The following is a 57,671-nucleotide window of genomic DNA, read 5'->3' as shown; positions in this document are numbered from 1 at the left end:
TAACTCTGGCCAAATTACCTGCTTAACCTAAGAGGCACTGTGCCTCTTTTCTCTTTTACACGTGATTAATTGAAATACCTTATTCGATCTTAGGGCTTAGCAACTATTACAGCGATAGATTCGTTTAGGGACAGGGCTGGGTATAATAAAGACTGAGCCAATCATTTTTTGTTAAGCCTCTATTAATGTTGATTAAATACAGTCATTTAACCATTACTTAGAAAGTCCCCACTAAACAAGTTAAGCCTTCAACTTCCCCCACCAAGTCTATTTAAATCATCACTTGTTGAGTTTTGCACCTTGAATGATAACGGGTATAATAGTCTTTTTTGAATGTTATATTTGAGAGTTATTATGACCCCTGAACGCTTTGCTCGTATTACCGATATGCTTGATCGTCGCCAACCTGAATTAACTGTCTTTTTAGAGCAAGTACATAAACCACATAATCTAGCCGCTATCGTGCGTACAGCAGATGCAATTGGCGTTAGTGATGTGCATGCTACCTGGGAAGACGAAGAGATGAAGCTTGCAGGTAACAAAAGTGCAACGGGCAGTCAAAACTGGGTTAACATTCATTCTCATGATACGACCTCTGAAGCGATTCAAGCATTACGCGATCAAGGCATGCAAATCATTGCAACTAACCTCTCTGCGACCGCAATCGACTTTCGTGAAGTTGATTACACCAAACCAACCGCTATTATATTAGGCCAAGAGAAAACCGGTATCAGCGATGAAGCACTCGCATTGGCCGATCAAGATGTCATTATCCCAATGGTGGGTATGTGCCAGTCACTCAATGTTTCAGTCGCATCAGCATTGATTCTCTATGAAGCACAGCGTCAACGTGAATTAGCAGGTATGTACGCGGGTAAGTCTCGTTTACCTAAAGAAGAAATAGATCGCATTCTTTTTGAAGGCGGACATCCTATCTTTAAAAGAATATGTAACGAAAAAAATCAGCCCTATCCGAAACTTGATGACCAAGGTCAAATTGACGAACCTGACGAGTGGTGGCAAGCAATGCGTTCGGGTAAAAAATAGGATAATTGATTGAAACTATTTGAATCTCGTTTGCTAGCAGAAGGGGTGCGTGCCATTGAAGGTCACTCACCCACTTTGTCTACTTGTGCGCAAAAAACTAAAGAACAAAGTTTTGAAACCTTACTGTTAGCGCGTGCTCAGGAACAAGATCAGAAACTAGAAATTAGCGTTTTATTTACACACTTCAAAAAAGTCATTTCCAATGTGTATTTATTATTAGCCTTACTGGTGTTTGTTAGCGGTGGTATCGCAGTACGTAACGTATTATTTACTGAACCTTTAATATCGGTTAATTTCTTCTGGGCATTTGCACTGTTTTTCATACCCAATATTCTTATGTTCATCATTTGGTTATTGTTTTTCATAAAACCCCTGCTTCTACAAAATAGTAGCCTAGCACGATTTAGTTTACTGCTTATCAAACAATGTGAAGTCCGTTTCAATAAACACTTACACGCGAAAAAACATTATCACAGCCTATTTCAGTGCTACTTCAATATCCACTTTGCTAAAGACTTAGGTCGCTATCAGCTCTCGAAATTAACTCATCTTCTTTGGCTTAGTTACTTTAGTGGCGCAACCTTAGTGTCGGTTGTTTTATTGGCGACGCATCAAGTAGATTTTATTTGGCAAACAAGTATTTTATCCAGCGATGCCTTTCAGTCCTTAACGCAATTACTTGCCTACCTGCCTCAACAGTTAGGTTTCCCAGTCCCTTCTATCGAGCAAATTGAGCAAAGTTATTTTGCCACGAGTAATTAGCTTGAAGGCGAAAGTATGCGTTTAGCTTGGTCAAGCCTGCTCATTAGTAGCTTACTTCTCTACGGGATATTACCGAGATTATGCTTGTTTTTATTGATGGCTTATCAGTTGAAGGGCAAAAAAATAGCTTTCAAACTGGATTTAAGCGAGAGCTATTATGTGCAACTACGTCAGCTATTAAAACCTAATAAAACGAGCTTAGGTATTACTGACGCTGACGATGAAATATTGCCGATTAATAGTGTGCACAACAGTGTGGATAAACAATCAATTAAGGTTTCTTTAAGCGAAGAAAGTTATCCCGTTGCTATTGAGTTGTCGGCTAAACAACACGGCTTAGCGACTGAACATCTTCATGGGTATAACCCTCAGTTTGTTGAACCGCTCATTAACGCCTGTGATCATCAAACACAACAATCGGTTATCGCGTTGTTAACAAAGTGTGAGCATAAAACGGTTGTTCTTTATGTTGGCGCTAATCGTTTACCGGATCGCGGTTTAAAACGTTTTATTACAACACTAACATCACTAGCCGATAAAGAATTTCAGTTGTATATGATTGTTGAAAATGACCATAGTCGCCAACGTGACAGTGATTGGTATCAGCTAGCGAATACAGTTGGTATTAAGCTCGATAATATCTTACATATCGAAGTTGCAGACGCTGAGCATGAATAAACCTTACCTACTGATTAATGATATTGAAGGCGCTAACCATGAATGATTTATCTGTTGCGGTTGTTGGGCATGCTAATGCCGGAAAAACCTCATTAATGCGCACTTTACTGCGCGATAGTGAATTTGGTGAAGTCGCAGACCAAGCGGGAACGACACGCCATGTTGAAGGTGGCGCATTATTGATTGATGAAAGCAAACGTTTAGCACTCTTTGATACACCTGGGCTTGAAGACTCTATTGCACTGTTATCTATCCTAAGTGATTATTTTCCTGAACAAAATGTTGATGGAATAGAGCGTTTAAACTATTTTTTAGCGCGTCTCAATGATTACCCTGAGTTACAGCAAGAAGCCAAAGTGCTACGTGCATTACTCAATAATGATCTTATTTTTTATGTGATTGATTTACGTGAGCCTGTTTTAGGTAAATATCACGATGAGCTAAAAATTCTTAGTTATGCCACTAAACCCGTTATTCCCGTGCTTAATTTTACGCAGCAGGGCGCTGAAAATATTCAGCTGTGGAAAGATCAATTAGCACGCCTTAATTTTCACGCTTATGTCAGTTTCGATAATGTGCATTTTAAATTTTCCGATGAACTTAAAATCTATCAAAAGATGCAGACCTTGTTGGCAGATAAAGAGGCTTTCTTAGATGAGCTGATTAAGTTACGTGAATTGCAATGGGCTGAAACCTTTAACAGTGCCAAGCAACTTGTTGCAAACTTAATGATTGAAGCGGGTAGTGTGCGTTACCAAACAGATGATAATGAATCTGCTATTGACGCTCAGACAACCTTGCTCCAGCAATCTGTTCGCCAAGCAGAAGCACATTGCGTTAAACAACTTTTACAGCTTTATCAATTTCGTCAGGATGATCTGCAAAATCATGAACTGCCTGTGCAGCAAGGTCAGTGGGCATTAGATCTATTTTCCACTGATAACTTACAAGCGTTTGGTATCAAGCTAGGTGGCCATATTGCCAAAGGCGCGGGTGTTGGTGTTGCTATCGATATCGCTGTTGGCGGTATTACTCTTGGTGCAGCCGCTTTAAGTGGTGGTGTTGTTGGTGCGCTATGGAGTGTGAAGCAACGTTATTACAATGAGATACAAGCAAAAATAAAAGGTAAACGTTACCTTTGTGTAGATGATGCCACTTTGCAGGTTCTATGGCTCAGACAGCTACAATTACTGGGTACACTTCAGCAACGAGGCCATGCAAGTTTCGATAAAATCACATTGCAGAATAGCATTGAAATAAGCGCAGATAACTTACCTAAAAAATGGAACCGTTACCTGCGAAAATGTCGCTCTCATCCACAATGGTCATCGTTAAATAAACAAGCTTATTTGGATGACCGAAGTAAACGAGAAGCGCTTTTAGAGCAACTGATTAGTGAAATTTAGCTGTTTTTTGTAACTACTCAGGCCGTTGCCATTTAAGCCTAGTTCATCGTTGAAAAATGCTCATTTAAACCATTAAACTGCGCTTTTTTGCCTTGAACTATGCATAAATGGCTTATCCCTGAGCATTTACAGTTTATCTTTATAAAAATAACTCAAATTCGAAGGAATGCTGAGTAGTTACTTATCTTCAAGTCTGTTTTTAAAGTAATAAGCTGTAAATAGCAGTGCTATTGTCACCCCAATGACATCCGTTATTGGAAATGCCCACCAAATGCCTTTTACGCCTAACCAAGCTGGTAGACTCAAAATCAACGGTAGTAACAATATATAAGTACGTGCCGCTTCCAATAACATTGCGGGTAACGCTTTACCCATTGCTTGAAAAATCGTACTACACATCATGCCCGCTGCTGTGGTAATAAACCCTAGGAATACGATTGAAGAAATATTACTCGCCGTTTCAATGAGTAGTTTATCTTCAGTAAACAGCTGTAATAACCATTGTGGTTTAAATACCAGTAATAGTGATACACAAGTGGTCCAAATCGTGCCAATCATAATCGCGGTAAAGAAGGATTGCTTAACTCGTTTTAATTGGCCTGCACCAAAGTTGTAGGCTGCTAATGTTTGTAGTGCAATGGTCATACCTAGTAAAGGTAAAAACAATAACATAAAGCTTCGTATTATTAGCCCGTGTGCGCTGAGTAACAGGCTTGCATCAGCGTTGCTGTATTTAGTTACGGAGAAGATAGTCACTGCAATGGTAAATGCGAAACCACTGTGGGAAAGGAAAACAGGAAAACCTAAGCTCACGACCTGTTTATGAATATTAACGTTAAAGCGGAATGCTTTTCGTGTTAGTTGTAAACGATCTTTACCATTCATCTGTAATCGCACCGCTAAGCTAAATGAGCATAACATTGCAAGGACAGTTGCCCACGCCGCGCCTGGTACTCCCCATTCAAATGCAAAGATAAATAGTGCATCAAAAGCGACATTGAGTAGCGAACCTAATAACATCACTTTCATCATATCTTGCGGTTTACCGGCTGCGCGAAAGCTTTCTGTAAGCGTGCCCGAGGCAAAACTAATGGTGGTGATAAGCAGAATAGGCACTAGGTAAGCATCGGCATCATTGAGTAATTCTTGTGGCAGGGCTAATAACTGATAAATTTGAAAGCGTATTAGATACAACAAAACACTAAGGCCAAAACCAATCGCAATAGAGAATAATAAGCTACTGCTGAATATTTGGTTGGCCGTTTGTTTATCTCCACTGCCTAAATGCCGAGAAATAATAGACGCCATGCCACTGCCAAGCATGGCACTGATGCTAATAATTAACATATTAATGGGGAAGACCGCTGATACCGATGCCATGGCATTAATACCGACACCACGGGTAATAAATATCGCATCAACAAAGCTGTATAAGCCATTTATCATTAACGCAATAATAATAGGAAATGCTAACTTTAAGAATTGTCCACCAATCGCATGGGTTAATAGCGGGTGACTGTGGCTTGTTTGACTCGCCACTTCAATCTCATCCGTGTCTAATGTTAACTGTGTATTACTCATCTTATATTCCTTTATTAAATCACAATATTCAGAGCAACAAACCGGGTCAGTTTACTTTAATCAATACTTCCACATGAAAAATGTCGTTATTACAATCAATGTTTATATAGCGCTCAATAACATATTCATAGGTAATATTGAGGTGCGTATTGGCAAAATAATCACTTAATATCCATAGGTAAAGCTGTTGCATTTGTTGCTGCATTTCGCTCTTTTTTCCTGAATATTCAATCGCCAAATAGCGACCTGCTTTCTGTGTTCTTACACAGACATCTGATTGTTTAGCCCATTCAATATCATCAATGACATAAGCGGATTCATAACGGCACATCTGTTCTGGGGTAAGCCACATATTATCAAAACAGAATGCTGCGCTTTTTCCTGCTTCCATTGGGATGTTATGTCGTGCTAACCACTCGCGCATATTTTCCCATGCGCCATTAATCCCCTCTATCGCATATCCTTGAGTGCTAGCGATGGTGCAATAGTGAGTATCAGCAAGCTTAACCACTTCAATACGTATTATTTTCGATTTAACAACGTCACTCTGTTGCTCAGAGAGACTGCCATTATAGGTAGTCGCGGGAGATATCTCTTTTCCATACTTGCTAAAGAGTTTTCCATTCTTGCTGTTTATGCCGGGTGTAGCTTTGCGATGTTGTGAAGGGGTGAAACCAAAATAGGCTTGAAATGCTTTACTAAAATTTGCAGAAGATGAAAATCCACAGTTCTCACTCACCTCGGTAATAGTGGGTTGGTTATATCGGAGTAAACAATGAAAGGCTCTTTCAAGTCGTTTTCTACGAACAAACTGATTAAAGGGTTCGTTAGTAATGCTTTTGAAAATACGATGGAAATGAAATTCTGAAAGATATACCTGTTTTGCAACCTCTGCAATGCTCAAGGGGGCGGTGATATTTTCTAATACGTAATTAATCGCATTATGGACACGTTGTTGGTCCTTAAGTAGCATTTTTTCTCTTCCATGAGTCAAAGTAAAGTGTTCAAAATACTAGCTTGATAGCGTTCGTTATACAACCACATCAAAACATCTCATACCTATTTCGTCATCCTTGTTAGTCTTAATAACCTTGTTAGCTTTAATGTTAAAGCCCTAATTCAGGGGCTTCGATAAAATTGAGAATCACTACAGTGCTAAAAAACGCTTCTTTAAAGCACAAATAGAGAAAAGCTATTCTAGATCAATAGTTGACTGTTTTAGTATGGTATTTTCCTGCCTGAAATTTAGATTTAACAACTTTCTAACCTTGTTGATAGCAAGGTTTTAGTGCAATGAATTAGAGGAAATTATTATGTTTTGTATTCAATGTGAGCAAACTATTCGTACACCTGCGGGTGATGGCTGTTCTTATTCTCAAGGTCTATGTGGTAAAACAGAGGAGGTTTCAGACCTTCAAGATCTGCTTATCTATGCATTACAAGGTACCTCTTTCTATGCTGAAAAAGCGCGAGAATTTGGCATCGTGAATGCTGAAATAGATGCGTTTGTACCTAAAGCCTTTTTTGCCACATTAACAAACGTGAATTTCGAAGCTGACCGCATTGAAGGTTACGCTTATCAAGCACAAGCTTACCGCGAGTTACTTAAAGACAAGTATCAAGCTGCTTGTTTAGTTGCTGGTCAAAAACCTGTTGAAGACAGTAAAGTGACTGCGTTTATTTTAGCGAATAGCCGTGAAGCATTACTCGAACAGGCGATTAACGTTGCTGTTAATCGTGGTAAAGAGTTAGTCAGTGAAGACATTATGGGTCTGCGTTTATTATGTTTGTACGGCTTAAAAGGTGCAGCTGCTTACATGGAACATGCTTATATTCTGGGTCAAAGTAATGAAGAGATTAACGCACAATTCCACCAAATATTTGCATGGTTAGCAACTGACTCAGATGACTTGGGTAAATTGCTTGAAACAAGCATGGCGATAGGACTGATGAATTACAAAGTGATGGAGATGTTAGATCACGGCGAAACGACTAAGTACGGCCATCCAACACCAACAACGGTGAATGTTAAATCAGTAGCAGGCAAAGCAATTTTAGTTTCAGGTCACGACTTGTGTGATTTAGAGATGATTCTAAAACAAACCGAAGGTAAGGGTATTAACGTGTATACCAATGGTGAAATGTTACCTGCTCATGGTTACCCTGAACTAAAAAAATATACGCACTTAGTGGCTAACTACGGTACGGCATGGCAAAACCAGCAGACAGAGTTTTCTGCTTTCCCTGGTCCAATAGTAATGACTTCTAACTGTTTAATTGACCCGAACGTAGGTGATTACGGTGATCGCATGTTTACCCGTAGCATCGTAGGTTGGCCGGGAGTGCAACATATTGAGGGGGATGATTTCAGTGTAGTGATCGAGTCTGCTTTAGCGCAAGACGGTTTCAAATACTCTGAAATCCCACATGAAATCACTGTAGGTTTTGGCCGTAATGCGTTGATGAATGCTGCACCTGCGGTTATTGAGCAAGTGAAAGCGGGCAATATCAAACACTTCTTCTTAGTGGGTGGTTGTGACGGTGATAAAGAGGAACGCAGTTATTACACTGATTTAACTAAAGCGATACCAAAAGACTGTGTGATTTTAACCTTAGCCTGTGGCAAGTTTAAATTTAATAAACTTAACTTTGGTGATATTAACGGTATCCCACGTTTATTAGATGTTGGCCAATGTAATGATTCATATTCAGCGATTCAGTTAGCTTTAGCACTGGCTAAAGAGTTTGATTGTGGCGTCAATGAATTACCGTTGAGCCTAGTACTTAGTTGGTTTGAGCAGAAAGCGATTGTAGTGTTATTAACGTTATTATCTTTAGGCGTTAAAAATATTCGTGTAGGGCCAAGCAAACCTGCTTTCCTAACCGATAACCTTATCAATGTATTACATGAACAGTTTGGTTTAACGCTGATCACTGATGTTGAATCTGACTTACAAGCGATGCTAGCTAAATAAAGCAAGATATAAGCTGATTAATACCTTATTAATCAGCTTTTGAGGAATAAAAATGCAATCACAATTTGAACCACTTATCTGTACAAAACGCATTGATGAAACCGCGGATACAACCACCTTTGAATTTAAAAAACTAGATGATGGGCTGTTTGAGTATAAAGCAGGGCAGTTTCTTACCTTTGAAGTCGATGTTGCAGGAGAGGTGGAATACCGCGCTTATTCTCTTTCTTCAACCCCTTCAAAACCTGAGTCTGTTGCGGTAACCATTAAACGTGTAGCAGGCGGTAAGGTGTCTAATTATCTATTAGATCATCTACAGGCGGGAATCGCTTTACCAGTAATGGCACCTGCTGGTGAGTTTACGATTGAAAATAACCAAGTTACGCCGGATATTTTGTTAATGAGTGCAGGTAGTGGCATTACCCCCTGTATGTCGATGGCACGTTGGTTATTGGATACCGAGCAAAAAGTTAACATTCACTTCATCTATAGCGCACGTAGTGAAACTGATATTATTATGTTCAGTGAGTTAGAGTCGTTAAATCAACAGCATAATAACTTTCAGCTATCGTTTATTTTAGAAGAAACTGATAACTGTGAATTTATTGCAGGGCGATTAGATGTTATCAATTTCACTCAATTAGTCAGTGATGTTGCAGGAAAAACTATTTTTACCTGTGGACCAACGGCTTATATGCAAGTGGTTGAATCATTGGCTGAGTCGCGTGGTTTTGATATGGATCTTTTCCATAAAGAGAGCTTCGTGCCTGAAGTAGTTGAAGAGCCTGAACAGAGTGATAATGGTGTTAAATACCAAGTGGTTGCACCGCAATATGGTAAGAGCTTTACGATAAATGCGGGTAAAACACTGTTGGATGCGTTGGAAGAAGCGGGCGTGCCTATCATTGGTGCTTGTCGTTCTGGTGTATGTGGATCGTGTAAATGCAAAGTAACGGGTAATGTTGAAAGCTCAAGCAGTGCGACATTAAGCGCAGAGCAAATACAACAAGGTTACGTTTTGAGTTGTAGTAGTAAAGTAACTTCAGATGCAGTTGTTGAACTGTAATTAGTTGTTGAGTTGTAATTAGTTAAGCAGAATAAAATAGGGCTAACGATTAGTTTATAGTTAGCCCTTCAATTAATGACTAAAGCAATTACTCAACTAATAAAGCAAACTGTTCAAGCTGTTCATTAACGCTATCTAAGCTTTGTTGCCAAAATTCAGGTTGACGAATATCCATTCCTAAATGTTTTTCAACCAGTTGCTCTGCACTCATTCGGCCAGTGTCGAGCAATAATGCTTTGTAATCTTTATAAAAGCTGGCCCCTTTTTTCTCACGTTGTGCATAAACACCAATACTAAATAGATAACCAAATAAGTAAGGGTAGTTATAAAAGCTGACCGACGAGATACTAAAGTGTAATTTGCTGGCCCAAAACATCTCATTACTCTGTTTTGAACAATCGCCATACCAATCAGTCCAGGTTTTATCCATTAATTCACTTAGCTGTTCAGGTGTAAATTCACCTTCGCTACGTTGCTTATAAAAGGCTTTCTCAAATTCAAAACGCACAGGAATATTAATAATCAGCGCTAATGCAGATTGTGCTTCTTCCCATAACATAAGACGTTTATCGTGATCTGATTTTGCCTTTTCCATTAACGCATCACGCACTACATTTTCAGCAAAAATAGAGGCGGTTTCAGCGAGTGTCATTGGGTAGCTACTTTGTGCAACCGGCAACTCTTTCATTACCCAGTTATGGAAGGCATGACCAAGCTCATGAGCCAGGGTAATCAAATCTGACATACTGCCTCCCCAAGTCATAAAGACTAACGGCGTACGGGTGTCTGCAAATTTGCTACAAAAAGCACCTAAGCGTTTGTTATTTTGTGGCGCTGCATCAATTAGTTTGTTGGCGACCATCATATCCACAAACTCGCCCATCTCTTCGTCGATACCTGCAAATGCATCACGAATTATAATAATGGCTTCATCAAAGCTATATTGGCTGGCAACCTCTCCTTCAACCGCTGGCATCGCGGCGAGTTCATCCCAAGGATCTAGCGTTGGCGTTTTAAACATTTTTGCCATTAATAACCCGGCTTTTTGACCAACATGACGATTGTCATAAGCAACTTGCATCAATGCTTCAAGGGTTTGTTTTTCGATGCGACTATTGTGTAAAGAGGGATCTAAGAAATCTACCTTTTGGGTATGGCTGCGTTTTTCATATTCGCTTAAACGACTACCTGCTAAGGCATTTAAAATAGCGGCGATACTTTGCTGGTGGGTTTTCATCACCGCTTTAATGGCTTTCCAAGCGGGTTCTCTACGTTGTTGGTCTGCGCCATATAAAAGGCTAGCTGCACTGGCAAGGCCGATTGTTTCCTGTGTACCATCTGCTAGGTTTAAAGTGACCTCTAGCGTGCCGGTTAAATTATTATATAAACGCCCCCATGCATTACGTCCATCCACATTCATCGCGCTAAGAAGTTGCTCCTCTTTAACGCTTAAACGTTGTGACTTTAATGATCTTTGTTGCTCAAGCTGGAATTGAAAACTGTGTAATTCGCCGGTTTGTTGATTACCGCTGAGTAGGCTTACAAATTGTGGTGCATCGAGATTAATAATTTTGTCTTGGTAAGGGCTAAAACTCTGCGCCAGTTTAGCGCCTAGTGCATCCATACGTACCGCTAAGTTTTTTGCCTCAGGATCTTGTGCATCCACAGCGCTTCGACAACCTGCATAACTGCTTATTGTTGCAAGCGTCACGCTACTCTTTTGCAATAAACACAAGGCATTTTGTAATGTTTCGATAGCATAACTTTGAGCGCTATTTAAGTCGCTAATCGCTGCTTCAATGGACTCGATATCTTGGTCTATTTTAGGATCGCTTAGATTAAGGTAAGCAATACTGAGATCCCAGCTTGGTGCGCTCATGGTGTGTATCCTTGTAATAAAGTGATAAATAATGAGGGCTTAGCTGATCGTTGCTTCCCCAAATTAAGACTTCCTGCAGTAAAGCACATTATAAATGCAGTGCAAAGTGCTGTAATAAAAGACCGCGTCTCATTTGCGCTGTTGAGCAAAGTATATTTTCGTTTCAACAGCTCTGACTTGATGTTTTTATGCCATAACTTGTGACTGTAGCTTGATGTCTGCGGTGCGGATTCCTGATCCTCGCTTGGAGCGTAATAAAAAATTCAGATGTTAGAAGGGGAATTACCTTCACCGATTAATCCGCCATCAGGCTGTGTATTTAGAACACGTTGCCCCTTAGCGGAGGAAAAGTGTGCGCAGGCTAAACCTAATTTACAAGGAGATACGCAACACGCAGTGGCTTGTTTTAAAGCGTAATATAAATAAGTAGTACTTATCTATCTGCTTAAAGACCCAAATTTTATTGGTGCTCTTTAAGCATTTTTACCTCTTCTGCTCGCGTTTGCGATAATGCCGTTGCAATCAATCCCGTCGGCACGGCGACTATGCCTAATCCCACCATTAATACAAAAAAGGTAAACACTCTTCCGCCTACCGTAACAGGGTACATATCGCCATAACCAACAGTCGTCAGTGTTGTTAAAGCCCACCATAAACTATGGAAAATAGACTGAAATTGTTCAGGTTGTGCAGGATTTTCAAAGTAGTAGATACCAACAGCCGACAAATAGAGCATGATTAATGCAACAAAACCAAACAGTAACATCTCCTCTTTTACCAAGATAAATGCTCGCTTGAAACGTGACAATGCTTTGCTGTATTTAAAGAGTTTAAAGATGCGTAATAAGCGCAGTAAACGAAATGTACGCACAGTACGTAAATCTACGCCTAAAGCCAGGTAAAACGGTAAAACAGCCAGTAAATCGATGAGGCCATAAAAGCTGAAAATATAGGCAAGGCGTTTCTTCGCAACATAAACCCGCAAAAGGTATTCGACGCTAAATATCAACACAATCACTATCTCAGCAAGTCGCAGGTAAGCATGTTCTGAAACCGATAAATTAGGCAGCGTCTCTAATGAAAAAGTGACCAATGAAAGAATAATCAATGCCTGTATAGAAAGCGCAAAGAGTCGGCCCATTTTGGTATTACTGTTATGTACCAGCGCATGCAATTTATGTTTAGAAAGCAATGAATAATCCTTTTCGAGGTGAAGGTTAAGTATACGTAATCTAGTGAATAAATCACATAACCTCATCGTGGCCACTTTCAAATAGTGGGTTGATCTTTTATAGGTCATGAACTATTTCAATTTAATCATACTCAGTTTGTGAACTGTGATTAGATTGGCAGAATATGTCACAAACAATTGCTAATATTTCATTTTATTTATTTGATTCTTCTTTGAGAAGAAAAGGAGATAACTTGTTTTCATTCCTTATGGCCGATTTTAATCTGCTTTATTCCTGTGCGTTATTCTTTGTCATTGGTTTAGCCTTGCTAGAAGGGCTGGGCCTACTGATTGGTTTAAGTCTCGCGAGTGCGCTAGATGATCTATTGTCGATTGATTTGGACGTAGATGCAAATGTAACACTTTCGTCGGGCGGGTTAAGTGCGCTATTAGGTTGGCTTTATGTGTTCCGCTTGCCCTTTTTAGTGTGGTTATTACTATTTTTAACGAGCTTTGGCATTGCTGGTTTATCGGTTAATTACATCGTAGCGCTACCTACTTTATTGAGTTTTCCTATTGCTTTGGTGATCGCCATTTTTAGCTGTCGAATTTTAGGTAAACAAATTGCGACTATCATGCCTAAAAACGAAAGCTCGGCGATTTCATCGAATTCATTCTCTGGAAAAGTAGCCACTATCACGGTAGGGAAGGCACGTAAAGGCAGTGCTGCAGAGGCGGTATTACATGATGAATTTAACCAAAAACATTACCTGTTAGTGGAACCTGAGCAACAAGGGCAAGAATTCGTTCAAGGCACACAAGTTGTGCTGGTAGAAAAAATAAAAAGCAGTTGGTTAGCGATCGAATTTAAAACTTTGTAAGCACTAACTAAATACATTCTTATAAATTACATCACATCAAACTTAATTAAGGAACAACACTCCAATGGATTTTCTTTTTGATCAAAACATGCAGTTCATCTTATTCATGGTCGCAATTGTCTTTATTGCTTTCTTAACCATGGCGATTATCTTTGCCAAACTCTATACCCGTGCAACCAAAGAAATTGCTTTTGTACGAACCGGTATGGGTGGCGAAAAAGTGGTTAAAGATGGCGGTGCCATTGTACTGCCCGTTATTCACGAAACGATTCCCGTCAATATGAATACCTTACGTATCGAAGTTGAGAAGATACAAAAAGATGCGCTCATTACCAAAGATAGAATGCGTGTTGATGTTAAATCAGACTTTTATTTACGTGTCGCGCCACATTCAGAGGGTATATCAATGGCCGCGCAAACCTTGGGAACACGTACGATGCGTGTTGAAGAGCTTAAAGCGTTAATGGAATCTAAGTTTGTAGATGTATTACGTGCTGTTGCCGCCGAAATGACCATGATTGAGATGCATGAGCAGCGTTCTGAATTTGTGCAAAAAGTACAACAAAGTGTGGCTAACGATCTGGAGAAAAATGGTCTGGAATTAGAATCCGTTTCATTAACCGGTTTTGACCAAACAGAGCTTAAATACTTTAACGAAAATAATGCCTTTGATGCCGAGGGTCGTGCACGTTTAACCCAGATCATTGAAAGAAAACGTAAAGAAACCAATGACATTGAGCAAGAGAGTCGTATTTTAATTGAGCAACGAAACTTAGAAGCTGAGAAGTTATCACTCACCATTAAAAAAGAAACGGAAGAAGCTGAGTTAGTGCAAGAACAGGCATTAGAGTTTAAACGTGCAGAGCAGAAAGCCGCTATTGTTAAGCAACGTGAGTTAAGCGAACAAGAGGAGCGCCAAGCTGAAATTTCCAAGCAACGTGCCATTGAAGTATCAGAGATTGAAAAGTCTCGTCATATCGAGTCACAAGAGATTGAAAAAAACAAAACCTTAGAGCAAGCAAAGATTCAACAACAGCGTGATATTGAAGTTTCTGAGCAAGATAAGCGTATTGCAATTGCTGAAAAATCAGAAGAAGAATCAGCAGCCCGTGCCAAAGCTGCTGATGCAGAAAAAGATAAAGTAGAAAAAGAGGAAGCGGTTATTACTGCGCAGGAGGTAGCGCAAGCTAATCGTAGCAAAGAGATTGAAGTGATTGATGCAAGAAAAGAAGCAGAAAGAGAAGCAGTAGGGATCACGGTACAAGCCCAAGCTGATAAACAAGCTGCACAAGATAGAGCCTCTGCAGTATTGATTGAAGCAAAAGCGAGCGCCGATGCTAAAAAACTTCAAGCTGAAGCGGATGCGCAAGTTTATGCAGTAGAAGCGGAAGGTAAGCGTGCTTTGTATGAAGCTGAGAATAGTTTGCGTGATGAGCAAGTTGAATTGCAAAAATCATTAGCGATTTTAAAAGTCTTACCAGAAGTGGTCGCAAACTCTGTGAAACCTTTAGAAAATATCGAAGGCATTAAAATATTACAAGGTTATGGCGCTGGTGGCTCAACAATGGCAACAGGTACTGCCGGTGTATCGGCAAATGGCGGATTAGCAGAGCAAATTACCGGTGCCGCCTTAAGTTATAGAGCACAAGCGCCTATGGTTGATGCGATGATAAGAGAGTTAGGGTTAGTGGATAACAAAGAGGGGACATTGAATGATCTGCTAACAGGTAACCATAGCTTGATAAAAGATGCCTTAGATATTACAGACTCAGCACCGGCAGCTACGACTAATGGTAAAATTAACGGTAATAACGGCAGTGTTAATACACAAGCACTGTAAGTAAGCCCTTCTTTATCAGTGATAATACAAAATAGCCCTGCATGATTAGGTTAACGCCTAATTGTGCGGGGCTATTTCGTTTATTGTATTTTAGTTAATTATATTTTAGTTAATTGTGCTTTAGCTAATTGGCACACCACTGTGGAATTTGAAATCACTATCGGGTGTTGAAATTAGCTCTGCTTCGACTTCACCAAATAGTTTTATACGATCGCTAATATCATGCCCTGCGACTTGTTCCGCTAGCGCTAAATAATCTTGGTAATGACGCGCTTCAGAGCGTAATAAAGAGATATAAAATTTGTTTAATTGTGCATCCAGAAAAGGGGCTATTTTAGCGAAACGTTCACAAGAGCGTGCTTCAATATAAGCGCCACAAATCAGCTTGTCAATTAAGGTATCTGGCTCATGGGTTGTCACGTGAGATAACAGGCCTTTGGCATAACGGCTCGAATCGATAAAACCCAGTTTAATCCCACGTTGCTCGATAATTTCTACCACTTGATAGAAGTGATGCAGTTCTTCTTTAATCAATAACACCATCTTATCAACCAAATCTTGCGCGTAGGGGCTATCTTTTCTTACTTCAATTTTTTTAGACAGGCCACTGATATTAGCCAGCTGTTGTAAATCACCTTGTTGACGAAATACATAATCCTGATAAGGCTGTAGCCACGCTAATAAGGCTTTGCCTGTTTCTTTATCTACCGCGTATCGACGAATTAAAAACATCGCCGTTTGCGCTGCTTTTAATTCACAGATCATATGATCAATAAGCAATCCATTGAGGTTTTCAGGTTGCTTCGCTTTTTCTATCCAAGCATCGGGTGTTGCACAATGTAAAAACTGTTCAATGGGGGCAAGTAGATTTTGCAAATTAGGCTCTTAGTATTGGGGTCTAGAGGATATTATATTGATTAATGAAAGTACCCGCTATGATTAATCTCAAGAGAACTCCCAGATGTGAATTCGAATATAATGACAAAGCCTAGGGTGATATCTAGAGGCAAGTTTATAGTGTCAATAGAGTCACGATTTCCTCATTTAAGCCTCTCTCTCTCTATGACTAAACATAAAACCACTACATGAAACAGATAAACGTATTTATCTAACCTTGGGAAACAGTGTAAAGTAGATATGAAGTGTCGCGATTCAGGTCAGGATAAACAATGAAATTAGAAAAAGTCCCATTAAGTGCATTAAATGGTGTCGGCATTAAAATGTCCGAACGATTAGAGAAGATCGGCTTATTCAGTGTGGCTGATCTCTTGTTTCACCTGCCGTTACACTATCAAGATAGAACCTCTATTTATCCCATCGGTGAATTAAAAGATGGCATGCAAGTGAGCGTGCAAGGGCGCGTCATGAGCTGTAATGTGCAGATGGGTAAGCGCCGTATTCTAAAATGCCAGATAGGTGATGAAACAGGTAGGGTGACACTTAACTTTTTTAATTTTAATGCCTCGCAAAAAAATAGCTTCAAAGAAGGGCAACTGATCAAGTGTTTTGGTGAGTTCAAGCGTGGCTATCAAGGGTTTGAGATAACCCATCCAGATTATGCTTTGATTGAGCAACGCGAAACGGCTCAAGCGGAAGAAAAGCTAACCCCTATTTATCCAACCACCGAAGGGTTGAAACAAAACGGTCTACGTAAACTTGCGATGCAAGCCATAGAGATGTTAAAGCAAAATAGCATCGATGAATTGTTACCCACACAGTTACTGAGTCATCCAATCAGTTTACAAGATGCGCTTTTTTATCTGCATCAACCTCCGCCTGACGCCAACATTGAACAACTTGAGAATAAAACGCATCCAGCACAACAGCGTCTCATTATTGAAGAGTTAATTGCACAGCAGTTAAGTATGCTTTCAATGCGTGCGAGTGCGCAGGCACAACAGTCGGTCACCATTGATGGCGCGCACTTATTGCATGAGAAGTTATTAGCGAACTTAGGGTTTGCACCTACTAATGCACAATCGAGAGTCGCAAAAGAGATTCAAGAAGACTTACAACAAGCACACCCTATGATGCGTCTAGTACAAGGGGATGTAGGTTCAGGTAAAACGCTGGTGGCGGCATTTGCAGCCTTAAGTGCGATTGAAGCAGGTTATCAAGTTGCGCTAATGGCACCTACTGAGTTATTGGCAGAACAGCATTATATTAATTTTCAGAAATGGTTTGGGCCACTGGGTATTCGTGTTGGTATGTTATCGGGCAAGATGAGAGTTAAAGAGAAACGCTCACAAACCGAAGATATACAACTTGGTCTCTCGAAAATGGTGGTAGGTACACACGCGCTATTTTCGGATAACGTTATTTTTAATAAATTAGCGTTAATCATTGTTGATGAGCAACATCGTTTTGGTGTGCATCAACGTTTAGCATTACGTGAAAAAGGCTTATCGACTGGTTTTGCGCCACACCAATTGACTATGACAGCCACTCCAATCCCAAGAACACTTGCAATGACTGCCTACGCAGATTTAAAAGTCTCGGTGATTGATGAGTTACCACCGGGGCGTACACCCGTACAAACCGTCGCATTACCTGATACACGTCGAGACGATATTATTAAACGTGTTTATCAGTCCTGTAAAAATGAAGGCAGGCAGGTTTACTGGGTGTGTACATTAATCGAAGAGTCCGAGGTCTTAGAGTGTCAAGCGGCTGAAGATACGGCTAATAATTTACAGCTTAGTCTGCCTGATTTACGTATTGGCTTAGTACATGGGCGTATGAAGGGTAATGAGAAACAATATGTGATGGATGCCTTTAAAGCCGGGGAGTTAGATTTGCTGGTGGCAACAACGGTGATTGAAGTGGGTGTTGATGTGCCTAATGCTAGTTTAATGATTATTGAGAACCCTGAACGTTTAGGGCTTTCGCAGTTACATCAGCTTCGAGGACGAGTTGGTCGTGGTAGTGTGGCGAGTCATTGTGTACTACTGTATAAAAACCCACTCTCACAAACTGCCAAGAAACGCCTACAAATATTGCGTGAAAGTAATGACGGTTTTTATATCTCTGAGCAAGATTTATTGATTCGCGGGCCGGGTGAACTGTTAGGTACAAAACAAACCGGTGTTGCACAATTTAAAATTGCCGATCTACTGCGTGATCAACATCTTGTGCCGTATTCCTTGCAGTTGGCTCAACAGCTAATGACTGAACAACCTGAGTTAATTCCTGCACTAACCAACCGCTGGTTAGGTGAAAGTGAACAGTATGCGCATGCTTAATATGAAACGCTGTGTGATTATATTATTGGCTTTGTTTAGCCTTATGGGCATCGCCGTAGGTAGTTCGGTCTACTTTTTGAATGTTAACGATTATGCTGGATGGATAAGTCAGCAGATTAAGCGATCTACGGGTTACGATGTTCGCTTTGAAGGTTTTGAAAATAATTGGTTAACGGATAGCAGTATATCGTTATCGGGTTTATCGCTATATCAGCATCAACAGCGCGTCTTATACATAAACAGGCTTGAGCTAAAAGTAGACAAGTTAGACTTGTGGCAACGCCAATTAGAGATAGCCAGTATTAGAATTAATGGCGTGGAGCTTGAAGCGAATACATCTTTGTTACTTGCAAGTAATCATAAAGCTAGCAGCCAAGTTAGCAGTAGTACGAGTACCCAAATAACGGCTTTACAAAGTGTTAGCTGGGAAAGATTACACATAACAAAACTTGAAGTAACAGGGCTTAATGCATCACTACAAAGTGAGATTAACAGTCTGACCTTAAAAGAGACGGATATTAGCGTTAATGATTTACTGTTGATCGACAACAGTCAGTTACAACAAATACCCAAATCTGTTGATTTAGCGACTAAAATTAGTTTTTTAAAGGTTAGTGATAGCAAAAACAATCTTACTTTAAGCAATTTACAATTATCAGTTAATGCTTTCTTATTCGCTCGGCAGGGTAGGTTAAACGTAGAGGTTGATGAGGTGTTAGTTGAGAGTGAGAAGCAACCTATCTTGAAGCTTGAGTCTTTGGCTTTACAGTTAGCGCTACAAAAGAATAAATTATTATTGAAGCCATTTTCTGTTAATGCGTTTTCGGGAAAACTAGCCTTACAAGCAGAAGCCGACTTAGCGATTAACTTTCTTCCTCAGCCTGCAATCAAAGTGAGCAAGGTAACGTTAGTGTCACTACTGGCTGAGAATATGCAATTAACAGTCCCTGAATTTTTACTATCAAACTCAGCATCTCATTCACTTCCAAATTCAGCATCTAATTTACAACCTAATTCATCATCAAATAGCGCTTCATTACCCATTGAAACATTGCTAATAAAAAATGCGCAATTGAAAAATATAAGTGTAAGCAGTGAGGCTGAAAAATTACCGTTAACATTAAAGTCCATGGATGTTCAGGTTCATGATTTATATGTCATTAAGGGTCATCAGTGGCTAGATCCTATTCAATATACGCAGCAAGCAGGTGTTTTTTCGCTGGGGTTTGAATACTTACAGTGGCAAGCGCTACAGGTAGAGAAATTTACCACTGCAGGTAGCCTAAATGAGGGCGATCAATCGGTGCGTTTTTTAAAGCAAATTTTAGTAGATTAATCTCCGTTTTTAATAGATATTGCGAATTGTCTTTTTATGTAAAAGATTGTTTTTTATTTCCAGCTAAGCTGGCATTTTACTAAATTTAAAGGAACCACAACACTCAATGACACTTCTCATTACCTACCTCGTTTTAGCTATTGGTATTTCGTTTGTATGCTCTATTTTAGAAGCGGTATTATTATCAGTAACCCCTACTTATATTGCCCTGATAAAAGATAAAAAACCACGTGAAGCAAAAATGCTAACCAAGATGAAATCGCAACTGGATCAGTCTATTTCAAGTATTTTAATCTTAAACACATTTGCCCATACCATGGGCGCAGCAGGCGTTGGTGGGCAGGCCGTACGTATATACGGAGAGCAATGGGAAACATTAATCGCAGTATTGTTGACCCTCGCTATTCTTTATTTCTCTGAGATTATCCCAAAAACACTGGGTGCCACTTTTTGGAAACAACTGGCGATACCGTCTGCTTATGTGATTGCCGTGTTAATCAAAATTGTATTCCCATTAGTGTGGTTATCAACACGTCTCACAAGGCTCTTTAGTGGTAATAAAAAAGATTCAATTAGCCGTGAAGAGGTGCTTGCCTTTACTGCACTTGGTTATAAAGAGGGCGCGATTGCGACGCAAGAAAACAAGCTGGTTGAAAATATTTTAAAGCTCAGAGACGCCAAAGCCAAAGATATTTTAACACCTCGCACCGTTGTGCATGCTTTGTCTGATGAGTGCACGGTTAAACAAGCTTTAGAGGCTGATCAAACCAAACATTTCACCCGTATTCCGGTATATCAAAACACTATTGATGAGATAACTGGCATGGTGATTAAAGGGCAGTTATTCGAATGGGAGCGACAAGGTAAAGGTGATACGTTATTAAGCGAATTACAAATGCCATTGCATCGGATTTCTGAAAACTATCCGGTGTTAAATCTGTTAGACCTGTTTATTAAGCGTCATGAACAACAGTTTTTAGTGGAAGACCGCTTTGGTCAAACTGCAGGTGTGGTGACACTAGAAGATGCGGTGGAAACATTACTGGGCCGAGAGATTGTTGATGAAAGTGATAACATAGAGGATTTACAAAAATTCGCTAAGCAAAGTTATCGTGAGCGTTTACGTAATAAAAAGTAAATGATATTGGTTATTAATATCATTGGGTGTTATGTTTCATTTTTACATTAAATTGGAATGTCTCACTATGATGGATAAAAGAATAATCAGCTTGTTTGCAGGTACATTGTTCGGCATTGGTGCAATTGCAGTGATGATGGGCATCATTGGAGTGTGCAGTTGGTTTATGATGCACTTACTTATTTTTGAAGTGTAATTTCATAATATTGTGACGAGGTTAAAAAACACACTAACATTTTTTGTTACACTGCACTCCTTTTTTAACATCCAAGGAATTTTATGATTGAAAATAACTTTGCAATAACGGCTACTTTCATCGCTTATTTGGGGCTGATGCTATATATCGGTTATTACGCTTATCAGCGTACCGCTAATTCATCTGACTATTTTCTAGGTGGTCGTAATCTAGGTCCTTGGCCTGCGGCACTTTCTGCCGGCGCCTCTGATATGAGTGGTTGGTTATTACTAGGTTTGCCGGGTTACGCATATGCAGCTGGTATGGAGTCATTATGGCTTGCTGGTGGTCTGTTAATCGGAACATGGGCAAACTGGTTAGTTTCTGCAAAACGTTTACGTACTTACAGTATCACGACAGATAATGCGCTAACACTTCCAGCGTACATTTCTCGTCGCTTCAATGATAAAACTAAATTAGTACAATCTATTGCGGCCTTCTTCATTCTGATGTTTTTCCTTTTTTACACTAGTGCTGGCCTTGTTGCAGGCGGTAAATTATTTGAAACTGTATTTGGTCTAAATTACACCTATGCGGTTATTATCGGCGCGGTTTGTGTGGTTTCTTATACCTTATTTGGTGGTTTCTTAGCGGTATCATGGACCGATTTAGTGCAAGGTCTGTTAATGTCTGCTGCTTTATTAATTGTTCCAATTGCAGCTATGCAAGGTGGTTTTGAGCAATTAACTGCTGATTTAACAGCGATTAATCCTGAGTTATTGACGATGTGGAATGGCATGGATGGACAACCTCTGTCTTGGATTGCCATTGTTTCACTTGTTGCATGGGGCTTAGGTTACTTTGGACAGCCACATATTTTGGCGCGTTTTAAAGCGACTCGTAGTAACAAAGACCTAACTAAGGCACGCCGTATTGCGGTTGTCTGGACTGCGTTATCAATGTTTGGTGCGGTATTAGTTGGTTTGGTTGGCCTGATTTATGTTCAAGGTAACGTAGCTGAAGGGCTTGCTGATGGTGAAAAAATATTCATGTTATTAGTGAATGCTATTTTCCACCCTGTGATTGCAGGTATTTTATTAGCTGCTATTTTAGCCGCGATTATGAGTACTGCTGATTCTCAGTTATTAGTTTCCTCTTCTGCTTTGGCTGAAGATTTCTATAAACAGTTTATTAAACCAGATGCGACACCTGAGCAAGTTATGCTAGTTGGGCGTATCGGTGTGATTGCACTTTCGTTGCTGGCATTATTTTTAGCGATGAGCCCTGATAGTTCTGTATTAGGACTGGTTTCTTATGCTTGGGCTGGTTTTGGCGCTGCATTTGGTCCGGTTATCATACTGAGCTTATATTGGAAACGAATGAACCGAAATGGTGCATTGGCAGGTATTTTAGTGGGTGGTATTACCATTGTTGTTTGGAAGCAGTTAAGCGGTGGGCTTTTCGATTTATACGAAATCGTACCGGGTATACTCTTCGCAACCATTGCGATTGTAGTCGCAAGTTTAGCCTCTAAAGAACCAGAGCAAGTGATTGTTGATCAATATGCACAGTTCGAAAAGAACCTTGTTGAATTTGATTAATATTATCTCGCTTTAATGGTGCAAATGGCTTGCGAGTCATTTGCACTTTTTCCAAACTTTTTCATTTTTATTTATTACTGTCCCATATCTTCTTTGCCATAACATTCCTTTCGCTATTTTCAATCTTTACATTTCAAATACTAAGTAAACGCTTCAGTGATCAATATCCTGTTATTATCAATGTTTATACTTGGCTATCATTCCATCACTATTTATTCCGATGGTATAACTCGATATTTTCAATTAAAGGAAACCAAAGTGTGTTCACAACCAGTACAACTTAGCTTTTTATTGATTGTCATCTTAGGTGCTATTTCCGCATTAACACCTATTGCGATTGATATGTACTTACCTGCGATGCCATCCATTGCACGAGAATTTACAGTGACTGCCGGTGATATTCAAATCACATTAACCGCGTATACCGCAGGTTTTGCGCTAGGGCAGTTACTACATGGGCCACTGGCAGATAGTTATGGGCGTAAACCGGTTCTGTTGATGGGAACTTTATTATTTGCCTTAGCCTCAGTTTTCAGTGCGCTTTCCTCAAGTATTGAAATGCTAACTTGGATGCGTATTGCACAAGGATTTTCAGGCGCAGCTGCTGCTGTGGTGATTCAAGCCATTGTCCGTGATATGTTTGAAAAAGAAGAGTTTGCACGCACTATGTCATTTATTGTATTAGTCATGACACTCGCTCCTTTGGTGGCTCCCCTTGTGGGCGGTTATATCGCTTCTTGGTTTGGTTGGCGGTCAATATTCTGGTTAATTACCTTAATCGCGTTACTGGTGATTGTTGCGATCAGCTTAAAAATTCCCGAAACACTGGCCATTGAAAAGCGCCAACCGTTCAGGCTACGCTCGATACTGCGTAATTACCGATCTTTGCTTGTTAGTACTGATGCTATGTTATTAATTTTAATCGGCGCATTCTCATTCTCAGGCATGTTTGCATTCTTAACGGCGGGTTCGTTTATCTACATTGAATTATACGGCTTTGATATCGAACATGTTGGTTACCTGTTTGCTTTAAATGTTGTGTCGATGATGATAATGACAACAGTTAATGGGCGTTTAGTCAGGGAAAAGGGTTCTCAATGGATGGTGAAACTAGGTTTAACGATGCAACTGATTGCTGCTGCGTTATTGCTATTTGGGCAAATATTTCACTTAGGGCTTTGGGGCGTTGTTATCCCTGTGATGTTATATGTCAGTACGATTTCAACGGTTGGTAGTAATACCATGGCCATTCTATTGAGTGATTACCCTAATATTGCAGGTACTGCCTCATCGCTTGCTGGTACATTACGGTTTGGTTTAGGCGCATTAGCGGCTGCTATCATTTCATTTTTGCCCGCTACATCAAGTTGGCCTATGGTCATTGTTATGTGTTCTTGCGCGAGTTTATCCATGTTGTTTTTTTTACTACGAACAAAATGAATACCTTTACTGATTTTATTGATGTGACTAAAGACTTAACCGCACAAGGCTATGGCAATAAAGATGAAGTGTTTGCTGCTGGTGGCAGTGCCGGTGGTTTATTAATGGGGGCGGTTATTAATATGACGCCTGAGCTTTATAAAGGTATCGCCACCGCGGTTCCGTTTGTGGTAACGACTATGCTTGACGAAAGTATTCCACTCACGACTAATGAGTTTAAAGAATGGGGTAACCCTAAAGATAAAACCTATTACGACTACATGTTGTCATACTCACCTTATGATCAAGTAAAAGCACAAGGTTATCCCAATATCCTCGTCACAACCGGATTACATGACTCACAAGTTCAGTATTTTGAACCGATGAAGTGGGTTGCTAAGTTACGTGATTACAAAACCGATGATAACCTATTATTGTTTAAAACAGACATGGAGGCGGGTCACGGCGGTGCTTCTGGACGCTTCAAGCGCATCCATGATACCGCCTTGGAATATAGCTTCTTTCTGATTTACTGAAGAAAGATTAATTAGTAGCTAAAACACTCTAATGGTGCGTATGACTTCGTGGTTATGGGCACCTTTTTAATGAATCTGCCAGATTAGCCCCTCTGTTATTTACTCTTTTTAAGTGCTTTGCGATAGTACAACGACCATTTTAAACTAAAATTTTGGATAATATAGCCCATTATTTACATGTTATATGCATGAAAATTAAAGTACCGAGAGAGAAATAACGGTGGGGATATGGCTAGTTAGCTCTGGCATAATCAATACAAAAGCGGTTAGCTTATTAAGTTAGCTAACCGCTTTTAATATTACTTTAGGTTATTTATAAACCTAATGCTTGCAAGGTAAATTCTGGTGGATTATCAAATAAGACTGCTTCACGACTTGGGAATTCCCCTTTAATTAACCAGCTTGGAATATAAGGCGAGTCAAAATCAGGGCTTTCGCCTGTTCGCTGAAAATGCAATGCCAGTAAGGCGATGATATCTCGCATCACCATTGCTTTGTTATCATACAGCTCAATTGAATCTGTCCCTTTAGGCTCGCCCGGCTCTGGGGCAAAGTCTGCAAAATAATCATAATGCGCTTCTACCGCTTTCGCCGCTACATGAGAGACTGTGTCTGACTGACGTCCCCAGCAACTGGCAATTAAACTGACTCTGGGCAGGTGCATAAATTGAATGGCGTACTCCGCTTCAATAAAATGCATTGCTGCGACTTTTCCGCGCTCTGAAAAAGCTAAGGCCGTTTGTAATGCATGTAATTGTTGTGCGGGTGTAAGGTCATCCATCATGTAACTTCGGTAGACATTATACATCGCATCATAAGCATCTATTTGCTCAGAGGCTTGTGGTTCCGCTATCACACTCTGGTGAATACACAGCTCATTTAGTGCATCCTGCTGGCCGCCTAAAATAATATTCATGTTGCAAACATCAAGCCACAGGCCGGGACTATCATAGCCACTTGTTTCATAGGGTGTGATGGCTAAATCACGCCCAGCCAGTGTAATTGGAACGAGCTCATCTGCATTTGCTGACAGTCGGAAATGCATCTGACCGATTTCAGCTGCATGTGCTAAGAACCAAATGCAATGGGCTTTGGGCCAATCTAACATCACCGCCTCTGTAAAATAATTTAGATAACGACTAAATACTGTGGGCGCAGCATGTTGTATCTTTTCTTTACACCACCAGTTGGGTAAGCCCGACGAAAAATGTTCGTTAATATCGTTTAATAAGAACTCACTCCTTTGTTGTTTTTCCGCTAAATAGCGTGCTTTGTTATGGTGCTGGTGAATATTCATAACTTTCCTATGGTAATAGTTTTTGATCGTAATCTTTAATGGTAACAGGTCCTAGGTCGCCGGTTTTTTTATCAATGTTCTGAATCACCATTTTATATTCTAAGGTATTATTGTCTAAATGGTTTCGTAGTTTAGCAACTGTGCCTTGTAGTTGCAGTTGTTTATCTCCAGTCAACGTTTTCGAATGTTTTTCCATTTTATCGATAACAAGTTCTGTGTATCTACGTGAACCTTGCATATGCCTAATTTTGTTATTATCAGGATCAATTTGTCCAGATAGTTTGGGTGTAGCTGCTGACGTTCCCTTTGCCTCAAAAATAATCAGTTTTCCATCTTGCTCATAAATGTCGTCAAACTGATTATTTTTACCCTTGTAGTTAGGTAAAGTGGCATCAATTCTGTTACTTGGGAGCAACTTGCTGTGTTTTGCATAGGCATCTGTGGCAGCGTTTCCTAATTGCTCAGATGCTAACCCCATTTTGTGGCGGTAAAAACTAGCTTTTTCCGTATCTAGCTCTTTATCTGCTAAGTTTTTATAATATGCTCGCGCAATTTCCAACTGTTTGGGAGTATTTCGTTTTCCATCTAGTATATAGTCGTTTCCTTCTAATTTTAACGTCTCTGGTGTTGTAGTTATTTTATTCTTATCCGCTTTGAGCTCTGTTCGTTTGATACCTGGAGGTAAACCCCAAGATTGAGTTGATGGGTTATATACTTTACCCGAAGCCAACATCGACCCAACTTCTTCAGGGTTTAGGGATGTCGAAGGAGCGACTTTTAAGTGTGCTGCGTGCGCTTCAAGATCTGCTTTCTTATAAACAACTTTAATTGGGGCGCCGTCGATATCTCTTTTAGGAGAGGAGGGAACATGCCCATTTGGATTACCATCGAGGTCAAAGCCTTTTCCTACCCCCGCCATATCATAGGACAACCCTGACATACCCAGATCATCAAGGCGGTCAGTGACCACTGTAAATAATTCATCAATTTTTAGCGTTTTTAATTTTTTAACAGATAAATCTACAGCTAATGTAACGGCAAGATCAATTAATGCGTCTTCTACATTAATGTTGGCGTCCTTTCCATTTAAAATATCAATGATTTTATCTATGGTTGCGTAAACTGTATAAGCAGTAGATGCCCAGCTTGCCAAAGCGAACGCTTTGATAATTAATGGGATGAGAAACAGGGCATTATTTTCAGCCGCATTACCGCCTGCCTTTATCGCGCTGTCAACATCTCCACCCGCTATAAATACAATAAGCCCTGCACCTAAACGTGCAATATCAATACCTTGGTCGTTTAGTTTAATCAGTTCTCCTTTTACTCTTTCTGTATATTCAGCCTGTTGCTTCTTTGACCAATTTGCATAAGGCCCATTTTTTAAAGCCGCTGCGGTGGCTAATTCGCCTTCAACGAACAATTTAGCCTGTGCCGCTTTTGCTTCAATTTCTGCTCTGTACTGTTCGGCAATGTATTCACCTAAGACTCCTCCTCCAGCACCACTTAAGCAGGCTTTGCTATTCTCAGATGAATTGCTTCCCGTTGCTACAGAGGTTAGCCCTGCAAGACCACAGCCTAATGCTGCGTGAGCAATGTATTTACTAGCAGTATCTAAGGAAGGAATTGGATTTGCATCGGTGTCTATATTTGCCTCATGAATTTTATTGGCAAGCTCTTTCCCAAGCATATTGATTGCCGACATTGCAAAGGCGTTTAATACCACTTTATCAAAGTCATCAATACTGGTGAAGCCTTCGCCATTCATGAGACTCGCGATATTAACTTCGACTACCGTGTGGTATATCGAATTCACCGCTTGTGTGGTTAGGTTATTGATAACACCCTCTGGAATAGTCGCATTAATCCCTTTTTCTACTGCCCCAAAAAAGCTGACATCTAATTCTGCTAATACCCCAGCAGTCACCATGCTTGTCGCTAAGCTGATAAAGGTTTCTTTGCTTGCTAAATCACTGAACGTTTCTTTAATATCAAAGCCATTCGCTAATAACGAAGAGGCCGCTTGCGTGGTTAATGCATTAATACCCGCACTTACTGCCGCACTTATAACAACATTACTAATGTTGACACCTATTGCCGCTGCAAGGCCTCCCGGACCGGTTGCCAATGTCATGATAACCGCCATCAAAGCTTGCGCCGCTGGGGTTAATCCTGCGTTATCGTAGCTCCATTCTTCGACTTGTAGTTTTATCTCTTCAAAGTTTGCATCAGGGTGGTTTCGTACTTCAGCAAGCCATGCAAGTTCGGGAGACGTCGATAATTCATTAATGACTTCATCAATGCTTTTACCGGCACCCGTGTATTCAACACGTACACCGTTATGCGCTTCAAGAATTAATCCACCTTCAGCGATGAATTCACTGTAATAGGCAACTTCACGGTAGTGGCCGTGACCCTGATAACGGAATGATAATGACCCTTCATAAGATTCCTCATAGCTATATTGGTCAAGCATTTTCGCTAATTGAATATCAATACTGCCATTTTCAGCAACAATTTTAGCAATGCCTTTTGAATCAACGGCCACTGCTTGTAACGTAATATCACCCATCTTAGTGGTTATATTTAAGCTGTTGCCTGCTTTTAATAAAGAGCGCACAATTTCAGATTTTTGGAACTCTTCTGACATTGATTCATCGCTACCAAAAACACCACTGGTAGAACTTTCGTAACTTTTACTGCCGGTACGAATATCTTCAGCTGGAATAATCGTTATGCCCATGCCTGCCAGCATTTCTATCATGCCTTGGCTTTCAATAATGGCACCTTGTGCAACAATCTCGTTCGCGGCAACAATAGAAACGATGTCTATTGCACTTAGTTTAGTGGGTAAGTTGATTAGCGATGAGCTTGACTCGCTCCAGTTTTTTCCTGATTGAGCATGTTCTTCATGTTCTTCACGTACTTCAGTGGGTAATAAATAAACGCTATTTCCTGCATTGAGTGACAAAGTACCTTGTGAGTTAAGCTCACCACCTGCAATTAAAATATCCCCCGCGCTGTTTAGGTTAAGTGTATCGATAGCATTGATAGTAGCAATTTTTCCTGCCTGCTCGGAGAATCCATGTTCGTAATCTAGGCGAGTAACTAGCGTTTTATTGGTGATACTTGACGCGATTAAATTGACATTGTGACCTGAGATGGTACCCGATAGGTTACTGATATCGCGACCCATAATTGTTAAGTCACCTAAAGCCTTTACATAACCATTAGTGTTAGAAAAGCTTTCTTCTACTTTAATCAAACCATCACGTGCGAAGATGACGTTGGTACCATCCATGATGAAATTATTCGAAGTAATACTACCGTCAATGACACTGAGTGTTGTTCTCGTCACGCGATTGAAGTGAATGTCTTTTTGCGATAAATACACGTAAGGTATAACCACTGCTTTACCGGTGCTTAAATGGACTTTTTCAGGCCAAATAATAGATTTTGATAAGCCTTTTATTTGAGCTTCAGTTAACGCTTGGCCAAACTTTATGTTCTTCTGTCCCATAAATTCAAGCGCATTATTATATAAACCTTTAACCATTGTATTGTAAGTTAACCCTTTACCATTAATTAACATGCTGCGGTTAATAATTTGGTTGAGTTGTAAGCGTATAACTTCTCGTTCGATGTAAGGCGTGCCGATAAACAAGGGTTTAGCGGGTGCAACAGGGATAAAAATAGTGATGTCACCGGCAATAGGGACTAATTTATAACCCTCGAATTGCTTAACATAACGTGCCGTCGCTTGCTGGTAGAAATAATCAAACCCATCAAATATGGTGTTAATTTCTGGCGCTAATAAACCATCATATAAAGTGGCTGTGTTGGCAGTACTTCTATATTTAACAGAGCGTGTTAATGTCTCTTCTAGCGTGGCAATATCACTGCGTAGTTTTAGGGCAGCAAAAACAGGTGAGCTCGTTTGAGCCAATAATACAAAAACGAGTAAACTTGAGGTTATCTTTCTCCATACCTCAAATTTTTGGATGCAGTTTTCATACACTTTGTTTAATCGATTATTCTTTTTCATTATTAATGCTTCCGTGCTTAAAATGTATGATCAATAAGTTCAAACTTACCACCGTTTACGCCTGACTCTATTCGATTGGCATGGTATAACGAGGGGAATTCTTTATGTGCTCCATTTCGGACTAGCTTTTCAGAGCTGGTCGTCCATCGGTCTGTTTTCCGTTTTACGCACATACTCAACACTCGCTTTGAACAGTAATGTCGTACATGTTTGGTGGTCGCTTTAACCATTAGGGTGTGGTTTAGTTTTAAGCCTTTATTATAAGCATCGGTTACGCTACCTTGCATATTACCCCAAACTTCAATATTGCTTGCTTCATTCATGACTTCTTTTGCCGTCATACGTAAGTTACCACCAACCAGAATTCGACTTACTGGTGACAGCGCTGCAATATATTGTGTGTGATTTGTATCCACTGCATCATGCAGGTATGGCTTTGTGTGATAGCAGTATCTTTTTTCATCGCGTACTAGCTGACTGTAAAGGCTAGGGTCTTCGTCATCGTACGAGTCAAGTTCAGCATTGGCATCTATACATTTTTCTTTATTATATGTAGAAGGCCCATAAACAGGATAAGGTGCTGATTTTGATGTATGAGTTTTGGCATGCATATGATAACGGCCATTAAAAATCACTCCGTTTTTGCTCACATCGAGTGTTAAATCCCCATTCAAAACTTCTAATACGCCCGATTGATTATTAATGCGCGTTGCGCTAATTTGCATTGAGCTTTCAGCGGAAACCGTTGCATGGTCAGAATGATAAATAAGCATATCTACGGTAGGTGCTTTATAATTAGGGCGATATTTTATGTAGGGATTACTGTTCACAAATTGCGCTTTGGTATCGATAAGCAGATTAGTTGCAACAATGGTGGCTGCCAGTGGGTTATGTGTTTTGCTAATGTGCCATTTTGATCGGGCAGAGTGATAACCATATTTTTTACAAGTGCCTTTTAGCTGTGTTTCAATACCGATAATAGTTGACCCTACAGAATAAGTTCGGTTACCGCCATGACGAGGCTGATTTCGATAACATGAGTATGCTGTTCGCTGACCATTTTCAATTGAGCCTTTAGCGACTAAGGAAATGTTATGACTGACCATTAAGCCTTCATCGATATTTCGAATGCCAAAATGGTTGTTAATCTCGGATCTTTCTGCTGCGATAAAAAGCTCATCCGTTGCCCAAAACTCACCTCCTTGATTGGAAACACCTTGCGCAGAAACATGAATGTTGTTTGCCTTGATCGCACCTTCGTTGAGAAAGTAGCCTGTTGTTGCAAGCTCAATGTCATGACTTTCTATACTGAATTTTTTAAAATTATATGTGGGTCTAATGGACAACACTTGTGAGTCTAATTTAACTTTTGCGCGTGAGTTAATACTTGCATTTTGAAGGTAAATTCCATCACGGCTTTTTATTTTTATGTTTTCATTTGGTATGAGTGACTTGCCCTTGTAGTTGCTAGTAAAGGTATAATCGCCTCGAGTAGACAGGTTACTATTAAGAAAAATGGATTTATAATTCGTCATTGTCTCAATAGATATGCTACCTGCTTGAATAGGGGAATTTACTTTAATGCTAGCTGCGTTGGCGTTTAACTGATTGACCTTCGCTTGAGAGGTCGCCAAGTCATAACTTGTTTTACCAATGATAACTTGTAGGTCCCCTTGCGCCATGGTTAAGTTACCGAGTTCGTCTATTACTAGGTTACCCTGTTTTTTACTGGCTTTTGCAAATGTGCTGATGGGCCCGGAAAATACAACGTGCTCTGCTAGGATATCAATAAGGCCCGCATCCCAAGTTTTTAACCCTAACCCTGTCAACGTAAATGTACCTCTATTGATATTTATTTTGCTCAAATCTCCCGTTTTATTAAGAATTTTGGTGCCTGTGGCTAATACAACTCGTTCAGCATTCTTTATTTCACAGCCATTACAATTAATACCAGAAGGGCTCAAAATAACAACAGTCGCTTTTTTTCCCATTACTTCGAGGGTTGAAAAAGACATCGGCGTGCTAGAAGTGTTTTGTAAAATAATGGTATTAACAGCTTGCGTGGAAGTGGATAATTTTTTATTTAAGCGGTTATCATTATTTAAGAAAATGTGTGTGTATTTACTGGCAGACGTCGTAAATTTATTAAATGTGTTTGTGGAATGACCTTGTGTTGAAGGCGGAGCAATATTGATAATAATGCCATTATTACCTTCAGAATTTGGCTGTTTTGTATTAACAATCGTCAAACCTTTTTGATCTGTAGAAATTGTGTGGGCGTGTATCCCATTAATTTGCACGGCTAACACTATAATGGCGAGTTTTAAATTATTAAACAGAGTCAATTTGTATCCCTACTTTTAGTTGAGTTTTTAGAAAGTGCTAGTTTGATTAATATCAAAAAGGCTAAATTTAGCGTAATACATTGAAAAATATAATTAATTTTCAAGGATAGTAAGCTGGGGATAAATGATTAGCAAGCTGTAAAGTGGGCATTTATATTTTTGTTGTGACTTACGTCTTTTTTTTATAATTAAATGTGCATTTATGAGCTGTTGCCTATTAAGTTCGGCAGTCAATGCTTGGCAAGTTTCTGACAATGCAACGGTTTCCTGCATAATACAATGGGAAAACGAAGGGCCTATTTATTTTAAACTATCTAGTGGCACAACATGTTTTTTACCAGCTAAAGACAAGAATATGTATAGTTTGATCTTGAGTCTTTATGCGACTAAAAATACAGCATGTTTTCATTGTCATGATGTAAGTGAACCCAACGCTGGAATAACTGGGTATAAACTCCATCGGGTGACCGCTCAATAAGCGGGTGCGGTATATGTTTTACTGATAACTAACCGCTAATCATTAATGGTGGTTTTACCCCATGCCAAATTCTTTGAGCTTACGGGTTAGTGTATTTCTTCCCCAGCCGAGTAGTTTTGCGGCTTCCTGTTTTTTACCTTCGGTAAATTGCAGGGCAGTTTTGAGCATGATCTTTTCAAATTCAGGTAATGCTTCACTGAGGATATTTTCTTCACCTTGTTTTAATGAGGTTAATGTCCACTGTTGTAAGTTCTTTTGCCATAGTGGTGTTTCACTATCATCGCTGTGTGTTTCTTGGGCACTAAGCTCTGGCGGTAAATCATTAATGTGCACCTCTTGGCCACTGGCCATCACGGTTAACCAACGACAAATATTTTCTAGCTGGCGTACATTGCCAGGCCACGGAAGCTGATTAAGGTATTCTTTTGTTTCGTCTGTGAGCTGTTTGGTATCCACCTTTAGCTCGCTGGCAATGTTGTGCAAGAAGTGCTGAGCAAGTAGGCTGATATCTTCTCGGCGCTCTTTCAGTGCCGGTAGCTGTAAACGAATTACATTTAAACGATGGAACAAATCCTCACGGAAGTCACCCGCTTGTACTTTCTTTTCAAGATCTTGATGAGTGGCTGCAATAATACGCACATCCACTTTAATGCCTTGATGACCACCCACACGGTAAAATTGTCCATCGGCTAACACACGTAATAAACGTGTTTGTACATCCAATGGCATATCGCCAATTTCATCTAAAAATAGCGTACCGCCATCGGCTTGTTCAAAGCGACCTTGGCGATTAGCCGCTGCCCCTGTAAACGCGCCTTTTTCATGGCCAAAAAGTTCTGCTTCAATGAGTTCGCGTGGGATTGCTGCCATATTCAGTGCGATAAAAGTATTGGCTTTACGCGGACTATGTTTGTGCAAGGCATGGGCAACGAGCTCTTTACCGGTACCCGATTGGCCATTAATTAATACACTCATGCTAGAACGCGATAAACGTCCGATAACACGGAATACTTCCTGCATCGCCGGTGCTTCACCAATTATTTCAGGCGTGTCGATAGGCTGTTGTATCGGTTTTTTATCTTGTTTTAACTCTAAACTATGGTTAATCGCACGTTGAATAAGTGCGGTTGCTTCGTGAATATCAAAGGGTTTAGGTAAATATTCGAATGCACCACTTTGGTACGCATTAACCGCGCTGTCTAAATCACTGTGTGCAGTCATGATGATAATAGGCAGGGTGGGGAATTTCTGATGGATTTTTTCCATCAGTGCTAAACCATCCATGCCGGGCATACGAACATCAGAAATAATAACTTCGGGTTGCTCAATTTGCAGTTGTTCCCATAGGCACTCGGCGTCAGGGAAGCTAGCATGGTTGATGTTGTGGCTTTTTAAGGTGCGTTCTAATACCCAGCGAATGGCATGATCGTCATCAACGATCCAAGCAGTAGCGTTCATTTTATGCGGTATCCTTTATAAAATCATAGGTAAGTAGATAGAAAATTCTGTATGTCCTGCGATGCTGTGGCATTCAATGCGTCCATGATGTTGTTTTATCAGTTCCTGTGCAATTGATAGGCCAAGTCCGGTTCCATCACTTTTTCCTGTCACCATTGGGTAAAAAAGAGTGTCTTTAAGGTGATTAGGAATACCTGATCCATTATCTATAATTTTTATTTCAACGGCTAAACGCTGTGGTAGACCATTAATTGTGACTTGATGTGCGGTACGTGTGCGCAGTGTTATTTCTGCATTTTGTTTTAAATCTGGAATAAGTGCCTGAACGGCATTCTGTAAAACATTTAAAAATGCTTGTTGTAGCTGGTCTGATTGCATCTCAAAATCAGGAATACTAGGGTCATAATCAAGCTTGATGTTAATAAAATCAGGCAGGTCTAAGCATACCAGCTTACGTACTTTTTCTATCACAGAGTGGATGTTATCGGTTTTCCATTGGCCAATTTTTTGTGGCCCTAACAGACGATTAACTAATGCGCTGAGTCTATCTGCTTGTTCAATAATTATCTGTGTGAATTCTTTTAATTCAGGCGAGGGTAGTTCACCTTCTAATAACTGGGCCGCACCACGTAAACCGCCTAATGGGTTCTTTATTTCATGGGCTAAACCACGCACTAAATCCTGCGCTGCTTTTTGTTGGTGCTCTTGGTAATGCACTTGGCTTATTTTTCGTTGTTGCTCAATGCCACGCATCTCAATAATCACATAAGCATTTTCCTGATATAACAAGTGACTCGCGCTAAGGCTAATTAAAACAGGCTGGGTTTCAACTAAGAGTGTTATTTCACTCTCGCTGAATGCACCTTTATTCTTGAATACTTGCTCAATAGCAATAGGATTAAAATGATAATAATTAGCGAGTTGTTGCAGGCTTTGTTGATGCAGGCGTTGGCTACTTTGAGAAAGTAATAGTTCACTGGCTGGGTTTGCATAGGTAAGGTTCAGTGATTCATCGATAATAACAAAAGCGGTGTGCGCTTCTTCAATAATAGCCAGCGGAAAGTCAGTGGGTAAGTGCTCTAGCATTATTTTTTATTTTTTTCCTGTACGTTGTAAATGCACGGTGACGACTTGTGTTTTTGCTAATACTTTACCGTCTTCATCTAACAGCTCAACTTGTACCTGATGTGTTCCACGGTCGATATTTAATGCGCGCATCGTAGGAGAAATTTGTGGTGAACCGAGTTTTTTACCATCTAAATAGAGTTGTAATCTGTGTGTATTTTCTTTTTCAGGTTCTGTTTTAACATGAATATCAATCGTGCCATCGTTGCTGCGTAGCGGTTTGTCATCTTCTGGGGCAGTGATGGTGGCTTGGTAAGTAATAACCGGGCTATCTTCATCATCAATATTTAGCTCACTGGCGATAGCATCTGTCTGGTCACTGTCTTTTTTCCCTGTTGATAACAGGTTATTGTTTTTTACGTCTATTTCTTCAGTGCCGGGTACGGCGGTATCTGAAAAGTGGCTTTTTCCATTTTCATCGACCCAGTGATAAATTTTCATATCGGCTGCATGGACTAACGGAGAGAAGGAATAAACAAGCGCAGTAAAAAATAATAGAGATAATTTCATAGTGTCAGACCTTAAGCGGAAGAGCTTTAATTGTGAGTCATGAAGTTACTTTAGGCAATAAAAAACCCGCACTGATGCGGGTTTTTTCACTCAAACCGATGAATTAATTCATCTTAATAAAGTTTTCAAATTATAGGCTTTATATACATCGAACTTTTTTGCGTGAATGCTGTGCTTGAGAATATTCTCAAGCAAGCGTTACGCTTTAAAAAGTTAGATTATACGCTGTAGTATAATTCGAATTCTTTAGGATGCGTTGCACGAGAAACGGCTTCACATTCAGCTGTTTTAAGTGTGATGTATGCATCGATAGACTCATTTGAGAATACGCCACCGGCTGTTAAGAAGTCACGATCAGCGTCAAGTGAAGCAAGTGCTTCTTCAAAAGAGATTGCAACTTGTGGAATCGCATCAGCTTCTTCTTTAGGTAGGTCGTATAGATCTTTATCTAAAGATTCGCCTGGGTCAATTTTGTTTTTGATACCGTCAAGACCAGCCATAAGCATTGCTGCAAAGCCTAAGTATGGGTTCATTGTTGGATCTGGGAAACGTACTTCGATACGTGCAGCGCGAGCTGTTGGTACGATTGGAATACGAATTGATGCAGAACGGTTACCCGCAGAGTATGCAAGCATAACTGGCGCTTCAAAATGCGGTACTAAACGTTTGTACGAGTTAGTTGAAGCATTAGTGAATGCGTTAAGTGCTTTAGCATGCTTGATGATACCGCCGATGTAGTAAAGTGCCATTTGAGACATGCCACCGTACAGATCACCAGAGAACAAGTTAACGCCGTCTTTACCTAGAGATTGGTGAACGTGGTTACCAGAACCGTTATCGCCAACAAGAGGTTTAGGCATAAATGTTGCTGTTTGGCCGTATGCGTGCGCTACGTTATGTACAACATATTTGTAAATTTGAAGTTCATCTGCTTTTTCAACCATAGTGTTGAAACGACAAGCGATTTCGTTTTGGCCAGCTGTTGCTACTTCATGGTGATGCGCTTCTACTACTAAGCCCATTTCTTCCATGATTAAACACATTGCTGAACGGATGTTTTGCGCTGAATCAACAGGTGCAACTGGGAAATAACCGCCTTTAATACCAGGACGGTGACCCGTGTTGCCTTCTTCATAAGAAGTACCTGAGTTCCATGCTGCTTCTTTAGCATCGATAGAGAAGAAAGCGCCTTGCATTTCGTTACCGTATTTAACGTCGTCAAATAGGAAGAATTCTGGTTCAGGACCAAATAAAGCATAATCAGCAACACCCGTTGAACGCATGTATGCTTCAGCACGTTTAGCAACAGAACGTGGATCACGATCGTAACCTAACATTGTTTTAGGTTCTAATACGTCACAACGCAAGTTAAGAGTCGCATCATCTGTGAACGGGTCAAGTACAGCTGTTGAAGGAACTGGCATTAATACCATGTCTGAATCTTGGATACCCTTCCAACCAGCAATTGAAGAACCATCGAACATTTTGCCTTCTTCGAAAAAGTCTTCATTTAGTTGGTGGTGTGGTACAGAAACGTGTTGCTCTTTACCGTGTGTATCAGTGAAACGTAAATCAACGAATTTAACATCCTGTTCTTTGATCAGATCAAGAACGTCTTGTGCAGTTTGTACAGACATGTTTGAAACCTCTATTAACCAATTATGAATTTATTTCCATTCAAGTAAGCGAGAACTATGCCAACTTGATCATGCCCCATTATATCGTGCTTTGTTTGAAAAACGACTTAAATCTTTCTAAATCACCGCACCATCTTGGTGCGTTAATGGATCTTTATGGTGCTTAGTGCTGAGTTGTTCACCAATATTGCTATGTTTTCCTATTAATAGGGCAGATAAGCGAATTGTGACGTAGTTAAAACTTTCTATTTTTGAAATTATGGTTACAATGTGCGCACTTTGGATAACTGGCACAAAAATCAGTCCAGATAACCTATATATACCAATTAGATTAACCGTACAGAACCTTGTTAAGTTTATCTAATTGGTATTTTTTTCAATTGTTACTTTTGAGGCACATCATGTCGTTAGATAAATTAAGAAATATAGCTATCATTGCTCACGTTGACCACGGTAAAACTACCCTTGTTGATAAACTTTTAGAGCAGTCAGGCACATTAGAATCACGCGGCGGTAACGAAGAGCGTGTAATGGACTCTAACGATTTAGAGAAAGAGCGCGGTATTACTATTCTTGCAAAGAATACTGCAATCCAATGGAATGATTACCATATCAATATCGTTGATACTCCTGGACATGCTGACTTCGGTGGTGAAGTTGAACGTATCATGTCTATGGTAGATAGTGTTTGTTTGATCGTTGACGCAGTAGATGGCCCTATGCCACAAACTCGTTTCGTAACTCAAAAAGCATTTGCTCACGGTCTTAAGCCAATTGTTGTTATCAACAAAGTAGACAAGCCTGGTTCACGTCCTGAATGGGTTATGGATCAAGTATTTGATCTTTTTGATAACTTAGGCGCAACTGACGAACAGTTAGACTTTAAAGTTGTTTACGCTTCTGCACTAAATGGTTGGGCTAACGCTGAATCAGAAGAGCCGACTGAAAACATGGAATCTTTATTCCAAGCTATTGTTGATGGTGTTGCTCCACCTGAAGGCGATCGTGACGGTGATTTCCAAATGCAAATCTCGCAACTTGATCACAACTCATACGTAGGTGTTATCGGTGTTGGTCGTGTTACACGTGGTAGCGTTAAAATTAACCAAGCAGTAACTGTTGTTGGTTCTGACGGTAAAGAACGTAAAGGTAAAGTTGGCCAAGTATTAGGTTACTTAGGTCTTGAGCGTTACGATCTTGAACTTGCGCAAGCAGGCGACATCATTGCAGTTAGTGGTTTAGGCGAACTTAAAATCTCTGACACTATCTGTGCACAAAACAACGTTGAAGCATTACCACCGTTATCAGTTGATGAACCAACGGTTACAATGACGTTCCAAGTAAACAACTCTCCATTCTGTGGTAAAGAAGGTAAATTTGTTACTTCACGTAACATTCTTGACCGTCTAAACAAAGAGCTTGTTCATAACGTTGCACTTAAAGTAGAAGAAACTGCCGATCCAGATAAATTTAAAGTATCAGGTCGTGGTGAACTACATTTAGGCATCCTAATTGAAAACATGCGTCGTGAAGGTTTCGAGCTAGCTGTATCTCGTCCTGAAGTTATCGAACGTATTATCGACGGTAAGCTTCATGAGCCGATGGAAACGCTAACGATTGATGTTGAAGAACAAAATCAAGGTTCTGTAATGGAACAACTTGGTATTCGTAAAGCTGAACTAACTAACATGACTCCAGATGGCAAAGGTCGTGTACGTTTAGACTTCGTTATTCCAAGCCGTGGTTTAATTGGTTTCCAAACTGAATTCATGACAATGACTTCTGGTTCTGGTCTTCTTTACCATAGCTTCGATCATTACGGTCTTCATAAAGGCGGTACAATTGGTCAGCGTCAAAACGGCGTATTAGTTTGTAACCAAACTGGTAAAGCGGTTACTTACTCTTTATTCTTCTTACAAGATCGTGGTCGCCTATTCTTAGGTCACGCTACAGAAGTATACGAAGGTCAAATCATCGGTATTCATAACCGTGCTAACGATTTAACAGTTAACTGTATTCGTGGTAAACAGCTTACTAACGTACGTTCTTCTGGTACTGATGAAGCACAAACACTTTCACCTGAAATCATTCTTACTCTTGAGCAAGCGCTTGAGTTTATCGATGTTGATGAATTAGTTGAAGTAACACCACTAAGCATTCGTATCCGTAAGAAACTACTTACAGAAAACGAACGTAAACGTGCTGCACGCCCAACTAAAGCTTAATATTTTTAAGTTTCAGATGAATAATAAGGTCTTACTTCGGTAAGGCCTTTTTTTTATCTATAATTTAGCGTTATAGTAATACACCCTTAAGCTGTCCACCTATCAAGGATGATTATTTTGCAATTCGATAAAACGCTTTTAATTGATAAAGCTAAATTAAGTTATGGTTATTTATTATTTGTTTGGCGACGTTGCCAGGAAGATAATATTAAAGTGCCAGCAGGGCATTTAGCCTATGTGACCTTGTTATCAATCGTCCCTTTTCTTGCTGTCATTTTTTATATGCTATCTGCTTTCCCGATGTTTTCAGAGCTTAATAAAGTGATGGAAGACCTTATCTATAATAACTTCGTGCCTACGTCAGGTGATGCGATTAAAGATCATGTTGGCGGGTTTATTGAAAATACCAAGAAGATGAGCATGATGGGTATTGCTTCTCTGGTTGTGATTGCCTTGTTACTTATCTCAACCATTGACCAAACCATTAACCGTATTTGGCGCTGTACCAGCAAACGTTCTATTGTGCAGGCCTTTACCATTTATTGGACTATTTTAAGTCTTGGTCCGATTATCTTGGGCAGTAGTATTGCGCTTAGCTCTTACCTTTTTTCAACGGTGCAAAACCAAGGTTTCCTTTCTATCGGTCAGCAGTTATTAAGTTTTATGCCTTTTATTATTGCATGGCTCGCCTTTGCTGGTGTTTATACGCTAGTGCCACATCAACGTGTTAGTTTTCGCTATTCCATTGTCGGTGGCTTAGTCGCTTCTGTATTACTGACCTTTGGTACGGATCTATTTAGTTTATACATTACTAATTTCCCCTCTCAACAAGTGATTTACGGCGCATTAGCGGTGATTCCAATCTTGTTTGTATGGATCTATTTTAACTGGTTGATTGTTCTTTTTGGTGCAGAAGTAACGGCCACATTAGAAGAATATTTAACGGCGCATAAAGCGAAAAAGGACAACCTATGATTGCACTTATTCAGCGTGTGACACATGCAAATGTGCAAGTAGAAGAGAAAGTTGTTGGGCAAATAAAAAGCGGTTTATTAGTCTTGTTAGCGGTTGAAAAAGGCGATGATGATAAAACCTGCAAACGCTTAGCAGAAAAGGTGTTGGCGTATCGCGTTTTTGCCGATGAAAACGATAAGATGAATCTAAACGTGCAACAAGCAGCAGGGGACTTATTAGTTATCTCACAATTCACCTTAGCGGCAGAAACAAAAAAAGGTAACCGACCTGGTTTCTCTAATAGCGCCGAACCTGTTGAAGCAGAACGCTTATATCAACGTTTTAGTCAACAATGTCGCGACCAAGACATGCTTGTTGAAAACGGTATTTTTGGTGCCGACATGCAAGTGAGCTCAACCAACGATGGACCAACCACTTTTTGGTTACAGGTGTAAACTTTTCCACCGGTAGGCTGTCTATACCTACCTAGTGCATACTTCTATTTATCGAATGAGAGCCTTTTCCATGTTACGAATTATTTTAGCCACTTTATCTGTAGGAATACTTATGACCCCTTTTGCAAGTGCAGCTGAACTTCCTGCTTTTAAAGTCAGTGAAACGATTGTTAAACAAAGCCCCAATGATAAGCGCGCGTATCAGCTCATTACCTTAAGTAACGACTTAGAGGTTTTATTAGTATCGGATCCAGATTTAGAAAATAGCGCCGTATCATTAGCCGTACCGGTGGGGAGTATGCATAACCCCGATAGCCAATTAGGGTTGGCTCACTATTTAGAGCATATGCTGTTTTTAGGCTCTGAGCGTTACCCAACGATTAATGAATACAGTAAATTCATGAGCCAAAATGGCGGTTATACCAATGCGTATACTTCTCAAGAGAGCACTGTTTACGGCTTTGAAGTCAATGATAAAGCCTTCGATGAAGCATTAGACCGTTTAGGTGATGTGATGCGTGCGCCGTTGCTTGATGAAAAGTATGCAGAAAAAGAACGCCATACGGTTAACGCTGAACATAAAACGTATTACGATAATGACATGCGTAAATTGTATGCCTTACAACGTTATACGCTTAATCCTGCCTACCCAATGGCGCGCTTTAGTACTGGCGATTTAAGCACGCTTGTTGATAAAGATAACAGCAAGTTACAGGATGAATTAATCAGTTTCTTTAATGAAAATTATTCTGCCAATACGATGAAAGTGGCGTTAACCAGCCCACGTTCAATTGAAGCATTAGGCAAAGTTGCGAGCACTTATTTAACACAAATCCCGAATAAGAAAGTGAAGAAAGCGATTATTCTTGAGCCAATGTTAACTGAAAATGAGTTAGCGATTAAAGTTGAAATGAAACCCACGGCAGACATTAAGTTATTACAAGTTAACTTTTTAGTGCCGAGTGTTAAAGACGAATATATGTATCAACCGGGTGCTTATATTAGTCGTTTATTAGGCTCAGACCACCAAGGTGGTTTATCAGACACATTGATCAAAGCTGGGTTAGTAGACTCGGTCATGGCGGGGTTTTACGCGCCACACAGTGATCTTTACTCGCGTTTTACCTTACAGTTTAAACTCACCAATAAAGGCCTTGATGCACAAAAGCAAATAATGAGCACGTTATTTGCTTTTGTTGAATTGATCAAAGAAAAAGGCATTAACGAAACACAATTTAACGAGCAGAAAAAAAGCTTAGAAACACGTTTCAAATTCTTAACTAAAAGCTCTGGTTTTAATTATGTGATGGGCTTGTCCGCTAATATGCAACTCTATCCAGTCAAAGATATCCTTTATTTTCCATATCGCTTAGATGCCTTTAACGCCAAGTTTATTGAGCAACTATTAACCTACTTAACACCTGCTAATAGTCGCCAATTTTTGCTGGCACCAGAGGCAAAAGATGGCACTGATATTCCTTATTACCAAGGTGAATATGCACGTGAAAAAGTAAAAGAGATAGAGCAGGTAAAATGGCTAGAAAATGCCAAGTCCATTGAATTAGTGTTACCAAGTAATAATATTTGGTTACCTGAAAATCTATCATTGGTAAAAAAAGAGCATGTTGGTGAAGCGACGCAACTTATCAAAGAAGCGGGTCATTCTGTTTGGTTTGCACAAAGTGCTGAACTTGCAGAGCCTAAAGCGAGTTTAAAATTACAATTAAATAGCGATATTGCCGATCAAAGTGCTAAAAATAGAGTCACAATGAATCTATTTTTAGCGATGCTTCAAAAGCAGTTTTCAGAGCTTAATTTTGTCACACAAGAAGCTGGCCTGAGTTTTTCTCTGAGTAATGCGAACGGCTTGCTAGTGAGCACATCAGGTTATAGTGATAAGCAGGATAAGTTGTTATTGACGGTTGTGGATCATATCAAACAAGCACAATTTAGTGAGCAGTCACTTTCGCTAGCAAAACAAGAGTTACAACGTCGCTTGAATAACAAAGGTAAAGTTAAAGCAATGGATCTCGCCTTTGGTGGTTTTAGACAATTGGTTCGTCAACCTGCCTGGGAAGATAAAACACTATTGAGTGAAATTGAACAATTAACACTAAAAGATATTCAACAGTTTAAAGAGAAACTCTTCAGTGAATCAACATTACGTTTACTGGCATTAGGTAATCTTAGCGAGCAACAAGTATTAACACTTGATAAACAGTTAACTCAAAAAGTTGCAGTGCAAGTGAATGACTTTTATAGCATTAAACGTTTGCAGGCAGACCTTGAGCAGGGCGCATTAAACTATGCTCTCACATCAGAGATGCAGGATGATGCGTTAGTTATGGTGCACCTGACTAACTTAGAAGGAGATAAAGCATCGGCAACGTCTGAGTTATTAAACAAGTTAGTACAACCTGCTTTTTACGACCAAATTCGTACTCAGGAGCAACTCTCTTATTCTCCTTTTACGGCTTCGTTTAGTGTTAACGAACAAGTGGCTTTTGGACTGTTTACACAAAGCCCGTCTGCGAGTAACACTGAGCTTTATGCGCGTTTTAATCACTTCTTAGCTGACTTTCAAACTAAACTAGGCGCAACAACAGACGTTGATTTTGAAAAGATAAAAGCGGCACATGTTGCGAATTATACGGCTAAACCAACATCGCTTACGGGTGAATTTAGTTATTTAACTAATGACTGGTTAACACTGAGAGAAGATATAAATCATAAAGCTAATTACATCAAAGCATTAAAATCAGTGTCTTTAAAAGAGGTACTGGCGTTTTATAATGATGTGTTAGCTTCTGATAAAAGTAGACAGCTTATTCTGGTACAAGTGCAAGGTCAGAAATTTATTAAGTCACCTGTGTTAACCCTAAAAAAGCAGTTAGTGATTGATAATATCGATAAACTCGAGAAGTAAAAGTAAGTAACTAAGGTGTTTCTCGCTAGAAAAGCATCTTAGTTAATATTTACCTCCTTTTGTTCACAAAAAATACTGCTTAATACTCTTTATCGTCATTTTTTTGATAAAATATTTATCATATTACTAAATTCTGACGAGAAAGGGTTAACCCCTCATGACTCCCCCAAATTTTTCAATTTTATGTAAACTCTGGCTTTTATTTCTGTGCTCACTGTTGAGTTTAAATGTACAAGCTGCTGGGACTAATCTCACCGATGCTGAAGTCAGCTATATAAAAACCAATCCGATTATTAAAGTGCATGCTGAGAAAGCATGGCGTCCTTTTAATTTTATTGAAAATAATGAGATAAAAGGTTATTCCAATGATTTAGTGCGATTAGCAGCAAAAAATGTCGGTTTAGAAATAGAGTTTGTTGTTGGTTATCACTGGAATGATTATCTTAACATTTTGAAAAATGGTGAGATTGATGTGATCACCAATATGAAAAGAACAGCAGAACGAGAGAAATATGCCATTTTCACTCAATATAACCCGCTTAAAGCCATTGATGGTTTATTAACGTTAGATGAAACCGCACACTATTTAGATTTTAACTATTTAAAGCATAAAAATGTCGCCGTAGTACGTGGTTTCTTTTATGAGGAGTTAATGCGCACTTACTTTCCTGATATAAATTTATTATTAACTAACAGTACTGAAGAGTCTGTTGAGCAGTTGGTACTGGGCAACGTCGATGCCGTTTTAGATTCCTATGCCGTGATTAATTTTTACGTGCAACGCTACTTTATTACTGGTGTAACCAATGCGCCTCTATTTGAAAACACCGTTTTTAATCACCTGCCACAATATATGGGCCTCAATAAAAGTAACCCAGTATTACGCGATATTTTAAACAAAGGTTTACAAAAAATAAGTAATGATGAGCTCTCTCGGTTACAACAACAGTGGTCTTTGATAGAGCAGAAAAAAAACAAATTTGTAGATAATAGTTTTCAGCAAACGATGCCTGTATTCACAGAAAGCGAGCGCATCTATTTAAAGTCGAAGCAAAAACTCAATATGTGTGTTGACCCTGATTGGCTGCCCATTGAGGGTATTGTTAATGGCGTTTATTCGGGCATGGGTTCGGATTTTTTACGTTTATTTAAGCAGCGTTTATCAACACCCATTAAGCTGGTCAGCACTGAAAGTTGGTCACAAACATTACGTTACATGAAGCAAGGTTTGTGTGATTTTATTCCTATTGCGAGTCGTACCGATGAGCGTGAGAAATTTTTAGCGTTTACTTATCCCTACTTACGTTTTCCATTAGTATTAGTGACTAAAAAAGAGCGTTTGATTCATAAATTGGAACAAGTGTTACATAGACCGATCGGTATTGTTAAAGAGTATTCCTATAAATACGAGTTTGATAGAAATTATCCACAGGGGGATTTAAGAGAGTATACCTCTGCTGAAGCGGGATTGATGGCGGTAAAAAGTGGCGAGATATATGCCTTTATTGATTCACTGCCAGTGATGGCGAAACATATTCAAAATACGCATCCTGAATTAAAAATTGTCGAAAAAATTGATTATCAACATACCTTATCTTTGGCTACCTCGTTAACTGACCCTGCCTTGGTGGGTATTTTTAACAAAGTAATCGCCACTATCTCTGTGCAACAACATGAAGAAATTGTTAATCGTTGGTTACCTTTAGTGTATGAAACACAACCGGACACAGATTGGATTTGGATAATGCTTATTGCCATTTTGGTCTTGTTTCTATTACTTATTTTCCGTAATCAAGTGCTCAAGAAAAGCAATATTAAACTGCAAGATATGCAAAATAAACTCGAAGAATTAGCAATGCGTGATTTCTTAACTGGATTACCAAATCGTCATTATTTTTTAGAACAGTTAGATAAAGAATGGGCAAGAGCCAATCGTTCAAAGTTACCACTTTCGGTGGTGATGTTTGATATTGACCACTTTAAAAGTTTTAATGAGCAGTATGGGCGGTTAGCGGGTGATAGTTGCTTGATTGAGTTTTCTCGACGCTTACAAGTCACCATTAAAAGACCTGCTGATTTACTGGCTCGTTATGATGGTGAAGAATTTGTCTTAATCTTACCTGAGACTGATGAAGAGGGCGTTGAAACCATCGTTGCCGAGCTTTTCTATCTGTTAAAACAGTGGGCCTTGCAACATACGGATTCTTTCTGTGCCAATGTATTAACCGTTAGTGTGGGTAGTGCAACGCTTAAATATAATAATAAATATACCGCGGAAGAGTTGGTGCGCCGCGCCGATAATGCGCTCTATAAAGCACAGCAAAATGGCCATAATCAACTGGTGCAATACCAGAAAAAAAGTGCTGATTAGTAGTGTTATACCAATCGCATTTAATAAGTGCTCAGCCTTGCTGATTTAAATGAACTATCTCTGCGTTGTAAATATTATCAAGGGAATAACCATTCATTGCAATTCACGCCTTGATCTAATTCATTTACCCTGCGCAATGCAAGATCACAAATTTAATGGGTTTGGTATTACAAATGACTCTGTGCAATAGGAAAATACCTACACGAATACTTTAATGAACCCTACTTCCCTTTCATGCGTGCATTTTCATAGAAATAAATACCCAATTAGACTCTTAAATTCAGCTATTTTCTCATGATCTAATCATAACAATCGAAGCTAAATGTGCGACTTTGGTAAAGTGTTTTGTAAAAAACGAATTAAAAGTGATTTTTTGTACGTAACTATGATTAACAATCACAGATATAAGCTTAAAGCTTAATTAAGTCGTATAAAAAGGAATCTAATATGTCGTTATCAATTCAAACTAACAGCGCTAATCTTGTCGGTCAAAACACCATTAACAAGACCCAAGGCGCGCTTATGCAGTCAATGGAGCGTTTATCTACCGGTTTTCGTATCAACTCCGCATCAGATGATGCTGCAGGACTGCAAATTTCTAACCGTTTAGAAGCGCAAACGCGTGGTATGAACGTAGCAATGCGCAATGCGGGTGATGCTTCATCACAAATGCAAACGGCAGAAGGCGCGATGGATGAGATGACTAACATCGCTTATCGCATGAACGATCTAGCAACACAAGCAAACAACGGCACAGCATCAGCAGAAGATCGCACCGCGATGCAAGCTGAATTTACCTCATTGAACGAGGAGCTTGTTAGTATTAGTGAGAACACTAGTTTCGGTGGTCAAAAATTACTGGGTGCAACGGGCGCATTTGGCGCAGCTGCGGTTACTTACCAAGTAGGCGCATCATCTGCGGAACTATTAACTGTTAAAGTAGACGCGGAAGTTAAAGCGATTGCTACTGCGATAGGTGCTGCAGGCGCTAAGGGGTTAGGTGATATTTCTACAGCCGGTGGTGCAAAGACAGCAATGGATTTGTTAAGTGCGGGTGGTGGTGGTTCATTTATTGATCAAATTGGTGCTGCACGATCGGCTTTAGGTGCGAACATCAATCGTCTAGACCATACTGTTGCTAACTTAGGTAACATGATTGAAAACTCTTCAGCGGCTAAATCACGCATCATGGATACTGACATGGCTGCAGAATCTTCATCAATGTCAAAAAATCAGATGCTAATGCAATCGGGTGCTCAGATTTTACAACAAACTAAAATGGTACCGCAATTAGCGATGTCTTTATTATAAAGATTGGTATTAACGTTAGCGTCATTGACAGTGATATTTGACTGTCAATAACGCTTCAATAGCATGTACTAAAACAGATTTTCAATACGTTAGCGTTTTCAGAAATGTACAAAGATGTATATACCCATGATACTTCAAGATGCAAAGTCAGCAAGGCAAATTGTGCTGAGCTACTAGGCATAAAATTGAATTATAGTTGTTCTACATAGAAATTTTATAACGACGTAGATTGGTGTAAGTTGCCTTGCCCTACGGGGCTCCAGCTCGAAAACCAGCCCTACGTTGTAACAATCGAAAAGGGAATAACCATTACCTCATGTTTCGCCTTGCTCTGGGTTCCGAGCTAGCGCCTGACAAAGCATCTTGAGGTAACATGGGTATAGCAGTAGCCCTGCGACTCTGCTCGCTGTTTTCCCCTGAGTTTTACGCATAGATAACACGGCCTAAATAAAAGTGGCGGTGGATTGCGTTTTGTAAAAAGTATTAACGTTCTTATAACAGGTTGAAACCTGAGCGGTCATGACCGCGCATTATCAATCCTATTAAATAGATTTTCTGCTAGTTTGTAAGTTCAAAAGCAGTTAATACCATTAATCCGCTTAAATATGTGATCTCTTTTAGGAAGTGAAGATTTATCTTCGCCTTGGTATTCTCCGCAGTTAAAGGCTAGTTAAAGATCCCCCCTCTTTTTTGCTAGCGCTGTCTTGGTGAACCTGATTTTGAATTTCTGGCTCGTCTTTCAGCGTTGCGGTTAAGTCAATTAATTGAAGATAACAGAACTTGCTAGGTTATTAAATTTAGCCATTTTTCATGCGCCTATTACACGCTCAATATCATGCCTCCATGACAACAAACTAAGTTAAGTAGATCGTACATTCACTTATTTTGTAAATAAACGAATTAAAAGTGATTTTTTGTACGTAACTATGATTAACAATCACAGCTATAAGCTTAATTAAATAATATAAAAAGGAATCTAATATGTCGTTATCAATTCAAACCAACAGCGCTAACCTTGTCGGTCAAAATACGATTAACAAAACCCAAGGCGCGCTTATGCAGTCAATGGAGCGTTTATCTACCGGTTTTCGTATCAACTCAGCATCAGATGATGCTGCTGGACTGCAAATTTCTAATCGTTTAGAAGCACAAACACGTGGTATGAACGTAGCAATGCGAAATGCGGGTGATGCTTCATCACAAATGCAAACGGCAGAAGGCGCGATGGATGAGATGACGAACATCGCTTACCGCATGAACGATCTAGCAACACAAGCAAACAACGGCACAGCATCAACGGAAGATAAGGCTGCAATGCAAGCTGAATTTACCTCATTGAACGAGGAGCTTACGAGTATCGCTGCTAATACAAGTTTTGGTGGTCAAAAACTACTTGGTGCTGCGGGTGCTTTTGGTGCCGGTGCAGTGATTTACCAAGTAGGAGCATCATCTGCGGAAACATTGACTGTTGATGTAACGGCGGAAGTTGGCGCGCTTGATACAGGGATAACTGCCTTGGGAGCGTTTGATTTAGAGACCGATGCTGCTGCTGCAATGGATGCTTTAGGTAAAGGTGGTGGTGCTTCATTTATTGATCAAATTGGTGCTGCACGATCGGCTTTAGGTGCGAATATCAATCGTTTAGATCATACTGTTGCTAACTTAGGTAACATGATTGAAAATTCTTCAGCGGCTAAGTCACGCATCATGGATACTGACATGGCTGCAGAATCTTCGTCAATGTCAAAAAATCAGATGCTAATGCAATCGGGTGCTCAGATTTTACAACAAACTAAAATGGTACCGCAATTAGCGATGTCTTTATTATAAAGATTAGCGCATAAAATACAGCGTTATTGGCAGAGAAGTTGACTGTTAATAACGCTTCAATAGGATCGGCTAATAACGACCGTTTTAGTAAATAAGAAAGCGTAAATAAATGTACGCTTTCTTATTTACTAAAAAGATTTGTAATAGGTTAACGTTTTTATGAAGGCATAAAAATGTGTATCGCAGTTACCCTCCGAATATCCTCTGTTTTTCCCAATATTTTACGTATAGATAACACTATCTTGGAAAATACGGCTAAATAAAAGGGGCGGTTGATTGCGTTTTGTTAAGAGTGTTAACGTTTTTTATAACAGCTGAAAATCGATAGCTATCTTAGCTCATTAAACTAAGGGCTATAAAATAGCTTAAGGATGATAAAATATGATTGATCCAATTAAGATGGCTACGCAGTTAGCTACTTGGGAAGTTAGGCCCTTTGAATTTCGAGCCAATGCACAGTTACAAGAATTAACGGCAAAACGTAGCGCTGTTAGCGCTATTAATAGTGAGCTAAGTAGCCTAAAAAGTTTTGTTGGCAGTCTTAATAGCTATAGCAGTAGTGTTATAAAGAATTCAGCCACTTCATCAGATGAAGAAACATTAACGGCATCCGCTAAAGCAGATGCTCAATCAGGAAGCTATCAAATCTTTGTTGAGCAGTTAGCGCAAAGTCATCAATTAGCGACACAACTGCCTGCGGGTAAAACCCAAGATAGTTTAGTGCCCAATAGTGGTGAAATGACATTTAATATGAATGGGGAAAGCTTTGTTGTTGATTTAGCCAGCTCGCTTAATGCTGATGGCGAGCTAGATTACATGGAATTAATGAAGGCCATTAATACAGATCCAGAAAATATAGGTATCAGTGCCTCCTTGGTGAGATCAAATGATAGCATACAGCTACTATTTACCACTGAGGAATCAGGTCAAGCGAATCAAATTAACGTATCTAGCAATACTGGCGACGCTGTTTTTGATGCCTCGATGGATAGCACTAAGATGACCGAGTTGGTAAAGAACCAGGACGCTATCGCGTGGCTTGGGAGTCAGGGTACAGGGATAAAATTGCAAAGTGACTCTAACACTCTCTCTGACGCCATTGATGGTGTAGACATCACGCTTGAAAAAACACATGCAGCGGGTGATGTGCCACTGACATTGGTGGTGGGCTCGGACAGCGATGCAACGAATGAATCCATGACCGAGTTTGTTGATAAATATAATGCGGTACTTGCAGAGATTAACAAACACAGTAAGTCGGGGGGGGAATCGGAAAAACGTGGTATTTTAGCGTCTGATCCTATTTCGAGAGGCATCGCCTCTAGCCTGCGTAGTGTCATGCAGCAATCCTTTGGCGGCACGACGTTATCTCAACTGGGATTGGAATTCGATCGTACTGGTAAGTTGACCTTTGATGGTGATAAATTAGAAGAGTTCCAATCAACCTCGACCGTAAATATAGATGATGTTTTCCGCGGTGAGGGCATGTTGTTAGACCAAATGGAAAAGAAGCTGAATATTTATAGCAATTCAACAACAGGTTCATTAAAAAACCAGTTAGACTCTATTGACTCTCAAAAAGATCGCGCCAATGACAAGCTTGAGTCACTGGACCGAAAATATGGTATTTACTATAGCCGTTATTTGAAGCAATTTTCTGCCTTAAATAGCTTACAAACGAAAATGCAAAATACCGTGAATATGTTTTAGAAATAGCCCGTAGATGGTTAATAAGGACTTTAAATGTTAATGAGTAAAAGACCCAATAATGCATATAAAAAGACGCAAGTAGAAGCACAAGCTGCTGCGTCTACTTCAATAGAGTTAATACGCATGCTTCATGTTAAGTTGTCGGAGGAGATAGATAAAATTTCTTTTCATATAGAACGCAAAAATATAGAGCTTAAAGCGACGGCCGCACAAAAATCGATGGATATACTAATAGCATTAGATAGTTCGTTAGATTTAAGCTCTGGTAATGAACTCATTAATAATCTTCACCGAATTTATGAATATTCAATTCGTCAGATATATGAAGCAAGCAAAAATAATGATGTCGCTGAAATAAATAAATTAAAACCTATCCTGCAAGATATAAAAGAGGGGTGGGAGGGGTTAAGTGCATAACAACAGCAGACAAGATAACTACATAAAACAAGTGAAGGTGCTTACTGCTGAGTTAAATCAAGCAGGAAGAGATAAAAACATAGAGTTATTAGTTAAATATGAAAATATAATTGAAGAGCTTCTTATTCGCTTGCAAGGTAAACCCATACCGGTTGCATTGCGTGTTGAACTTAATAAGTTAAAAATCCAACATGCTAAGACACAAGAAGATGTTGCTGCGATGATTGAGTCTGTTAAGAAAAATTTAGAAAAATTTAAAAAAAAGAAAGAAAGAATGTCGGCTTATGCTGAACCCTCAACAACACACATTAATATTAAGGCATAGTACTAAATGGACGCAACGCTACGAATAACACCACACAAGCAAGATGTAAGCTCGGTTAATAAAGAGGGTGTTATAGAGCAACAAGATGATAGCGTGGTGGCGGGTTTTGAAATGCCGAGTACCTTGCCTGTTACTGATAATGAAATGTTAACTCAGGGAGAATTAACTGAAAGTATCCAGCCTCAAACAATAACATCTGAAAATACCCAGTGGTTAGCAGGCATCGAAATATCGACGGATAAAACCCCTAAGTCCACGCAACAGACGGTTGAAGAATTAAATGCTGCCAGCACAAGAAAATTAAGCGCATCATTTATTATGGCGCCGAGTCAGCAGGTAGCTACGTCCGATGATGTAAGGTCAATGGTTGATGGTGTTGTCATTAAAAGTGAAATTCCCCTCACCAACACCGTGTTAACAGAAAATAAGGCAAAACACAGTAGTGCACCTGTAGCTACGTCCGATGCTGTAAGGTCAATGGTTGATGGCGTTGTCATTAAAAGTGAAATTCCCCTCACCAACACCGCGTTAACAGTAAATAAGGTAAAACACAGTAGTGCACCTGTAGCTTCGCTTCAGCAAGCAGAATCAATCAGTATATCTTTAAGTGAATTAGCAAATAGACAACCTGTGCCCCGAAAAAGCAACACCACTTTGGGGGCATTTAATAGGGCTGAAACAATCACCACGACATTCAGTGATTTACAGGTCGCCAAAAGCGGGGCGATAGGTGTAAATGTCATTGCGCCAGTCGCCTCAGTAAAGGCATTAGAGTGGGCAAAAGTAGACCTTACGCCAACAATCAATAACTTGCACGATAAGTCGTTAGTGTCGAGCCAAATTGGTGAAAAGCTGAATGCAATATTACAAGATAAAATCAACATACAAGCCGCCAATGGCATAAAAGTTGCGCAAATAAGGCTCGACCCGCCAGATATGGGGCATATAAAGCTTATTGTTTCTATTGAAGGCGATAAAGTAAGTGTCAATATGAGTGCGCAAAATGCAACCGTAAGAGAGGGGTTAATTCAGACATCTGAACGGCTCCGCAATGACTTAGTCAATGAAAACTTTGTTAATGTCGCTATTAATATTGATGCGGGAAGTGGCAGTGGAAAAGAGGCCAATAAAGAGCAGAGCTCAGAAACGATAGCGAATAATTTCTTTGCCGAGAAAGAGGTTCAACAAGAATCTCAAGATGAATTCATTGTTAAAATATAAAGGCCATTAAGTATGTTTAAAACTATAGCGATATCATTATTAGTAGGGCTTCTAGGGGGCGCCGCAGGTGGATACCTTATCGCTGCTAATATGCCCTTGATTTCTGATTCAGAACCTTCTGTAGTGACAGAAATAGCCGACATAATAAAACCTGAACCTATCTTTGTTGATATTAAAAACATCTATTATTCCAACCATAATGGTAAGCGTACTAAGTTAATTATTCTGGATATCGCTGTTGAAGTGAAAACGGTTGATGCTGAAGCCAAAGTAAAAAACAATGCACCCATTGTCAAAAGCCAGCTACTTAATATTTTAGCAAGTGAAAAATATAAAAATGTTGAAGACCAGCATTTACTCGCTTTCATGAATGATAATCTTAACCAAGATATTGCTTCATTATTTGAAGGGATTACCGCAAAGAACGCATCACCGGTTGCGCACATTACACGTTTAATTATTCAATAAGAGAGTGGGTATGTTGCATTCGGCAAAACAAAGAAAATATACTCAAACAGCAACCTTAAGCGTGACACGTAGTAAAAAAGAAGAAGCCTTGTTGATTGATAAATACTTGCACTTAGTGTATGGCGCAATCAAAAAAATGGGATATATAAATTCGATCTCGGACAGAGATGATATGCAACAAGTTGGGTTAATTACCTTGTTAAATATGATCAGAAGATTCCCTGTCATTGAAGATGAAAAAGAATTTTCTCGCCTTACCTACATCCGTATTAGAGGTTCGATATTGGACGAAATAAGAAGTAGGGATTGGCGACCTGCAGAGAAAAGGAAAAATGCCAATGCGTTTCATAAATATGAGCAACAATTAACCCAGAAAATAGGGCGCACACCAACTAAAGCTGAAATGCTTCGTTACACGGAAATAAGTAGTGACGAATATGAAGATGGGCGATGCGCAATCAACGCACATAATTTTGTAGAGTTAAGTGATGAGTTGCTAAAGGGCTATGAAAATGACAATGAATGTGACACTAGCCAGCAACACGAAAATAAACAGTTACTCGAAAAAGCACTTGAAAAGTTAACACAAGAAGAGGTGTTGGTATTGCACTTGATGTACGAAAAAGATATGTCATTTAAAGAGATTGGTTTAGCAACCAATAACAATTTCTCTCGCATCAATAAAATACAAAGAGATGCGCATGCAAAGATGGCAAGAATATTAAAAAATAAGGAGAATACAAGTGCATAGATTAGTTGGGGTAGCTACAATTTTATTTTGTATATTTGGTGGTTTTATGATTATCGGCGGTAATATAAAACTACTCTGGAAACCAATGGAGATGGTTATCATCTTTGGCTCTGGTATTGGCGGGTTATTGCTTGGTTGTAATATTAGCCATCTAAAAGCATTAGGCTCTCAGCTAAAAGGGGTATTTAAACGCAGTCGACATACAAAAGCGTTTTATCAAGAATTGATCCTTCTAAATTTTGAACTTATTAGATTACGCTCCGCACCATCAGGTAGTAAGCAAGTTGAGAAGCATATAGAAAACCCTGCAACAAGCGATATATTTAAAAAATACCCCTTAATACTAGCGGAAAGTATATTGATGGTTTTTATTGTGGATAATTATCGAGTCACCACGTTAGGGCAGGTTAGCGCTCATGAGCTCGATGATTCTATGGATGCTGAAATTGAGGCGATTACAGAGGAATTAAACCATCCTAATGCGATGCTCAATAAGTTAGGTGATGCCTTTCCTGGATTTGGAGTGTTAGGCGCGGTAATGGGGATTATTCTAACCATGCAATCTATTGATTCAGATATATCTATGATTGGTATGAATATAGCGACCGCTTTAGTGGGAACATTTCTAGGTATATTTGGTTGTTATTGTGTTTGTTTTCCACTTAGCACCGCTTTAAAAGGCGATGTTGAACGCTCTATTTTACCGCTTTATATGGTCAAACAAATGCTGGTGACTGCGATTGCTGGAAAGCCTCCTCTACTTTGTATAGATGCAGGCAGGAGAATGATAGAAATGGAAGAGAAACCTACATTCAGTCTGATTGAGTCGTGGACACTTAAAATTGATGATCGCCGTAAAAATGATAAGGACGCGAGAGCATGAGTAGTGCTTCTATCATCATATCTAAGAAGAAACGCCTAGGGAAGCACGATAGCCACTCATCGGCATGGAAGCTCGCATTTGCAGATTTGATGGTTTGTTTGATGTGTGTATTCTTAGTGCTGTGGGCTCTTGAAGTCGCCAATAAAGAGGAGAAAGAGAAGATAATAGAGTATTTTCAAACCGGTGATGACGCTTTTTTAACACCTAACTCATTAAGCCCAGTAGAGCTATTGTCTTATAATAAAGATCACAATACGGATACTAGGGCTACGAAGAATACATCCTTAATTCAAGGTGAATATAATACCCAAGAGGAACTTCAGCTTTTAATGCGTAAGATGACTGAATATGTAAAAGAGATTGGTGCAGAACAGCATATTTTTGTACAAGTTATTCCAGATGGACTGCGTATTGTTTTAGCGGATAGTACCAAACATAAAATGTTTAAGCTTGGCGAGAGTGATTTAACGCCATTCTATAAAAAAATGTTGCTGAAATTCTCGCTTATCTTTAATAATATTGAAAATGGGATAGCGATTAGTGGGCATACCGATGCCTTACAGTTTAAAGGGTTCTCGAAGAGTAACTGGGAACTTTCAACTCAGCGTGCAAACGAAGCAAGAGCAACGATGGAGTCGGGAGGTTTACAGTCTGAAAATATTGTACAAGTGTTGGGGCTAGCAAATACAAAGCCACTAGATGCTATCGACCTAACAAGTAGTGTTAATAGGAGAGTAGAGGTTATTTTACTCGCGCGAACGGCCAAAGATAAGCTCAATGCGATGCATTCAATGAATAATGCCAAATTGAAGTTGGATATTAATTCAAGCAATAGTGCAGTTTCTGATGTTGTTATTAAATAAGGTATTGCCTCTGATTGCTTGGATTTTTAGCGAGGTTAAGCGATGAGACTTGTTGTCATTGAGAGGGCTTAAGTGAATTTACTGGTGTACGTTTTTAAAAATAACTGTTTGCATTGCTCTGTAAGCGCGCAGGTAGATGGCTTAATAAACTATCATTTTTAAGCCATCATAACAGGTGTTATAACTGCATTACCCCCCAACGGCACAGGGTAAGATTACGTATGCTTAATAAATAAGCTGTAAAGCTTTATCTGCATAATCAGTATCGAGTGCGGCTTTGAAACGCTTAGCTTTCAGACCTTTTTTACAGCTTTTTTCAAGTTTCAATAAATTCAGAACAAGGTGTCTAATTACTGACATGTTTTCAGCCGCGTTTGAACGCCTAATACGACTCAAGTCTTTATTGAAACTGACATCAAGTACCCAGTGTAGCTTATTCTCAATGCTCCAATGCTTTCTAACTGCGTTGCCGAATGTTTTTGCGTCAGCTTCTATAGAACAGATAAAATAACGAATTTCTTTACTTGTTTCCCATCTACATGCCGTTCTGATTCAGCCATCCCTATACTTATTAATCCATCCTATTACGAGGCTAAATCATTAATGCTTGTAAGAGCATCTGTTATCCAATACCTACGAATTTCAATTCTTCCGTGCCCACTATCAACTTCTTCGTGATACGAATTTTCTACATTTTAAAATTTATTGTTTTGACAAATTTCAAAAAATCCTTAATCGACTGGTGTAAATGTTCTTGGTTACCTTTAACTGCAATAACATAATCGGCTTCTTTGTGACGTATTTTTTTAGTAATTGCTTTTTGACACCCCATCGCATCGATCGTGATGATACTGCCTTTAATATCTAGCAAATCAAGCAATGCAGGAATTGCGGTTATCTCATTTTATTTTTCTGCGGTTTTAACTTGCCCTAATACAACACCATTGTTAGCAGCAAATGCGCTAACCATGTGGATGGCACTTTTCTTTAATTTTTTATCATAAGAGCCACGCACTGTCTTTCCGTCGATAGTAATAACTTCGCCATGTGTTTCTATCTGTGCTGATTTCATCCAGTTAATGAAGCAACTTTGTATCGTTTGGGGTTCTAAAGAAGAGACTACTCGTGCAATGCTGTCGTGAACAGGAATGCCATTTTCAAAAGAGCCATATTTTTTTAACAGCTCAATCTTGTTATGCGCCACTTCTTCAATTGACTCCCAGCCATCAGCACCACAGATAACGCCAACAACGAGTGTTATACCTGACGCACTTCAACTTGCAGGTTAAAACCTCTGAAAATTATCATTAATTCTCATATTTAAATCGGCACT

43 protein-coding genes and 3 pseudogenes (1 of these 46 running past the window's edge) are annotated in these 57,671 nt (G+C 39.6%); 31 read left to right on the top strand and 15 right to left on the bottom strand.

Annotated features, from left to right (window positions below; translation table 11 throughout):
• From CXF74_RS00755 to CXF74_RS00735, 4 genes and pseudogenes are all read left to right on the top strand, one after another.
• On the top strand, positions 1-3 hold the 3' portion of the coding sequence (locus tag CXF74_RS00755) for a superinfection exclusion B family protein (RefSeq protein ID WP_101080493.1). 591 nt of this gene lie to the left of the window's left edge; 3 of the gene's 594 nt are visible here — the last part of the coding sequence; the start codon falls outside the window, past its left edge; the stop codon is at positions 1-3.
• Positions 4-354: 351 nt separating this feature from the next.
• Positions 355-1,047: a tRNA (guanosine(18)-2'-O)-methyltransferase TrmH gene (trmH, locus tag CXF74_RS00750; protein ID WP_101080492.1), complete on the top strand. Its 693-nt coding sequence runs from the start codon at positions 355-357 to the stop codon at positions 1,045-1,047.
• Between the two features lie 336 nt (positions 1,048-1,383).
• A pseudogene (locus CXF74_RS22345) lies at positions 1,384-2,487 on the top strand (DUF2868 domain-containing protein).
• A gap of 38 nt (positions 2,488-2,525) precedes the next feature.
• The gene (locus tag CXF74_RS00735) at positions 2,526-3,893 is read left to right on the top strand and encodes a GTPase/DUF3482 domain-containing protein (RefSeq protein WP_101080489.1); all 1,368 of its coding nucleotides are present in this window, start codon (positions 2,526-2,528) and stop codon (positions 3,891-3,893) included.
• 177 nt (positions 3,894-4,070) lie between these two features.
• On the opposite strand, the gene CXF74_RS00730 is transcribed toward CXF74_RS00735, so the two are convergent.
• Entirely contained in the window at positions 4,071-5,474 is a 1,404-nt protein-coding gene (locus CXF74_RS00730; RefSeq protein ID WP_101080488.1) for an MATE family efflux transporter, read from the bottom strand.
• A 46-nt stretch (positions 5,475-5,520) separates the two neighbouring features.
• Positions 5,521-6,447, bottom strand: coding sequence for an AraC family transcriptional regulator (locus tag CXF74_RS00725; protein WP_101080487.1), 927 nt, complete (start codon positions 6,445-6,447; stop codon positions 5,521-5,523).
• Between the two features lie 340 nt (positions 6,448-6,787).
• Here CXF74_RS00725 and hcp point away from each other — a divergent pair, with 340 nt between their 5' ends.
• Complete coding sequence (gene hcp / locus CXF74_RS00720) at positions 6,788-8,449, top strand: hydroxylamine reductase (protein WP_101080486.1); 1,662 nt, start codon at positions 6,788-6,790, stop codon at positions 8,447-8,449.
• 52 nt (positions 8,450-8,501) lie between these two features.
• Positions 8,502-9,515 (top strand): hybrid-cluster NAD(P)-dependent oxidoreductase, encoded by a 1,014-nt coding sequence (locus CXF74_RS00715; protein WP_101080485.1) that lies wholly within the window; start codon positions 8,502-8,504, stop codon positions 9,513-9,515.
• A gap of 88 nt (positions 9,516-9,603) precedes the next feature.
• On the opposite strand, the gene CXF74_RS00710 is transcribed toward CXF74_RS00715, so the two are convergent.
• Entirely contained in the window at positions 9,604-11,394 is a 1,791-nt protein-coding gene (locus tag CXF74_RS00710) for a M3 family oligoendopeptidase (RefSeq protein WP_101080484.1), read from the bottom strand.
• A gap of 267 nt (positions 11,395-11,661) precedes the next feature.
• Here CXF74_RS00710 and CXF74_RS00705 point away from each other — a divergent pair, with 267 nt between their 5' ends.
• The gene (locus tag CXF74_RS00705) at positions 11,662-11,811 is read left to right on the top strand and encodes an oligopeptide/dipeptide ABC transporter ATP-binding protein (protein ID WP_198552742.1); all 150 of its coding nucleotides are present in this window, start codon (positions 11,662-11,664) and stop codon (positions 11,809-11,811) included.
• A 43-nt stretch (positions 11,812-11,854) separates the two neighbouring features.
• Here the strand turns inward: CXF74_RS00705 and CXF74_RS00700 are convergent, their stop codons facing one another.
• Positions 11,855-12,586, bottom strand: a complete 732-nt coding sequence (locus CXF74_RS00700; RefSeq protein ID WP_232772398.1) for an ion transporter — start codon at positions 12,584-12,586, stop codon at positions 11,855-11,857.
• 233 nt (positions 12,587-12,819) lie between these two features.
• Between CXF74_RS00700 and CXF74_RS00695 the strand changes: the two genes are divergently transcribed.
• Positions 12,820-13,446, top strand: coding sequence for an OB-fold-containig protein (locus CXF74_RS00695; protein WP_101080543.1), 627 nt, complete (start codon positions 12,820-12,822; stop codon positions 13,444-13,446).
• A 64-nt stretch (positions 13,447-13,510) separates the two neighbouring features.
• Positions 13,511-15,286 (top strand): flotillin family protein, encoded by a 1,776-nt coding sequence (locus CXF74_RS00690; RefSeq protein ID WP_101080482.1) that lies wholly within the window; start codon positions 13,511-13,513, stop codon positions 15,284-15,286.
• Positions 15,287-15,406: 120 nt separating this feature from the next.
• On the opposite strand, the gene miaE is transcribed toward CXF74_RS00690, so the two are convergent.
• Positions 15,407-16,162 (bottom strand): tRNA isopentenyl-2-thiomethyl-A-37 hydroxylase MiaE, encoded by a 756-nt coding sequence (miaE, locus tag CXF74_RS00685; protein ID WP_101080481.1) that lies wholly within the window; start codon positions 16,160-16,162, stop codon positions 15,407-15,409.
• A gap of 293 nt (positions 16,163-16,455) precedes the next feature.
• On the opposite strand from miaE, the gene recG reads away from it, so the two are divergent.
• The 7 genes and pseudogenes from recG to CXF74_RS00655 all read left to right on the top strand — a co-directional run.
• Entirely contained in the window at positions 16,456-18,528 is a 2,073-nt protein-coding gene (gene recG, locus CXF74_RS00680; RefSeq protein WP_101080480.1) for an ATP-dependent DNA helicase RecG, read from the top strand.
• A complete protein-coding gene (locus CXF74_RS00675) occupies positions 18,515-19,864 on the top strand; it encodes a hypothetical protein (protein WP_101080479.1) in 1,350 nt (449 codons plus the stop codon). The genes recG and CXF74_RS00675 overlap by 14 nt, the downstream gene beginning before the upstream one ends.
• A gap of 106 nt (positions 19,865-19,970) precedes the next feature.
• Positions 19,971-21,002, top strand: coding sequence for a CNNM domain-containing protein (locus tag CXF74_RS00670; RefSeq protein WP_101080478.1), 1,032 nt, complete (start codon positions 19,971-19,973; stop codon positions 21,000-21,002).
• A 67-nt stretch (positions 21,003-21,069) separates the two neighbouring features.
• Positions 21,070-21,198: a hypothetical protein gene (locus tag CXF74_RS22780; RefSeq protein WP_269800753.1), complete on the top strand. Its 129-nt coding sequence runs from the start codon at positions 21,070-21,072 to the stop codon at positions 21,196-21,198.
• 83 nt (positions 21,199-21,281) lie between these two features.
• The gene (putP, locus tag CXF74_RS00665) at positions 21,282-22,778 is read left to right on the top strand and encodes a sodium/proline symporter PutP (RefSeq protein WP_101080477.1); all 1,497 of its coding nucleotides are present in this window, start codon (positions 21,282-21,284) and stop codon (positions 22,776-22,778) included.
• 258 nt (positions 22,779-23,036) lie between these two features.
• Positions 23,037-24,218, top strand: coding sequence for a Bcr/CflA family multidrug efflux MFS transporter (locus CXF74_RS00660; RefSeq protein WP_232772397.1), 1,182 nt, complete (start codon positions 23,037-23,039; stop codon positions 24,216-24,218).
• Positions 24,212-24,733 (top strand): annotated as a pseudogene (locus CXF74_RS00655) (prolyl oligopeptidase family serine peptidase); the annotation flags it as partial. The gene CXF74_RS00660 and the pseudogene CXF74_RS00655, both read left to right, overlap by 7 nt.
• Before the next feature lie 313 nt (positions 24,734-25,046).
• Here CXF74_RS00655 and CXF74_RS00650 read toward each other — a convergent pair.
• From CXF74_RS00650 to CXF74_RS21870, 8 genes are all read right to left on the bottom strand, one after another.
• The gene (locus CXF74_RS00650; RefSeq protein ID WP_101080476.1) at positions 25,047-26,030 is read right to left on the bottom strand and encodes a hypothetical protein; all 984 of its coding nucleotides are present in this window, start codon (positions 26,028-26,030) and stop codon (positions 25,047-25,049) included.
• Positions 26,031-26,037: 7 nt separating this feature from the next.
• Positions 26,038-30,075, bottom strand: coding sequence for a DUF637 domain-containing protein (locus tag CXF74_RS00645; RefSeq protein ID WP_101080475.1), 4,038 nt, complete (start codon positions 30,073-30,075; stop codon positions 26,038-26,040).
• A 17-nt stretch (positions 30,076-30,092) separates the two neighbouring features.
• Positions 30,093-32,420, bottom strand: a complete 2,328-nt coding sequence (locus tag CXF74_RS00640) for a two-partner secretion domain-containing protein (RefSeq protein ID WP_101080474.1) — start codon at positions 32,418-32,420, stop codon at positions 30,093-30,095.
• Between the two features lie 532 nt (positions 32,421-32,952).
• A complete protein-coding gene (gene glnG / locus CXF74_RS00635) occupies positions 32,953-34,356 on the bottom strand; it encodes a nitrogen regulation protein NR(I) (RefSeq protein WP_101080473.1) in 1,404 nt (467 codons plus the stop codon).
• Positions 34,357-34,371: 15 nt separating this feature from the next.
• Positions 34,372-35,442: a nitrogen regulation protein NR(II) gene (gene glnL / locus CXF74_RS00630; RefSeq protein WP_101080472.1), complete on the bottom strand. Its 1,071-nt coding sequence runs from the start codon at positions 35,440-35,442 to the stop codon at positions 34,372-34,374.
• A gap of 6 nt (positions 35,443-35,448) precedes the next feature.
• Complete coding sequence (locus CXF74_RS00625) at positions 35,449-35,991, bottom strand: DUF4124 domain-containing protein (protein WP_101080471.1); 543 nt, start codon at positions 35,989-35,991, stop codon at positions 35,449-35,451.
• Positions 35,992-36,209: 218 nt separating this feature from the next.
• Positions 36,210-37,628, bottom strand: a complete 1,419-nt coding sequence (gene glnA / locus CXF74_RS00620; RefSeq protein ID WP_101080470.1) for a glutamate--ammonia ligase — start codon at positions 37,626-37,628, stop codon at positions 36,210-36,212.
• Between the two features lie 117 nt (positions 37,629-37,745).
• Positions 37,746-37,922: a hypothetical protein gene (locus CXF74_RS21870; RefSeq protein ID WP_157822302.1), complete on the bottom strand. Its 177-nt coding sequence runs from the start codon at positions 37,920-37,922 to the stop codon at positions 37,746-37,748.
• Between the two features lie 107 nt (positions 37,923-38,029).
• On the opposite strand from CXF74_RS21870, the gene typA reads away from it, so the two are divergent.
• The 15 genes from typA to CXF74_RS00545 all read left to right on the top strand — a co-directional run bounded on the left by typA (position 38,030) and on the right by CXF74_RS00545 (position 56,338).
• Positions 38,030-39,853, top strand: a complete 1,824-nt coding sequence (typA, locus tag CXF74_RS00615; protein ID WP_101080469.1) for a translational GTPase TypA — start codon at positions 38,030-38,032, stop codon at positions 39,851-39,853.
• Between the two features lie 117 nt (positions 39,854-39,970).
• On the top strand, positions 39,971-40,828 hold the full coding sequence (locus CXF74_RS00610; protein WP_232772396.1) for a virulence factor BrkB family protein: 858 nt from the start codon (positions 39,971-39,973) through the stop codon (positions 40,826-40,828).
• Positions 40,825-41,262 (top strand): D-aminoacyl-tRNA deacylase, encoded by a 438-nt coding sequence (dtd, locus tag CXF74_RS00605; protein ID WP_101080467.1) that lies wholly within the window; start codon positions 40,825-40,827, stop codon positions 41,260-41,262. Before CXF74_RS00610 ends, dtd begins: the two co-directional genes overlap by 4 nt.
• Positions 41,263-41,374: 112 nt before the next feature.
• Complete coding sequence (locus CXF74_RS00600) at positions 41,375-44,188, top strand: insulinase family protein (RefSeq protein ID WP_232772395.1); 2,814 nt, start codon at positions 41,375-41,377, stop codon at positions 44,186-44,188.
• A gap of 217 nt (positions 44,189-44,405) precedes the next feature.
• On the top strand, positions 44,406-46,559 hold the full coding sequence (locus CXF74_RS00595; protein WP_198552741.1) for a transporter substrate-binding domain-containing diguanylate cyclase: 2,154 nt from the start codon (positions 44,406-44,408) through the stop codon (positions 46,557-46,559).
• Positions 46,560-47,006: 447 nt separating this feature from the next.
• A complete protein-coding gene (locus CXF74_RS00590) occupies positions 47,007-47,870 on the top strand; it encodes a flagellin N-terminal helical domain-containing protein (protein ID WP_101080464.1) in 864 nt (287 codons plus the stop codon).
• Positions 47,871-48,851: 981 nt separating this feature from the next.
• On the top strand, positions 48,852-49,700 hold the full coding sequence (locus tag CXF74_RS00585) for a flagellin N-terminal helical domain-containing protein (protein WP_101080463.1): 849 nt from the start codon (positions 48,852-48,854) through the stop codon (positions 49,698-49,700).
• 381 nt (positions 49,701-50,081) lie between these two features.
• Positions 50,082-51,410: a flagellar filament capping protein FliD gene (fliD, locus tag CXF74_RS00580; RefSeq protein ID WP_101080462.1), complete on the top strand. Its 1,329-nt coding sequence runs from the start codon at positions 50,082-50,084 to the stop codon at positions 51,408-51,410.
• Positions 51,411-51,449: 39 nt separating this feature from the next.
• Positions 51,450-51,827, top strand: a complete 378-nt coding sequence (gene fliS / locus CXF74_RS00575; RefSeq protein WP_198552740.1) for a flagellar export chaperone FliS — start codon at positions 51,450-51,452, stop codon at positions 51,825-51,827.
• Positions 51,820-52,152 (top strand): hypothetical protein, encoded by a 333-nt coding sequence (locus tag CXF74_RS00570; RefSeq protein ID WP_101080460.1) that lies wholly within the window; start codon positions 51,820-51,822, stop codon positions 52,150-52,152. Before fliS ends, CXF74_RS00570 begins: the two co-directional genes overlap by 8 nt.
• 6 nt (positions 52,153-52,158) lie before the next feature.
• Positions 52,159-53,373 (top strand): flagellar hook-length control protein FliK, encoded by a 1,215-nt coding sequence (locus CXF74_RS00565; RefSeq protein WP_101080459.1) that lies wholly within the window; start codon positions 52,159-52,161, stop codon positions 53,371-53,373.
• A gap of 12 nt (positions 53,374-53,385) precedes the next feature.
• Positions 53,386-53,841: a hypothetical protein gene (locus tag CXF74_RS00560; protein WP_101080458.1), complete on the top strand. Its 456-nt coding sequence runs from the start codon at positions 53,386-53,388 to the stop codon at positions 53,839-53,841.
• 10 nt (positions 53,842-53,851) lie between these two features.
• Positions 53,852-54,592, top strand: coding sequence for a sigma-70 family RNA polymerase sigma factor (locus CXF74_RS00555; RefSeq protein WP_101080457.1), 741 nt, complete (start codon positions 53,852-53,854; stop codon positions 54,590-54,592).
• Entirely contained in the window at positions 54,585-55,475 is an 891-nt protein-coding gene (gene motA, locus CXF74_RS00550) for a flagellar motor stator protein MotA (protein ID WP_157822301.1), read from the top strand. Before CXF74_RS00555 ends, motA begins: the two co-directional genes overlap by 8 nt.
• The gene (locus CXF74_RS00545; protein ID WP_101080455.1) at positions 55,472-56,338 is read left to right on the top strand and encodes a flagellar motor protein MotB; all 867 of its coding nucleotides are present in this window, start codon (positions 55,472-55,474) and stop codon (positions 56,336-56,338) included. The genes motA and CXF74_RS00545 overlap by 4 nt, the downstream gene beginning before the upstream one ends.
• A 225-nt stretch (positions 56,339-56,563) precedes the next feature.
• Here CXF74_RS00545 and CXF74_RS23045 read toward each other — a convergent pair whose 3' ends face one another.
• Entirely contained in the window at positions 56,564-56,890 is a 327-nt protein-coding gene (locus CXF74_RS23045) for an ISAs1 family transposase (RefSeq protein ID WP_101080454.1), read from the bottom strand.
• 136 nt (positions 56,891-57,026) lie between these two features.
• Positions 57,027-57,599, bottom strand: a pseudogene (locus CXF74_RS00530) (ISAs1 family transposase).
• Between the last annotated feature and the right edge of the window lie 72 nt (positions 57,600-57,671).

The sequence above is a fragment of the Psychromonas sp. Urea-02u-13 genome (genome assembly GCF_002835995.1).
Taxonomy (GTDB): domain Bacteria; phylum Pseudomonadota; class Gammaproteobacteria; order Enterobacterales; family Psychromonadaceae; genus Psychromonas.
This window is presented reverse-complemented; position numbering and strand designations above follow the sequence as displayed.

Coding starts and splice junctions, on each gene's coding strand:
- CXF74_RS00705 (WP_198552742.1), top strand. CDS start 11,662: ATGTTAGAAGGGGAATTACCTTCACCGATTAATCCGCCATCAGGCTGT.
- CXF74_RS00600 (WP_232772395.1), top strand. CDS start 41,375: ATGACCCCTTTTGCAAGTGCAGCTGAACTTCCTGCTTTTAAAGTCAGT.
- CXF74_RS00730 (WP_101080488.1), bottom strand. CDS start 5,474: ATGAGTAATACACAGTTAACATTAGACACGGATGAGATTGAAGTGGCG.
- CXF74_RS00585 (WP_101080463.1), top strand. CDS start 48,852: ATGTCGTTATCAATTCAAACCAACAGCGCTAACCTTGTCGGTCAAAAT.
- typA (WP_101080469.1), top strand. CDS start 38,030: ATGTCGTTAGATAAATTAAGAAATATAGCTATCATTGCTCACGTTGAC.
- CXF74_RS00625 (WP_101080471.1), bottom strand. CDS start 35,991: ATGAAATTATCTCTATTATTTTTTACTGCGCTTGTTTATTCCTTCTCT.
- CXF74_RS00590 (WP_101080464.1), top strand. CDS start 47,007: ATGTCGTTATCAATTCAAACTAACAGCGCTAATCTTGTCGGTCAAAAC.
- CXF74_RS00735 (WP_101080489.1), top strand. CDS start 2,526: ATGAATGATTTATCTGTTGCGGTTGTTGGGCATGCTAATGCCGGAAAA.
- glnA (WP_101080470.1), bottom strand. CDS start 37,628: ATGTCTGTACAAACTGCACAAGACGTTCTTGATCTGATCAAAGAACAG.
- hcp (WP_101080486.1), top strand. CDS start 6,788: ATGTTTTGTATTCAATGTGAGCAAACTATTCGTACACCTGCGGGTGAT.
- glnG (WP_101080473.1), bottom strand. CDS start 34,356: ATGAACGCTACTGCTTGGATCGTTGATGACGATCATGCCATTCGCTGG.
- trmH (WP_101080492.1), top strand. CDS start 355: ATGACCCCTGAACGCTTTGCTCGTATTACCGATATGCTTGATCGTCGC.
- CXF74_RS00690 (WP_101080482.1), top strand. CDS start 13,511: ATGGATTTTCTTTTTGATCAAAACATGCAGTTCATCTTATTCATGGTC.
- recG (WP_101080480.1), top strand. CDS start 16,456: ATGAAATTAGAAAAAGTCCCATTAAGTGCATTAAATGGTGTCGGCATT.
- fliD (WP_101080462.1), top strand. CDS start 50,082: ATGATTGATCCAATTAAGATGGCTACGCAGTTAGCTACTTGGGAAGTT.
- CXF74_RS00670 (WP_101080478.1), top strand. CDS start 19,971: ATGACACTTCTCATTACCTACCTCGTTTTAGCTATTGGTATTTCGTTT.
- CXF74_RS00710 (WP_101080484.1), bottom strand. CDS start 11,394: ATGAGCGCACCAAGCTGGGATCTCAGTATTGCTTACCTTAATCTAAGC.
- CXF74_RS00545 (WP_101080455.1), top strand. CDS start 55,472: ATGAGTAGTGCTTCTATCATCATATCTAAGAAGAAACGCCTAGGGAAG.
- CXF74_RS00650 (WP_101080476.1), bottom strand. CDS start 26,030: ATGAATATTCACCAGCACCATAACAAAGCACGCTATTTAGCGGAAAAA.
- CXF74_RS22780 (WP_269800753.1), top strand. CDS start 21,070: ATGATGGATAAAAGAATAATCAGCTTGTTTGCAGGTACATTGTTCGGC.
- glnL (WP_101080472.1), bottom strand. CDS start 35,442: ATGCTAGAGCACTTACCCACTGACTTTCCGCTGGCTATTATTGAAGAA.
- CXF74_RS00675 (WP_101080479.1), top strand. CDS start 18,515: ATGCGCATGCTTAATATGAAACGCTGTGTGATTATATTATTGGCTTTG.
- CXF74_RS00560 (WP_101080458.1), top strand. CDS start 53,386: ATGTTTAAAACTATAGCGATATCATTATTAGTAGGGCTTCTAGGGGGC.
- CXF74_RS00565 (WP_101080459.1), top strand. CDS start 52,159: ATGGACGCAACGCTACGAATAACACCACACAAGCAAGATGTAAGCTCG.
- CXF74_RS00725 (WP_101080487.1), bottom strand. CDS start 6,447: ATGCTACTTAAGGACCAACAACGTGTCCATAATGCGATTAATTACGTA.
- CXF74_RS00715 (WP_101080485.1), top strand. CDS start 8,502: ATGCAATCACAATTTGAACCACTTATCTGTACAAAACGCATTGATGAA.
- CXF74_RS00645 (WP_101080475.1), bottom strand. CDS start 30,075: ATGAAAAAGAATAATCGATTAAACAAAGTGTATGAAAACTGCATCCAA.
- dtd (WP_101080467.1), top strand. CDS start 40,825: ATGATTGCACTTATTCAGCGTGTGACACATGCAAATGTGCAAGTAGAA.
- fliS (WP_198552740.1), top strand. CDS start 51,450: ATGAGTAAAAGACCCAATAATGCATATAAAAAGACGCAAGTAGAAGCA.
- CXF74_RS00555 (WP_101080457.1), top strand. CDS start 53,852: ATGTTGCATTCGGCAAAACAAAGAAAATATACTCAAACAGCAACCTTA.
- putP (WP_101080477.1), top strand. CDS start 21,282: ATGATTGAAAATAACTTTGCAATAACGGCTACTTTCATCGCTTATTTG.